The sequence below is a fragment of the Ochrobactrum vermis genome (genome assembly GCF_002975205.1).
Classification (GTDB): Bacteria; Pseudomonadota; Alphaproteobacteria; order Rhizobiales; family Rhizobiaceae; genus Brucella; species Brucella vermis.
On the sequence record NZ_PCOC01000002.1, the window covers coordinates 1268883 to 1325519 of the forward strand.

Here is a 56637-nt window from a genome sequence, read left to right on the forward strand (position 1 = left end):
GATCTGAAGCTCGGCGAAGGCGATATTTTCAGTGGCGAGGGCATTCTGGCCATCACCAAGGCGCTGTTGCAGTCAGGCGTGTCCTATGTCGGCGGCTATCAGGGCTCGCCGATTTCGCATCTTATGGACGTTCTCGCAGATGCGAAGGACGTGATGGAAGATCTCGGCGTCCATTTCGAATCGTCCGCATCGGAAGCTGCGGCTGCGGCGATGCTTTCCGCCTCTGTAATGTATCCGGTGCGCGGCGCGGTGACGTGGAAATCGACGGCTGGCACCAATGTCGCCTCCGACGCCCTGTCCAACCTTGCCTCTGGCGGCGTGACCGGCGGCGCGCTGGTCATCATCGGCGAGGATTATGGCGAAGGTTCCTCCATCATGCAGGAGCGCAGCCACGCCTATGCGATGAAATCGCAAATGTGGCTTTTAACGCCACGGCCCAACCTGCCTTCGATCGTGGAAGCCGTTGAAAAAGGCTTCGAACTGTCGGAAGCCTCCAACACGCCGGTCATGTTGCAGGTGGGCATTCGCAGCTGCCATGTGCATGGTCAGTTTGTTGCGAAGGATAACAAGCGGCCTGCCCACACGCTGGCCGATGCGCTGGAAAATCCGAGGCGCGACGTCAATCGCATCGTTCTGCCGCCCGCATCTTTCCTGCACGAGAAGGAAAAGCTCGAAAAGCGCTGGCCCGCAGCCGTCGAGTTCGTCAAAGCCAATCGTCTCAATGAATATTTCGGTCCCGAAGAGGGCGATGTCGGCATCATCCTGCAAGGCGGGCTTTACAACAGCGCCATGCGGGCCTTGCAGCAAATGGGGCTGGCCGATGTTTACGGCGAAAGCCGCGTTCCGCTCTATGTGATGAATGTCGCCTATCCGATGATAGACGACGAGGTCATCGACTTCGTTGCCCGCAAGAAAGCTGTGGTGATGCTGGAGGAGGGTGCGCCTGAATATATCGAGCAGGCGCTGCATACGCTGCTGCGCCGCCGCGATATCCAGACAAAACTTTCCGGCAAGGATGTGCTGCCGCTGGGCGGCGAATACACGACACCTGTGCTTTTGAAGGGCCTGACGGCATTTTTCGATGCATACGCGCCGCAATTGCTCGGCAACCGTCCGCCGCTGCCCGATCCGTCGCCGGTTCTGGCCGATGCGCGCGTCAAGGCGCTGGCCGAAGTGGTGCCGCCGCGCCCCGCCGGTTTCTGCACCGGTTGCCCGGAGCGCCCGATCTTCGCCGCCATGAAGCTGGTGGAAAAGGAGCTGGGTGAGCATCACGTGTCTGCCGATATCGGCTGCCATCTCTTTTCCATTCTGCCGCCGTTCAATCTTGGCGGAACCACCATGGGCTACGGTCTTGGTCCGGCTTCGGCTTCCGCTTTCAACGTGCCTGCGGGCAAGCGCTCCATTTCGGTGATGGGCGATGGCGGATTCTGGCACAACGGTCTTGCCACTTCGGTCGGTAATGCCGTCTTCAACAAGCAGGATGGCGTCATCCTCGTGGTCGATAATTACTATTCGTCGGCGACGGGCGGTCAGGATGTGATGTCCTCCAGGGCGATCAATCCGCGCCGCAAGACCAACAATTCCATCGTCGATGCGGTCAAGGGAATTGGTGCAGGCTGGGTTCGCCAGATCGACCACACCTATGACGTTGCCAAGATGCGCGACACGCTGAAGGAAGCGCTGACGACGGAAGAAAAAGGCCCAAAGATCATCGTGGCGTCGTCGGAATGCATGCTCAACAAGCAGCGCCGCGTGAAGCCACAATTCGCCAAGGCCGTCAAGGACGGCAAGCGGATGGTCAAGCAGCGTTTCGGCGTCGATGAAGATGTGTGCACCGGCGATCACGCCTGTATCCGCCTGTCGGGTTGCCCGTCGCTTTCGGTGAAGCATACCGACGATCCGCTGAAGGACGATCCGGTCGCGGCCATCGACAATTCCTGCGTTGGTTGCGGCAATTGCGGCGAGGTCTCGGAAGCGGCGGTTCTGTGCCCGTCCTTCTATCGCGCCGATGTCATCCACAACCCGACGGGTTGGGACAAGTTCATGCATCGCCTGCGCTCCGGCGTCATTGGCTGGCTGCAAAAGCGCCGCCGCGCGTCGCGCATCGTCTTTGCGGATTGAGGAACAGGCTATGTCTACACTGAATGCATCGCCGTCCGCTCTTCTTTCGCAGGACAAGCCGCTGTCGATGGCCATCCTCGCCATGGGTGGTCAGGGCGGCGGGGTTCTGGCCGACTGGGTTGTGGCGCTGGCGGAAGCCAACGGCTTTGTCGCGCAGACAACCTCCGTGCCCGGCGTGGCGCAGAGAACAGGCGCTACGATCTATTATCTGGAGCTGTTGCGACCACGCGAAGGTGCGCATCCGATCCTGTCACTGATGCCCACACCGGGCGATGTCGATATCGTCATTGCGGCGGAATTGATGGAAGCGGGGCGCTCGGTGCTGCGCGGTCTCGTGACACCCGACAAAACCTTGCTCATCACCTCCACCCATCGCTCCTTTGCCGTGGGCGAAAAGGAAAAGCCGGGCGACGGCATCGGTAATCCGGTGGTCGTCGAGGACGCGACAGCCTTTGCCGCGCGCAAGACCATTGCCTTTGACATGGAAGCGCTGGCAACGAAAAGCGGCAGCGTGGTCTCCTCGGCCTTGTTCGGCGCGCTTGCGGCTTCCGGTGCTTTGCCGTTCGACAAGGCGGCTTTCGAAGCAACCATCAAGTCTGGCGGCAAAGGCATTGAGGCAAGTCTGAGAGCTTTTGAAGCTGCCTATCAGCGCGCACTTGGTGGCGCGAATGACAAGCTGGCGGCAACGCCTGCAAAGCGGCTCGACCCTCTGCCCGAACGGTCCGATCATCCCGCGCTGGATGGGCTTATCAAGCGCATTCGCAGCGAGTTTCCCGGTGAGTGCCATCCGATGCTCTTTGCGGGCATCAAGAAACTGACCGAGTTTCAGGACCCGGCCTATGCGGATGAATATCTGATCCGTTGCGCCGCCTTGCTCAAGGCTGATCGCGATAATGGCGGTGCGGCGCATGGTTTTGCCTTCACCGAACAGGCGGCAAAATATGTTGCTGTCGCCATGGCCTATGACGATGTGGTCCGGGTGGCCGATATCAAGGTGCGCGGCTCGCGGTTCGAGCGGGTGCGCAAGGAAATCGGCCTCAAGAAGGACCAGATCGCCTATACGACCGAATATATGCATCCGCGCATGGAAGAAGTGTGCGGCACCTTGCCGAAAGGCATCGGCGCATGGATCGAAAATCGCCCAAAGCTCTTTGCGTGGCTCGACAAGCGTGTCAGCAAGGGGCGCCGGGTGAATACGGGAACGCTGTTCTGGTTCACCGGTCTTTATGTCGTTTCGGGGTTGCGTCGTTTCCGGCGCGGTAGCTTGCGCCATCAGCGCGAGGTTGAACACCGTGAAGCCTGGCTGGCACAGGCGCTGACCGTCTTACCGCAGAACTATGATCTTGCGGTTGAGGTTCTTGGTTGCCGCCGTCTGGTCAAGGGCTACTCCGATACGCATTCGCGTGGCCTGTCGAAATTCGACCGCGTCATGTCGGCCTTGCCAGTTCTAAGCGAGCGGGACGACGGCGCGGCATGGCTGCGGCGTCTGCGACAAGCGGCTTTGCTGGACGAACAGGGCATCGCGCTTGATGGCGCGCTGAAGACAATCGCGACGCTCTGACAAAGAGCGCACCTCGCCAATTCAAAATAAAAAGGGGAAAGCTATGTCTCAAGCCCAGAGCATAGATGCGCCGGCTATGGCCGGAAAGGAAATATCGGCAGGCAAAAGCCTGCTTGTCGTTGGCCTGTGCTGGCTTGCGATTTTCGCGGAAGGCTATGATGTCGGTGTCATCGGTGCCATTCTGCCCGCCTTGTCGGTCGATCCGGTCTGGCAGCTGACGCCGATAGAGCTTGGCGCCATCGGCAGCTACACGGTGATCGGCATGCTGATCGGCGGCATTCTTGCCGGCACGCTGAGCGAGCTTCACGGTCGCAAGCCGCTGTTCGTCGCCTGCATCACCGTGTTTTCGCTGTGCATGATTGTCAGCGCCATGGCGCCGACACCCTTCATCTTCGGATTGAGCCGGTTCATTTCGGGCATTGGTCTTGGCGGGATTATTCCGGTCGCGGCGGCGCTGACGGTGGAATATTCCCCCATCAAGAAGAAGAGCTTCAATTATGGTTTGATGTATTCAGGCTATTCGATGGGGTTGCTTGCCGCTGCGCTCTGCGGTCGCGGTTTTCTTGAAGCCCATGGCTGGCGCACCATCGTGCTGATCGGCGCTATCCCGCTGCTGTTCGTTCCGATCTTCCTCGCATTCCTGCCGGAAAGCGTGGAATCGCTGGTCCAGCGCGGCAAGCATGATGCAGCGCGCAAGACGGCAGCGCGCATGGGCGTCGGCGTTCCGGCGGCGATTGTCCGCAAGCATGGCAAGGTTGGCTGGCGCACGGTGTTCAGCGAAATCTTCTCCCAGAAAAAGGCGTTTGAAACGGCCTGCTTCTGGAGCGCGCTTTTCATGGGGCTGCTGCTGGTCTATGGCCTCGCGCAATGGCTGCCGCAGATCATGCGCAAGAACGGCTATGATCTCGGCAACAGCCTGCTGTTTCTCGCAGTCTTCAGCCTCAGCTCGGCAATCGGCGGTATCGTACTGGGCACATGGGCGGATCGCTTCGGCGTGCAGCGTACCGTTGCCTGTTCCTATGCGCTGGGTGCACTCGGTATTGTGGCGCTCGCCTTCAAGGGCTCGTTGCTGATGAACTATGTGTTTGTGGCAATTGCCGGTTTTGGCACCGTGTCGGCGTCGCTGGTTCTCACAGGCTTTCTGGCCCAGCGGCTCGATTCCTCGATCCGTTCTGCCGGAACCGGCTGGGCGCTGAGCTTCTCCCGCATTGGCGCGCTGTCGGGCCCGCTTCTGGGCGGTTTGATTGCAAGCCTCAATGTCGGCCCGCAATGGAACTTCTACATCTTTGCTATCGTTGCCGCTTTGGCAGCTGTGGCAACCGCGCTGATCCCGTCACGCTCGACGGATTGATCTAACCTAGAGCGTTTCACCTTTTAACGGAACCATATCCGGCGTTTACCAAATAGTTTTGGCATTCGGCGGGCTGGATGGTTTCGACCAGCCTGCCGATATGACGCCATGTGTCTTCGATGGTGCGCTTTTGTGCATTTCTCATCCAATGCTTGATCTTGGAAAAGGCTTGTTCGATCGGATTGAGGTCCGGCGAATAGGGTGGCAGGAACCAGAGCCGCGCACCGGCGGCTTTGATCAATTGACGGATGGTTGCCGACTTATGGCTGCCGAGATTGTCCATGACGACAATGTCGCCTGGCTTGAGCACCGGGACCAACTGCTGCTCGACATAGGCGCGGAAACACTGGCCGTTCATCGGTCCGTCGAAGACACAGGGTGCTGTAAGCTGATCGTTCCTCAAAGCGCCCAGGAATGTCAGCGTGCGCCAATGGCCATGCGGTGCAAATGCCCGCAGTCGCTTGCCTTTTGGACCCCAGCCTCTGATCGGCGACATGTTGGTCTTGATCCAGGTCTCATCAATGAAGACCAGCCGTTCGGGATCGAGATGATTTTGCAGGGTCTTCCAGCGCTGTCTTTTGCGAGCGACGTCGGCACGAGCTTGCTCAAGGGCGAATAGTGTTTTTTTTGAAGCGCAGCCCTTCACTGCGAATGAATTCCCAGATCGTATTGTGCGAGACGGAAATACCCCGCTCGGTCAACGCCGCCTTCAGGCCATGGAGTGTCAGGTGTGGGTTCTCGGCGAGCCGTTGCACAATGATATCACGATGCGGTTCGAGTATCCGCTTGCGGTGGCCGCCCATCTTGCCGGGATGAACCGATCCGGTCGCACGATGGCGCTGGGACCATTTTACGACTGAAGATGCGGCAATTTCAAACCGCGTCGCCACTGAACGAACGCTTTCGCCACTCAGCACGGCGGCAACAACGCGCTCTCGAAGATCATTCGATATCGGTGCGGTCATCCAACGCTGGCCTCCATCCAGCCAGCATCAGTGAATCAGAACAAAACTGATTTGGGAAGCCCATTCGATTCAGAGAAAAACGGAAACGCTCTAGTACCGGCTCGCTTTCTTGAAGCGGGCCGGGTTTAGAGTTCGTTTTTACGGATATTGCGCAGCATTTTCTGCAAGGTGCCGACAAAGGCGCGATGCTCGTCTTCATCGATGCCTTCAAACAATTGCAGCAGCAGATCATACATGGCCGGCCATGCTTCGTTGAAGATGTTGCGGCCTTCTTCGGTCATCGAAATATCGCGGATGCGCATATCTTCGGCGCGGGCCTGACGGCGAATGTAACCCTGCTCTTCCAGCGAATCGAGCGTGCGGCTCATGGTGGATTGTTCGGTCACGGTAAAGACCGCAAGCTCATTGATCGTGGCCGAAGGGGTGACACTCAGGACGGCGAGCGTTCGCAATTTGACGGTCGTGATCTTGCGGCCTTTCAGCGCTTCTGCAAGGTTCGCATTATAGCGCGCCATCAGGCGGTTCATCAGGTAGGGCGCAAAACTGTTCAGGCCGATCTCGCCCAGCGAACGCGCGGGGTTCTCCTCCTGATGCTCGGAAGCCAGAACCGTACCTGAGAAGCGTTCCTCCATGAATTCCCTCGCTATCGATCATGGTTGCAACAGTCATGCGCCCGATGCGATGCGGCATCAGGCACAACAAGGCGCTCTCATCGGTGTTAATATCGGTTGCGGAAAGAAGCCAGAGAAAAAGGCGGATGCGACCTGGCAATCGCATCCGCCGCCGTTCTTTAGAGCGCGTTTCGATCTGATTAAATCAGATCGGCGCTCTAATTTCTTCTATTTTAAGCATAATCTTATCGATCCTCGTTTCACTCCGGTCGGATTATGCTCTAAATCAGGGGCGGGAGGCCTCGCCCGAAATCCCGTTGCCGCTGGTGGCAATGGCAACCTTGTCGTCGTTCAGGTTGAAACTCTCGCGGGTGACCACAAGAATGATGGCCAGAATGATCGCTTCCATGATCGCGAAGGTCAGGAAGGCGCTGACAAAAGATCCGCCCGAAAGCTTGATGACAACGCCCATGACCCAGGGCGAAATGAAGGTCGCAATGATGGCAAAGATCTCGGCATAACCGACCGCTGCCGTCGCCAGTTCTTCCGGATATTTTTCGCTGAGGAATGCGAAGATCGCACCGCCGCCGAAAAGCGCTACACCGCTCAAAAGCGCCATCAAAATGAGCCAGCCGAAGCCGAGTGGTATTGCCATGCCTATGGTGAACATCACCGCGACGAGAACGGCAAGCACGGTTCCGAATTTAATCATCCCCGTTTTGTTCAGCCGGTCGGCGGCGTAACCGCCGATGACCAGAAACACGACCTGCGACAGCCCCATCAGGGTTCCGACCAGTGCCGCGTCTTCCACCGGCATCTGATGCACAGCAATATATCCGGGAATGACCCATGTGGCGGTTCCGGCAATCGCCATCGTGCAGGCCGAAATGCCGAGGCTGCCGACGATGATCCATTTCGAGCGGAAGATGCTGCCCAATGAGGCCGTGGAGGTCTGCCGCTTTTCAGGCTCCCAGCGGAAATCTCTAAAACCGATATGGGCCGGATTGTTGCGGGTGAAGAGCAGTACGCCAGCCGCCGTCACCAGCGTTCCGATGGCAAGAATGGCGAAGAAGGTGCGCCAGCCATAGGTGATGGAAAGCGGAATGCCAATCGCGAAGTCCAGCGTGATTGCCAGACTATAGGCTGCGAGGATCAAGCCGATCATGCTGCCGCGCCGCTTCTGCGGGAACCAGCCGATGATGAGTTTCATATTGCCGAGGAAAATCGCTGCGTCGAAGAAACCGATAAACAGGCGCAGCGCAATCAACTGGGCGTATGTCTGCACATAGACTTGCGCCACCATGCCGATGGCGGTGAAGGAAAGCCCGATCAGTAGCAGCGATCGGGCACTCATGCGGCGGCTCAATTGCGACCAGACGATCATGCCGAGACCATAGGTCAGCGCAAATATCCCCTGCGCCAGACCGGCCTGCGCGGAATCGAGCTGAAGTGTTTCCGAAATGAACGGTATCACCGCCGCAAAGGCGTACCAGTCGGCGGCGAGAAACATCTCGCACAAAAGCGCCAGCGCCAGCATTCCCCATTGCCAGCGCTTTATTCTGGATTGATCTAAGTCCGATAGGCTTTCCCATTGCATGGCTTGGTTCCCCTTATTTTTACCTGCAAAGCTGTGATGCGCATCTTTATGGGCGCTCAAACCGTCGAGAGAAAATCGCGCACAAGTGTTGCCGCCGCCGGCGTTTCCTCAAACAGCAGATGTCCGGTCGCGCCGAGTGTCTCCAGACGCGCGCCGCCGATCACGCGCTGCCATTCTTGGCCATACTGTGCCGGGATAACCCGGTCTTTCTCACCCCATAGGATCAGGGTCGGCATGTTCAACCGATGCAGCCAATGGCCAAGTTTTGGATTGCCGCGCCCATCAGTTGCGTGAACGCGCGCCAGCGCACCCATTTCACGCCCGAGTGTTGCATCGAACTGGCTGTCGGGCTCTGTCGGGAAATAGCGGAGTGTGACCGCCGGATCGTGCGTTAGATGGGCAGGAATATCGGCTGGCGCGACCTGAAACAGATCGGGGATAGGGATTGCCGTACGGTCGAGACCGGCGGGCGCTGCAAGAAACAGCGCGGCCAGCCTGTCCGGCTGTCTGATCGCGTATTCGGCGGCGATCCAGCCGCCGAGCGAAAAACCGCCAAGACTAAACCGGCCCAGCCCCAGCGCATCGAAGAAATCCATGTAATGGAGCACGTAGTCGCCGATCTGCACGATATCGGCATCGTCGTCGCTTTCGCCGAAATTCGGATGAAACGGAATGATGAGCCGGTTTCTGGAAGCAATGTCGGTCAGGCTGTCGAAGCCGGGAAATGTCCCGGTTCCATGCAGAAAGATGACATCCTTGCCTTCACCCTTCACGAGATAGGTGACGGTTTTGTCCCGGATTTCGACCGTGCGTTTTTCAAAACTGCTCGAGTAATTCAACATCTTTCCACCTTATGCCGCTGGCTTGGTGTGACTGGACCAATTGCTTTCTCATCTGGTCGACGGCGCTGTCGATCCGCGTTTCCAGAGCCGGAGGCAACATTCCGTCCGGTTCCAGTTCCGCCGAACAGGCATAGATGCCGGTTGCGACGGTTCCTGCTTCGAAAAAGCCGAATAACGGGCGCAGATGATGCTCGACGACCAGCGCGTGACGATGCCCGCCGCCCACTGCACACAGAACGGTCGGGCGACCGCGCAGCGCCAGTGGATGAACGAGATCGAACACATGCTTGAAAAGGCCGGGATAACTGCCCTGATAGACAGGGCAGCCGACGATCAGAGCATCGCAATGCTCGATCTCCGAAATGAGGCTTTCAGACTGCCGGTCGAGTGCCTTGCGATTGACGGTGAACAGGTTCGGCCCGGCATGCGACAGGTCCAGATGTGTGACCGTTACATCGTCCTCCGCTTCCAGCCTTGCGGCAATCGCTTGGGTCAACCGATGAACTTTCGTCGGGCGATCACACCCGACGAAGCTGACAATATTTCTCGTCATGACCGGTCTCAGTTTTCGCTGATGCCGAAAACGGTCCATCGCGCGTCGGGACCCGAAATACCGAGCAGACCTTTGCCGCATTCCTCGACGATCTGGTCGGCGAGCAGGATATGCTGGGTGCCGGAATGGATGTCGCGATAGAAGCGCTGCATGGCCGTGTTGTGCAGCGATGCGCCGCGTGCCGCACGATGTGCGAATGTCGCCACATCCGAAACGATGTCATGCATATAGCGCAGCGAAAGTTTCACCATCGTCATCTGGTCGAGGGATGGAACACCGCCGGATGCGGTGGTCTGCGAGACATCTTCCCATGTTTCCATGGCAAGCGCTCGCGCCGCCCGATAGCGGGCTTCCGCATTGGCAAACTGGAACCGCAGGCTAGCGCTGTCCGCACTTTTGCCGAACGGATCCTGACGCTGACGGATCACCTTCGCGAGTTCGTCGAGAATCCGGCGACCAACACCGATGGCCCAGCTCGTATGGGTGAGGGCGCTGTAGCCTGCCAGCCCGAGATGGCCCTGCGACTGACCGCGTTTCGGTGCGGACTGCGTGAAACTATAGACCATGGAATCCGGTACGAAGAGGTCTTCATCGGTTGCAAGCGTATAGTCGAAGCTGCCGGTGGCGCGCAGGCCCAGCACATCCCAGTTGCCGAGCAGCTGGATTGTCGAGCGCGGGTGATGCGCAACGATAATCTGCGGTGCGCTGGTTTCGTCCTTCAGTAGCGCCTTTCCGCTCGGATCCTTGGGATCAAGCAGGAAACAGCCGGAATGAATCCATTCTGCGTGGAAGATGGAGCTTCCATAGGCCCAGTTGCCGCGGATCATATAGCCGCCGTCGACCTTGCGGGCAAAGCCGCGCGGCACGCCATTGCCCGCAATGGTGATATCGACACCATCCTTGAATACATTGGCAATCCCCTCGTCGTCGAGGTAGATCGCCATGGTCGTGCCTTCCATATTGTTGACCATCGTGCACCAGCCGGACGATGCATGGGCGTAAGATAGCGCCGACATGATTTTCATGGCATCGATGGGCCGCAGTTCCGCGCCGCCGACTTCCTTGGGAAACAGCATCGTGTAGAAGCCGCCCTTGCGCATCGCGTCCACGACGTCATCATGCATGCGCCCGAGTTTCTCGGCTTCTTCCGCCTTTTCCTCAATCAAAGGTAGAATCGATTGCAGACGGTCGTTGAAGCCCTGAAGGACTGCGGAATAGTTGTCGGCCGTGTGAGTCCGGTGCACGCTGGTATCCAAGTTAGTTCCCCTTGATTTAGTGGTTATAAGCAGGAATGATACGGACAAGAGTGGGAACGAACATTCCCCCCAGATGGGGGGCTTGGGAACTCGGGAGAGAGAATGCCCAGGCAAATATTATCGACAGACGAGCGAATATCTGCAGCGCTTTCCGTTGCGGAAAGCCGAAATTATGACGATTTTACAATAGCTTGCGATCATTTTGCCGCGAATGTTCTGCGGGTGCGCTCGCTTGGAATTTATTTGCTGGAGAATAATCGGCCACGTCTTTTTCACAGTATCAACGCGCCTACCGGCTTTCTTCTTGAATATCAGAATGGGCTCGCGGATTCGGATCCGATGATTGCAGCGGTTGTGCAGAATGCGGGCGCGATTGCGGGCTCGCGATTGCCCCGAAATGCATCTGGCAATGTGCCGCTGATGCGAATGCTGCTTGCTCGATGGAACTACAACGATAACTTGTGCAGTCCGGTTTATGTCGGTGGCAACATTCAGGCATTGATTTATGCTGCCGGTTTCGAGATGCACGCGACGCAGCTCGAAGAGCAGGTATCATTGTTATGCCGTTCGTCGGCGCTTGCCTTGCGTAATATTCAGGAAGCGCGCCCGGCGAAGACGCCCGGTGCCAATCTGACTAGCCTGTCGCCACGCCTCTCGACGGTCGCCCGGTTACTGGCCGCTGGCAACACCAACAAGCAGATTGCGCGGCATCTGGAACTGTCACCGCACACGGTGAAGGATTATGTCGATGATCTGATCAAGCGTTTCGGTGTTCACAACAGAACGGAAGTGGCCGTGCTGATCAACCGCATGAGCGGAGGGACGAAAGCCGAGCCGGTCGGATTTGCCCTGTCGGGACATGAGCGACGCGGCCTTCCGATAGAGCATTTCTGAAGACGCCTGCTGCCACGAGCGAAAAGGCGCCTCACTTTTTCCGTGTTACGGGCAGAGAAATTTGACGGCGCGGCTTTCGGGATCGCAAAGCGTATCGATGACACTGCAATGATGCATGCCGTCGATTTCCCAGGCGCAGGTCTCGATTCCCGATCCGTACCAGATGTTTGCCAGCAGCGCATTTTGCCGCCTGAATTCCATCAGCTCGTCGCCACCGACACAGCAATGCACGGCGATATCCGGGCGAGGGCGGTGCAGTGCGACACTCTCCGCCACGGCTTCCGCCGCATCCATCGAAAAAATATCGTTCATCGCGGTTTTGAGCAGCGGGCGCAGATCATGCAGTCCGCTGATGGAAAGAACGCGCTTGATCCGTTCTGCTGTTGCCGCCGCAATGGGTGCGTTTTCGCAAGCCATGCGGCTGACCAGATGCCCCCCGGCGGAGTGGCCGGTCAAGGCGATGTCGCCGTCCACTTCCTGCGCCAGTCGGTCGATGAAGCGACCTATTTCCAGCGTGATGCCGGAAATGCGCGTTTCGGGGCACAGCGTATAGCTCGGCATGGCCACGCGATATCCGCGCCCAAGCGCGCCTTGCGCCAGATGCGACCAGAAGCTTTTGTCCAGTCCCTTCCAATAGCCGCCATGAACATAAACAAGTGTTCCCTTGGCCGAGCCTTCCGGCAGGAAGAGGTCGTAATGGTTGCGCGCGCCGTCGGCATAGGCAATGTCGGGTATCAAACGGCCCTGATCACGCATTTTTTCGCGAAAGCCCGATGCCAGTTCCGTCCAGCGCGGCGGATAGCTGGCGGAATCGCTGATGGCCTTCATATTGTCATAGGCGGTATCGAAGTCGTGAAGCACGGAAGTCTCCTGCGTATTTCATGTGTGAAGCCGCGTCAGGCGCGGGCTTCGCTTGCCGCCTGCGCGCGCAGGGCAGATCGCTGCAATTTTCCGGATTCCGTTTTGGGCAGGCTGGAAACCCAGCATATCACGCGGGGATATTTATAAGGCGCGAGTTCGCTTTTGACGTGGCTCTGCAGCGTTTCCTGCAAGCTCGTATCGCCAGCATAACCCTCGTTCAGCACCACATAGGCTTTCACGATGCAGCCCCGTTCGTCATCGGGTGCTGCCACCACGCCGCATTCCGCCACGGCTGGATGCGCGAGCAGGCTGGCTTCGACCTCCGGCCCGGCAATATTGTATCCGGCGGAAACGATCATGTCGTCATTGCGCGCCTGATACCAGAAATAGCCGTCCTCATCCATGACATAGGTGTCACCGGTGATGTTCCAGCCGTTTTCGACATATTTGGTCTGGCGCGGGTCGGCCAGATACTTGCAGCCGAGCGGTCCGCGAACGGCGAGGCATCCAGGCGTGCCGGGCGCGCATTCCTGCCCGTTGTCATCGATAACGCGGGCTTCATAACCGGGGATAGGCTTGCCGGTTGCGCCGGGGCGAATATCGTCTTCCGGCGCGGAGATGAAGATATGCAGCATTTCCGTTGCACCGATGCCGTCTGCCAGCGAAAGCCCGGTCGCGCGCTTCCACGCTTCGAAAGTGGGGAGCGGCAGTGCCTCACCAGCAGAAACACATTTGCGCAGCGAAGACAGATCATATTGATCGATCTTCGAAAGCATGGCGCGGTAAGCAGTCGGCGCGGTGAAACAGACAGTCGGCTTATACTCACCGATAGCGAGTGCAAGATCATGCGGCGCGGTCTTTGCAGGAAGCACTGTTGAAGCGCCGATCCTGAAGGGAAAGAGAACCAGCCCGCCAAGACCGAATGTGAAAGCCAGCGGGGGCGAGCCAATGAAAATGTCGTCTTCCGTCGCGTCCAGAATGTGATGCGCATAGCAGTCGCAGACAATCAGCAGATCGCGGTGAAAATGGATTGTCGCCTTCGGCAGGCCGGTGGTGCCGGATGTGAAGCCGAGCAGGCACGGATCATCCCCGCGCGTCGCGACCGCCTCGAATTCGCTGGAGGCTTCGGACAGCAATGCGCCAAGCTCTCCGCCTGCATTGCCTTCCCATGTCACCAGTGTCTTGACGAAACCTGTCTGCGCCATCGCATTTTGCATTTCACCGATCAGCGCGCGATCGCAAAAAGCGATGCTGATTTCGGCCTTGTCGATGATCTGGACCAGCTCCCGGGCGCGCAAGAGCGGCATGGTCGCGACCACAACGCCGCCTGCTTTGATGATCGCCATATAGAGCGCAATCTTGGTCGGGTTGTTACCCGAGCGGATCATCACGCGATTGCCGGGTTTCATGCCGAGCTTGTCGGTGAGCAAATTGGCGATCTTGTTGATCACCGCGGCAAGATCGCGATAGGTCCAGCGCACGCCCGGCGCCTGCAAGGCGATACGGTCGCCTTTGCCATTTGCAAGATGGGCGTCCACCAGTTCGGTGGTCGCGTTCAGCTGTTCCGGGTAGCCGAGTTCCTCGAGGTTGATGATATCTGGTAAAAGTTCCGCAGCCGGGAGATTATCCAGAACGAATGTGTCCACATGAGCGCTGGGGTGCATGCTCGTCTCCTGTCAATTCCAATTTACGTTTGACTGCGAGGTCAAACGTGCAAGTAACGTTCCTTGATGTCGGGGGTGTTCAAAAGGGCGGCGTTGTCGCCGCTCCACACCACACGGCCTTTCTCGATAACCACGTGACGGTCTGCGAAGCGTGCCAGCGCATCAACATTCTTGTCGATGACGAGGATCGCTTCGCCCTCATCCTTGATGTTGCGCAGGCAGGACCAGATTTCTTCGCGCATTAGCGGCGACAGGCCTTCCGTCGCCTCATCCAGCACGACCATTTTCGGATTGGTCATCAGGGCGCGACCGACCGCCAGCATCTGCTGTTCGCCGCCGGAAAGCTGGTTGCCCATATTGCGCCGTCGTTCTTTCAGGCGCGGGAACATCCGATAGATGCTCTCCAGCGTCCATTTGGACGAGCGGGCATCCGAGCGTCGGGTGGCCAAAAGGTTTTCCTCGACACTGAGCGTCGGGAATATCTGCCGTCCTTCCGGGACCAGCCCCAGCCCCTCGCGGGCAATCGCATGAGGCGGCTTGCCGGTCACGTCATGGCCATTGACGAAAACCTTGCCGCCCTTCGGCGGAAGCAGGCCGAAGATCGACTTGATGGTTGTCGTTTTGCCCATGCCGTTTCTGCCGAGAATGGTAACGACCTCTCCTGCACCGACTTCAAAATCGATGCCAAAGAGAATGCGGGACTGGCCATAGGCGTTCTGGAGTCCTTCGACTTTCAGCATCAAGCGGCCTCCTCTTCACCGAGATAGGCGGCGCGCACGTCCGGGTCGGAGCGCACGGCGGCGGGTGTTCCCGATGCGATGACGCGCCCGTAGACAAGCACGCTCACCTGATCGGCCAGCGAGAAAACGGCATCCATGTCATGCTCGATCAGAACCAGCGTGTGGGTCTGGCGCAGTGAGCGCATCAGCTCCACCAGCACCACGGATTCCTCGTGGCTGGTGCCAGCCAGTGGCTCGTCGAGAAGCAACATTTGCGCTTGCGTGGCGAGTGCGATGGCAATTTCAAGCTGGCGCTTTTCGCCGTGCGACAGCGTCCCGGCCCGGCGATGGGCGCGGTCGTCCAGCCGCACGCGGGCAAGCGCTGCCATGGCTTGCTCGTTGATATCGGCTTCCTTGCTCGCCGCCTGAAAGAAACGGAAGCTTGAGCCGGACCGTGCCTGAACGGCCAGCGCAACATTGTCCAGCACGCTGAAGCCCTCCAGAACCGAGGTGATCTGAAACGAGCGCGCAAGGCCCAGGTGAACACGAGCGGGCATGGCGAGACCAGAAATGTCACGACCATCAAAGATCACCGAGCCACGGTCACTTTTGAGATTGCCCGAAAGTTGGTGGATCAATGTGGTCTTTCCAGCGCCATTCGGGCCGATCAGCGCATGAATTTCGCCACGTTTGACGGTGAGATTGACGCCGTCCGTGACTTTGAGCGCGCCGAAGCTTTTGTGCAGGTCATGAACCTGCAGAAGTTCATCCGACATCGGAACCTCCACGCAGCTTGCGGATCAGTCCGCCAATGCCGTCGCGACTGAAAAGCACGACGAGGACGAGGAAAAGGCCGAGACCGAGTTTCCAGTGCTCGGAGAAATGCGCCAGCACTTCTTCCAGCACGATGAAGGCGGTTGCGCCGAGGACCGGGCCGATCAGCGTGCCCATTCCGCCCAGCACCACCATGACGATCAGTTCGCCGGAGCGCTGCCAGCTCATGAAAGCAGGCGAAACGAACTGGATCTGGTTGGCGAGCAGCACACCGGCAATCGCCGCCGCCACACCGGCAATCACATAGGCGGTGAGCTGAAACGAGAAGGGCGAGAAGCCGATGGCGCGCATGCGCACCGGATTGTCCCGCGTGCCACGCAGCACGCGACCGAACCTTGAATGCACCAGCATGCGGAAGGTGAGAAACGCGCCGACAAGCAGCGCCAGCACGAAATAGAACAGCACCAGGTTGCTCGAAAGCAGCGTATTGCCGAACAGCGTCGAGCGAGTGGACAGCGTCATCCCGTCGTCGCCGCCAAAGGCTGAAAGGGATACCATGAAGAAGAAGACCATTTGTCCGAAGGCCAGCGTGATCATGATGAAATAGACGCCGCTGGTTCGAAGCGAAATATAGCCGGTGACAAGCGCGAAGAGCGCTGCGGCAGCGGTGGCTGCGGCCATCTGAAGGATCAGATCGTTGATGCCGTAGCTGGACAGAATGCCGACGGCATAAGCGCCGATCCCGATATAGGCGGCATGACCAAAGGACACGAGCGCGCCGTAACCCATGATGAAGTTGAGCGAAAGTGCTGCCAGCGCGAAGACCATGATGCGGGTCACGATCACCAGAAGGAAGCTGTCGCCCAGAACGGAGGCAAGAAGTGGAACGATTGCAAAGGCGGCGAAGACCAGCCACGGGCCTGCATCCAGCAAAGGCGAGGTTCGACCCTTTGCCTTTTCCGGCATGGTGGTATCACGCGTGCTGTTATGGGTAATCTCGCTCATCGCGTTCCTCCCTGTGCCGGGAAGAGACCCGTCGGGCGGAAATAGAGCACCGCTGCCATCAGAATATAGGTGAGCATCGGCACCAGCGTGCGGCCCATTTGCGAGGCGGCGGCGGGGTCGAGCAGATTGCGCAGCAGCATCGGCCCGAATGTGCGGCCAAGTGTGTCGACAAGGCCGACAATGATCGCCGCAACAAAAGCACCGCGCACGGAACCGACGCCGCCGATCACGATGACGACGAATGTCAGGATCAGGATGGAATCGCCCATGCCCGGGTCGACCGAGAGGATGGGCGAGACCATGCCACCGGCAAAGCCTGCAAGCATTGCGCCCAATCCGAATACCACCATGAACAGGCGGCGGATATTGATGCCGAGAGCCGAAACCATGTCGCCATTGGTTGCCCCGGCGCGCAGCAGCATGCCGATGCGCGTGTGATTGACGAGAAGGTAGAGGCCTGCCGCCGTCAGAAGACCAGCCGCGATGATCAGCAGGCGATAGACGGGATAGCGCAGATTTCCAAAAAGCTGGATGGAGCCGGAGAGGGATTCCGGCATCGGCACGCTGAGCGGTGCCGCGCCCCAGATGATCTTCACCAGTTCATTCACAATCAGGATCAGCCCGAATGTCGCCAGAACCTGATCGAGATGGCTTCGTTCATATAATCGTCGAAAGACCAGCACTTCCAGCACGATGCCGATGACCAGCGTGACGGGAAGGGCGATCAGGATGCCGTAGAAGAAGCTGCCGGTCATGGCAGTGAAGGTCGCGGTCAGATAAGCGCCGACCATATAAAGAACGCCATGCGCCAGATTGATCAGGTCCATGACGCCGAAGATCAGCGTCAGCCCGGCGGCGACGAGAAAGAGCAAAATGCCGAACTGAATCCCGTTAAGGGATTGCAGCAGAAAAAGATTGAACATGGGGGACGTCCGGAACTCGTTGTACAGAAATCCAGTTCACGCCAGACCGGCTGGCGTGACCTGTTTCAGACTTGGAAATTGAGAAGGCTGAGCTCATGGGAGCGCCCTTCTTCCACCGGGTTACATCTTGCATTCAGCTGCGTAATTGTCCTTGTAGTCGTTGAAGACCGTTTCAACGTAGGACGTGGCGAACTGGCCGTCATCACGTTTGACGACTTTGGTCAGGTAGAAATTCTGGATCGGGAAGTGGTTATCGCCAAAGCTGAATTCACCGCGCGGTGAGGTGAACTTGGCGGTCTTCATGGCGGCTCGCAAGGCATCCTTATCGGCAATATTGCCATTGACCTGCTTGACCGCCGCATCGATCAGCATGGCAGCATCGTAAGCCTGTACGGCGAAGGTCGCCGGAATGCGCTTGAACTTGGCTTCATATGCGGCGGCGAATTCCTTGGCCGGCGCGGAATCGAGATCCGGCGCCCAGTTCGAACCAGCGAAGAACCCGACTGCCGCATCCTGCTGCGCGGGCAGGGTCGTCTCGTCCACGGTGAAAGCGGAGAGGAACGGCGTGCCTTCAAGACCGGCCTGGCGATATTGCTTGACGAAATTCACGCCCATGCCGCCGGGCAGGAAAGCATAGACCGCGTCCGGCTGTTCAGCAGCGATCTGCGCCAGTTCTGCCGAATAGTCGAGCTGGCCGAGCGGCACATAGATTTCCTGCGCGACTTCGTTCTTGTAGGAATGCTTGAAACCGGCCAGCGCGTCCTTGCCCGCCTGATAGTTGGGGGCGATCAGGACAACACGCTGGTAGTTCTGCTTTTCGGCATATTTGCCGGAAACTTCATGCATCTGGTCGTTCTGATAGGAGGTGACGAACAGATTGGCGTTGCAATCCTTGCCAGCCAGATTGGACGTGCCCGCATTGGTTGAGATCAGGAATGCACCGGAATCGGTCGCCGGTTTGACGATGGCGTTCAGGACATTGGAGAAAATCGGCCCGACGACGAAATCCACCTTGTCGCGCTGGATCATCTGCTGGACCTTGTTGACGCCGATATCCGGTTTCTGCTCATCGTCTTGAATGATGATTTCAGCATCGAGGCCGCCGAGCTTGTTGCCCAGCTTGTCCATGGCAAGCAGAAAGCCGTCGCGGGATTGTTCGCCCAAAAGCGCCGACGGTCCGCTCAGCGTATAGATCAAACCGATCTTGATCTTGCCGTCTTCGGCCTGCGCGGTTCCGGTCAACATGGTTGCGGCGAGCAGCGTGAGAGCTGCTTTCGTCGAAATTTTCATTGTTCCACCTCGATTGCAGATTTCTGCTTTGTTTTCTTTCGCATTTTCCGACGCAAAACCGCTTCGCATTTTTGCTGGAAATGCTGTGATACCCGGCAGATGTACTCCCATACCTCTGCCGGGCGGATGCATTATTCTGCTGGCGCGGGCAAAAATTCAACCTCATGTGCCGGTGCAACGCGAACTATTTCAGCGGGATCACCGACATTATCGATGCGAACGAACAGGTCCCAAAGCTTTGCGGTCGGCGAAACCCAGAAAATGCACTTCACCGGCTGTTCGGACTTGTTGAAAATGCCGTGCGACAGGTTGCGCGGCAGGCAGACGAGATCGCCAGCCTCTGCAACGGCTTCCTTGCCGTCGAGAAGCAGGTCGAAGCGGCCTTCGAGTACATAGATGAACTCTTCCTGCGTCGTGTGGATGTGCGGCGGAACGAACGTGCCGGGAGGGAAGGTTGCGTGCCATGACATGGAGCTTTCGCAGACATGCTTGGGCACATAGGTCTGGCCCAGAATGTGCCAGACAACACCGTCCACAGAGGAACCGGATTTGGTAACGCCAGCTGGAAGATCAGTCACTTTAATTCCCTCTCATAAGATTTCGGAGGCTAGACTCAGGCATAAGCCCGGTTAACCTGTTGTGTTGAAAAGCCGGCCTTTGCGGCATAGCCGCGAACAATCGCCTCGCGCTCGGCAAAGCTGATGACGCCGTCCAGATCGGCGACGCCGGACGGTGCGCGCCGTTCGACCTCATCGATGACGCCTTCCGGGCCGCCCAGCCGGTTAAGCCTGACGATTTCCGCCGTCGCAGGCAGGCGGATGGCCTGATAGGCGGCAAGTGCTGCGCGACCGTGTTCGGCGGCGGCAAGATGATCGGCAAGCGTGCGCGCGTCGATGATCGCCTGGCTGGCACCATTCGACCCGACCGGATACATCGGATGCGCGGCATCGCCGATCAGCGCCACACGGCCATCGGTCCACCAGCGGGCGGGATCGCGGTCGCACATCGGATATTCGAAGAATGTATCGGTTGCCCGCACCAGCGCGGCAAGGTCCACGACATTGATGCCGAATTTTTCGACATGGGGCATCAGCTCTTCATGCGTGCCGCGACGGCTCCAGTCCTCACGCTTCGGCGCAGGCGATCCATCGGCGCCCGGACGATAGGTGACAACCCAGTTGTTGAGGATTTTTCCGGGCGTGGAGCCCTTGGCTATCGGATAAAGCACCAGCTTATAGGTGAAGCCGCCAGCAACGATCATGGTGCGACCGTCGAGGAAAGGATCGCTTTCAACCGCGCCGCGCCACATCATGACGCCATTCCATTTGAGCCCGGCTTCGTTCGGGAACATCTGATGCCGGATGACGGAATGGATGCCATCCGCGCCGATAATGACATCGGCGGTCGCCGAGGCGATTTTCGATCCTTCGGCAAAGTGAATCGTCGCTGAGCCTTCATTCTGGACATAGCCAACGCAGCGCTGGTTGGCGACGATGGCGTCTGGTCCAAGCCGCTCGATCACCGCGTCAAAAAGCAGTTTCTGCAAATAGCCGCGATGGATGGAAAACTGCGGCACATCATAGCCCGCATCCATGCCGCGGGGTTCGCGCCAGATTTCCTGGCCCTGCCGTGTGGCGTAAATCAGCTCGCGGGTGCGGATGCCGGTGGCGTCGAGCGCGGGCAGGAGGCCGATTTCGGCCAGTTCGCGGATGGCATGTGGAAGAACATTGATGCCAACGCCCAATTCGCGGACTTCCGGCGCTGCTTCGAAAATCTGGCAGTCAATGCCCCGTGCATGCAGCATCAGTGCCATGGTGAGGCCACCAATGCCTCCTCCGACGATAATCGCTTTCATTCGCGGTTCCCTTTTTCGTGGCTGCTCTCTGGCGCCTGGGTCCAACGATAAAAGCGGGAACGATGTTGTCTATCACTAAATCGCCATTCTTAGCGGGAAACCGCCAGAAACACGCTTTCTGGCAAAATTTTCGCGATGCTTGCGCTCTCGGCGCAGCGTGATAGTTTAATCTTAAAATAAAATGCTCTCTAAATGAGATACGGGGAATATCGTGATGCTGACTACGAGCTATATGCACCGGCTTTCGCCGTCCATCGATTCGTTCCAGGACACCATGTCCGGGCTGCTCCGGCCTTGCCGCATCTCGAAGAAGTCTAGCCAGACCTATCGCACGGAAGTTTCGCATGGCCGTATGCGTCCCTTCGGCCTGACGGCAATCCGCATTGGCGGTCATGCCCGCATCGAAGTCGAAGCGCATAACGATATGACCTTGTTGCAGGTTCCGTTGCAGGGCATCTTCGTTTCGCGCGACCGGCGCGGCGACGAGCTTTTGTATCAGTCGGGCATGAATGCGCAGCTGGTCGATGCGCATTCGGCCATCGACCTTGAGTTTCACCCATCCACGCGCATGCTGATCTTCAGCCTGAACGATACCCAGATCGATATTCTGGGGGGCAGGGAATTCATCGAGCAGTTTACCCATAACAAACGGGTCGTATCCTTCGATACGCCGGTGGGCCATGCCTTCTATCAGCTGGCGCATTTTGTCATGAACGAGATCGAGAAGGACAAGGAAGCGTTCTTCCATGGCGGTCTGTCGGAGCGGCTGGAAGACAGCCTGATGGCGTCACTTGCGGCGGCGCTCGATACGCAGCCGCGTGCACGACCGCTGATGAGCGCGGTGCCAAGCTATGTCCAGCGCGCCGAAAAATTCATGCACGATAATCTCGACAAGCAACTGACCTTACAGGAGCTTGTCGATGCAACGGGCACCAGCGCCCGCACCTTGCACCGCACCTTCCGCAGTGTCCGGGGCAACACACCGCTCGGCGTGTTCAAGAATATGCGACTGGACAAGGTGCATGCGGAGCTTGCCCGCGGATATGCCGGGCCCGGCGATATTACGCGCATCGCCATGGCCTGGGCTTTCAACCATATGGGCCTGTTCTCAGCCGATTACCGCCAGCGCTTCGGCTATCTTCCGTCCGAAACCGTGCGCCGCGCTCAATAATTCGACCGGCGGAAACATCGAGCCGGGTTTCGCGCGTCTGGGGGGAAACACTGCGGAATTATACCTCCGGATAGCATAGCATTGCCAGCATATCGAAGGTCAGATAGGAGAAGCGGCGAGTTCAGGGATGGGTTTATTCTTTCCCGATTCGAAGTCGTAATCTGCGGATTTTCTGAGGGGCTCCAATGCCTATTTATGAGCTGGCAGCGCTGGGGGCTGCTACCTGCTGGGCGCTCACGGGCCTCATTTCAGCGGGGCCTGCTGGTCATTTGGGGGCTCTGACCTTCAACCAGGTGCGCCAGATATTCGTAAGCTGCCTGCTGATTGTCTATGTGATCGCAACCGGAACCTGGCAGCAGATCGATTCCGGCAATGCTTTTCCGCTTATCCTGTCGGGCTTTATCGGCATCTTCCTGGGTGACACGATCCTCTTCGTGACCTTGAACCGGCTAGGACCACGCCGATCCGGAATTCTGTTTGCAATGAATGCGCCCATTGCTGCGGTTCTGGGTTGGGTCGTGCTCGGTGAAAAGCTCACTACTTCGGTTGTAATCGGCATTGTCTTCACCATTCTGGGTGTTTGCATGGCGATATTTTTCAGCAACCGCCGGGCCCAGCTCCATCCATGGGAAACGGTAAAGGGCTCTCTGGTTGTCGGCTTGTTGTTCGGCTTGCTTGCCGCACTCGGGCAAGCGGTCGGATCAATCATCGTGCGGCCGGTTATGGCAACCGGTATCGATCCGTTTCTGGCCTCGCTGCTGCGTGTGGGAACGGCAGCCTGTTGCCTCAGCTTCGTCTCCATGTTTCCGGTCGCAGTCTTTCGCCCACGCAATCCGCTGACATGGCAAGTAACCGCCATGACCGCCTTGTCCGGATTTCTGGCGCTGGCCGTCGGAATGACTTTGCTGCTCTTTGCCTTGTCAGGTGGGGAGACAGGCGTGGTCTCGACGATCTCCGCGACAACGCCAGTCATCATCCTTCCACTGTTGTGGTTGCGAACCGGGCAGCGTCCTGCAGCCGGAGCATGGTTGGGAGCTCTGTTCGTGGTCGCCGGACTGGCGTTCATCATGTATTGACAGTTCAGCCAGAGACTGTGAGGTTTTGCCGCTTCGACTTGCGAGCAAGCATTGTGGTTTTAAAAAAATCCGCTCACAGGCGGATTAAATAAGCGCGACCGGTGTTGACGCTGGGACACGGCAAACATGGGAGGTCGTCATGTTCCGCCCCTTCGCTATCGCAATGGTCATAGCTGCAATGCCCGTCTCATCGCATGCCGATACGTTCGGTGTTGCCAGCGGGCATTATACCATTCAGCAGTCGTCACAAATCGCCTTTACCGTGAGCCAGGTCGGGGGTGGCGGTCTGGGCGGCTCATTTGGCGAGTTCACCGGCAATCTGGAGCTCGATGCACAAAATCTCTCCAGATCCTCTGTATCGCTTCGGCTCCGGCCCGCAAGCGTCGATGCAAGGCAATCTCGCATCACGGACTTTCTGAAGTCCTCTGCGGTCTTCGACGTTCGAAATTATCCGGTTCTGACTTTTGAATCGACCCGGATTACGCAGACCGGTCCGCGCACGGCCCGTATCGACGGGATGCTGACAGCGCGCGGTAAAACCCATGGCGAGACATTTTTTGCCGCCCTTGTCGGCAACGACGCGAAAACGGTTACGTTTCATGTGACCGGCGACGTGCTCCGTTCCCCATACGGGATGGATGTTGGCACACCGATCTATTCCAACGTGGTTAAATTCGAGATGAATCTGCGTGGAGCAAAATAATGTCTCCGGCTGCGGATTAATTTCGCGGGCGCGGTGTTGTCGTGAATGGAAGCAAGGACAACAGCGCAAAGGAGGATTATTATGTGCAGACCGACAATATTTTTCGTGGCAGTCACTCTTATGACTGGCTTGCCGTTTGTTGCGCATGCTGAAGATTACGCATCGGGAACCATAAAAACGATGAAAACGGCGAAAGGGGAGGTTCTCACGAACGCCAAAGGGATGACGCTTTACGTCTTCGACAAGGACACCAAAGGGACATCCAACTGTTACGATGACTGTGCGAAGAAGTGGCCACCGTTGAAGGCTGACGGAAAGGCGACTGCCGGTGACGAGTTCAGTCTTGTTGCCCGTAAGGATGGCACGAAACAATGGGCCTATGAAGAAAAACCTCTCTATCTTTGGCAAGGCGATAAAAAGCCGGGTGACGTTTCCGGCGATGGCGTCGGCGGCGTCTGGCATGTCGCGAAGGATTGAGAAAGCCGGATAAAAAGGCATGTCGCGCTTCCTGGAAGAAATGGAAGAATGTGTTCCAGCGCTCCGGCGTTACGCCCGGGCGCTGACACATGACGCCGATCGGGCGGACGATCTCGTTCAGGATTGTCTGGAGCGCGCCATTCGCAAACGCAGTCTTTGGCAACCTTCCGGGCCCTTGCGTGCATGGCTGTTTCGGATGCTTATCAATATTTGGCGAAACGAATTGCGCCACAGGCGACGCGCCCCGGATAATGCGCCGTTATCGAGCGTCACGGTAGAACCGCAGGTTGCCAGCGCATCGCCTTCCCGGCTTGCTTTTGCCGAAACTGCGCGCGCAATAGAATTGCTGTCTGCCGAACAACGGGAAGCGCTTTTGCTTATCGCAATCGAGGGCATGAGTTACACGGAAGCTGCCACGGTACTGGATATTCCGCTCGGCACACTGATGTCTCGGTTGGGGCGTGCGCGGGCCACTTTACGCAGGCTAACGGAGGAGGCAGGTGCGCAATTGAGGGTCGTGAAATGAAGAGCAACCTGATCAGCGACACCGAATTGCAGGCCTATGCTGATGGCTTTTTGAGCGAGGAACGCCGTCAGGCAGTGGAGGCCGCGTTTTTATCCAATCCATCTTTGAAGTCGGAAGTCGCTATCTGGCAAAGGCAGAACGAGACGTTGCGGGCACTATATGCCCCTGTCCTCGACGAACCGCTCCCCACGCGACTTCTCCCAGACAATCTCAACAAGCAGGTTCTCGCGGCGCGACAACAAGGGTGGCGCATGGCCGCCGCTGCGGTGTTTCTGGTGGCACTGGGAGGGCTCGGCGGTTGGTTCGGGCGCGATTTTCCTAGCCCCGCGCCGGCGTCTGCATGGCCACTTGCAAGTGAGGCTATGGCGGCTCACAACCTTTACGCCAGTGAAATCGTGCACCCTGTAGAAGTGAAAGCCGAGGAGGAGCAACATCTTTCGGCGTGGCTCTCCAGGCGGCTTGATCGCGCCCTTACCATTCCCGATTTGCAGGCCGAAGGGCTTTCGCTGGTTGGCGGGCGCCTGCTGCCTGCCCAGGGCGGACCTGCGGCGCAACTGATGTATGAAGAGCGGGGAGGCAAGCGCGTCACTCTGTTTATCGTGCCGTCGGACGACATGAAGGAGACGTCCTTGCGTTATCTGTCTCAGGACAATCTGGAAGCGCTTGTATGGACAGACAATGCCATCAGTTGTGCGCTTGTCGGCGACATGCCTCGCGCACGACTCCAGGAAATTGCCTTGAGTGCCTATAAGCAGTTCGAATGAAACAGGTTTGAAGCCTTTCGGAAAGATTGTGATGTGGCGCAATACTGAAACCACATACGGGTTTGTGGCGCAGATTCTGCATTGGCTGATCGCCTGCCTGTTTATTCTTCAGATCGGTCTCGGTTTTCTCACACAGACAACGGGTTCCGACCCGCTGCTCCAGTTCACGCTCTATCAGTGGCACAAATCACTCGGCTTCGCGATTTTCGGATTGGCCCTCATCAGGGTTTTCTGGTTTGCTACGAGCATTCACCCCTTGCCTTACAAGGATACGCACCGGCTGGAGGCGCTGCTGGCAGGGGGTGCCCATCGAATGCTTTTGGCACTGACTGTCCTGATTCCGCTCAGCGGATGGGCAGTTGTGTCTTCTTCGCCTCTCGATATCCCGAGCTATGTCTTTGACTTGTTCGTCATGCCGAATTTGCCGTTGACCGTCTCAGACGCTGACGAAGCATTCTGGTCGTGGCTGCACGCCGCGCTCGTTTATGGTGCCATCGCTATTGTCACGCTGCACGTTATCGCGGCGCTTCATCATCATCTCATCCGGCACGACGAGACCCTGAAAAGAATGGCGAGTTTTCCATTGCGCTCATCTAAAAAGAGCAAGCCTTCCCAATCACATCGGAACGGGTCCTCACAAAGGCATTGAGAACGATCGACCTTCAGCTCATAGGCTGACGATTGATGGCGACTTACCGTATAATATGTCGGGCGGCCAGCTTTCGGCGGGCAGGCCGGTGCCTTTATTTGGGATGAGGATGTATAGGGTCAACCCAATAGACCTCCTCGGGCTCTTCTATTGGATCGACGTCGGTAATGTTCACGACAACCGCTTCATTGTCGGATCGAACCAAAACGCATTCCAGCACATTGTCTGGATCGGCATTTATCTCCTGATGGGGAACATAGGGCGGCACAAAGATAAAATCGCCCGGTCCCGCTTCGGCAACATATTCGAGACGATCTCCCCATCGCATCCGTGCCTTGCCCCGAAGAACAAAAATGACGCTTTCCAGTGCACCATGGTGATGGACGCCAGTTTTTGCATTGGGCTCGATTGCGACCGTTCCAGCCCAGATTTTCTGTGCTCCAACGCGCGCGTGATTGATCGCCGCCTGACGAAACATACCTGGCGTTTGCGCGGTATTCGGATCAAGCTGATCCCCTTTGATCACGCGTACGCCGTCGTGCTTCCATCGATCCGAATGGTGATGATCCTCACTCATGGTTTACTCCTTGGCGCTGATCAGAAAGGGCTCAGATGCTGAGCAGCATGCTCGATCAGTCTCCGTTTTCCGTCAAGAGTGTGTTTCCATGGATATTGACGGCCGTTTTCGTAGAGAACGTCCGCACCTGATCGCGATCTTTTGAGATCGTTGTTCAGAGTATTATTTGCCGCATAACATGGACGTTGATCGGAGTATGAGGTAAAGCAAGAATATTATTTGCTTTCTATTGCTTTTTGGGGGAACCAGTGAACGTAATAGCATCAAGTCCCGCCAGAACGCATTCCAAATCTTACATAGCTGTGCTGCTCGTTCTGGGTTTCTCGCATCTTTTGAACGACTTGATGCAATCCCTGATTTCTGCATCTTATCCGATCCTCAAAGACGCCTATGCGCTCGACTTCGTGCAGATCGGGATGATCACCCTTACTTTCCAGATTGCAGGGTCTTTGCTCCAGCCAATCATCGGGATGATTACCGACAAAAGACCTGCACCTTATTCGCCGGTTGTCGGCATGATGTTCACGCTTTCCGGGTTGGTGAGTCTGGCTTTCGCGCATAGTTATGCAGTGATACTTGTCTCTGTGGCGCTCATCGGCATTGGATCCTCGATCTTCCATCCGGAAGCCACGCGGATGGCTCGATATGCGGCAGGAGGACGTCAGGGGCTTGCACAGGGTATTTTCCAGGTGGGCGGGCAGGCAGGCGGTTCGCTTGGACCTGTTCTTGCGGCACTGATACTCGTGCCATGGGGGCAGCAAAGTCTTGCCTGGTTCGCAGTATTGGCTTTGCTCGCGATGTCGCTCCTTGTCTGGATCGGCAGTAAACAGAAAGAAATTCGTGCTGCATTCACTGCGGTGCGGGCAGGGGGTAGCGCAGGTGGGGAACCCATCCGTCATGCGCCGGCTACCATCGCCACAGGTCTGGTCGTATTGACCCTTTTGATGTTTACAAAGAACGCATATGGCGAAAGCTTTCGCTCATTTTACACGTTCTATCTGATGGACAAATTTGGGCTGTCCATTCCTTCCGCACAGATGATGCTCTTTATTTTTCTGATGTCCTCTGCGGCGGGCGCATTGATCGGTGGCATCGTGGGAGACCGGATAGGTCGCTACAAGATTATCTGGATTTCCGTGCTGGGACCTTTGCCGCTGACATTGATGCTTCCCTATGTCGATCTTTTCTGGACCGGTGTTCTCACCGTTTTCATCAATCTGATTATGGCGAGCGCTTTCGCATCGATCCTTATCTATGCGATGGAACTCTTGCCCAATCGTATCGGGCTTATCGGTGGTCTCTTCTATGGCTTGAATTTCGGGCTTGGAGGCATTGCTGCTGCAATTCTGGGTGTACTCGCAGATCAATATGGCGTGGAAACCGTTTACCGGTTGTGCTCTTACCTCCCATTGTTTGGACTTCTGGCGTGGTTTCTACCCAAAATTCATGAGCCGCGGTCGGGGCACTGAGAGGCTTAACGTGCATCTCGTTCGAAAACCGTTTCACATGGTTCGGGATTCTTTCTAGAGCGCGTTTCGATCTGATAGGATCAGATCGGCGCTCTAACTTCCTCTACTTCAAGCATAATCTTATCGATCCTCGTTTCACTCCGGTCGGATTATGCTCTAGACGCCATGCCGGGGCCGGCGAACGACCCTTACCGTTCCGCTGCCCCCGCCGCCGCAGAAAAACCGGTCGCCGCCATCGGATTCAAGCCCCGAAACTCCTGCTCCGGACGGCATGTCCAATCGCTCGAGTACGGCACCTGTTTTCTGATCGATACGGCGAATATCGCTTCCATTGTCTTCCCATGTGCCGTGCCAAAGTTCGCCGTCAACCCAGGTGACACCGGTGACGAACCGATCGGATTCGATTGTACGCAGCACTTCTCCGGTCTCGGGATCCACCTGATGTATCTTGCGACCGCGATGCTGTCCGACCCAGAGCGAACCCTCCGCCCAGGCCAGACCGGAATTTCCGCCATCGGGCGCTGGTATTACCGACACAATCTCGCCGGTCCCGGGATCAATCTTGCGGATCATGGCATCGCCGATCTGGAACAAGTGTTCGCCGTCGAATGCAGTTCCCGCATCGGCGACCACATCGAGCGAACGCAGGACCTCACCGCTTTCGGGATCAAGAGCATTCAGCCTTTTGCCCGTTGCGAACCAGACGTGATTGCCGTCGAAGCTGACCCCGGCCACGTCGTCCGCATCGGGAAAGGGACCATATTCACGAATGATTTCGGCGGTTGAGTGCTTCATGTCTTCATCCTAGCTGTAAATCCGCGTAACGGGGAGCAACAAGCTTGTCGGGAAACCGGGGACGCTCGATGCGATCCAGCGGCACGCCCGTCCTCGCCCGAACGTCTCGACCTTGCTGTCACGGGCGAGCTCCTCAAGTGCTCGCTGCACTGTGCGCGGGCTCACGTTCAACGCCAGCGCCAATGCCGAACTCGACCAGGCTTCCCCATCGCCGAGCAGAGCGAGGACTTCGGCCCGGTCGCCTTCCACGCGGGGGGCCAGCACGGCAACATTGCGGGTGGCGTTCGGTTGCAGAACAAAACCTTCCCCGGTTGCACTCAGTGTCGCCAGCGGTTTGAGAGCCTCACGCAGTCGGGCGATTTCAACGCGCAGTCGCGCACGGTGCGATGCATCGGCATGCCGTGCGCCGAAAGCGCGTTTGAGAAGGGTTTCGCGTGTTGCATCCTTCGGCCAAGATTCCGCCAAAGCACGCATGAGTGCAAGCAATACCGGGCGAGTGGCGAGCGGAATGATCGTTGTCCCACCACGCACCACATTGCGGCAGGCATCTACGATCAGCGTATCGGTGGCCAAAAGCCTTTCGACGTCTTCGAGATGGAGCAAGCGCTCGGCGCCGCACGTGATCAAGCGCGCTGCCGGTGTTGCGAAGGCTCGTAGCGCCCGGTCGACCTCTGCCGAGAGCGCCGGAATGCCTGCCTCTGCCGCTGCCTGCTTTGCCCGCTGCAGAGCCGCTTTCGCCGGTTCGGTCTTGACGCGACGGATGGCTATGCCCGCCGCCACCAGTTCGCGCCCGGCCAGCGACGCGCGCGGCAGAGCGCTGGCATGGAACTCTCCTAGCACCGCTTCGGCTTCATCGAGGCGGCCTATCAGCAGAAGGTGCCGGGCCTCGAGATAACCGGCATGGGCCGCGTTCCTTCTGTCGCCGGAGGCTTCAAGGACTGCACGGGCTGCATTGAGCGTTTGCAACGACCGTCCGAGATCGCGGGAAACAAGCGCGATTTCCGCTTCGGCAACGGTACAACGCGCACGGGCTACAATTTCTTTCGGGCCGAAGTTGCGCGCCGCGCTTCGCAGAAGCGTTCTGGCGCGCGCGAAGTCGCCAAGTTGCGCCATTGCAATGCCCCGCAATGCCAGCGCCGGCGGGTCATCGCGTAATGCGACCCTTTTCAGCGCAGCGAGGGGATCGCCAGCCGAGAGAGCACTTGCGGCGGCGGCGATCAGCGTATCCATTGAAATCCCGTCACACTTGTAACTCTCACGCACTCCTCCATCCGAGCTAGCTTCATTGTATCGCAACCGCCGGAAACGGCAATTCGATGGGAGAAGCGGATATGCCAATGCGCAGTTTAACAGAAAGGATCGGTTCGCCGCCGAGACCGACGAGCGATGCGGCCAGTTGGATTGGGCTTGCCGCAACCCCGACCTTCGCGCTGATGGCATGGATTTCTGTCGTCGGCTCGCAGGGCATGACGATGTGCTCCGGCGCGTCGACCTTCTTTCCCGTCGACGACATGGCCGTGATGTACGTGCTGATGAGTGTCTTTCACCTGTCGCCGTGGATGAAGCTATTTGCCACCCGTTTGCGACGCCCCGATACCCAAACCATAGGAGACTGACAATGCAACACACTGTTGTTTCACACGATGAATGGCTCACCGCCCGCCGGGAGTTCCTGAAAGCGGAGAAGGAATTGACGCATCTTCGCGACAAGGTTGTCCAGCAGCGTCTCGCACTGCCTTGGGTTCGTATCGACAAGGAATATCTGTTCGATACGCCGGAGGGCACACGCACGCTGGCCGATCTCTTCGACGGTCGGTCGCAACTCGTGGTGCAGCATTTCATGTTCGCGCCGGGATGGAAGGAAGGCTGCCCCAGCTGCTCCTTCATGGCCGACCATACGGACGGTATGAACCAGCACCTTGCGCATCACGACGTCACCATGATCGCCGTCTCCCGTGCGCCGCTTGCCGATATCGAACGTTACCGCAAACGCATGGGCTGGCAGTTCAATTGGGTGTCGTCTTTCGACACCGACTTCAACTACGACTTCCGGGTCAGCTTCACGCCCGATGAGGTTGCTGGCGAAAGAATAGACTACAACTTCGGCGAATGGCAGTTAACCGGTGCAGAATGGCCTGGCGTCAGCGCCTTCTACAAGAACGACAAGGGTGAGGTTTTCCGCACCTATTCGACCTATGGACGCGGCGTCGAGGTAATGATGGGCACCTACAATATGCTCGATCTCGCTCCGAAAGGTCGCAACGAGGTCGGGGGAATGGACTGGGTCCGCCGCCACGATCGCTATGAGCAACCGTCCCAGACGGCATGATGATCGGCTGACACCGGGAAAAATGAGGCAATAGCCGGACTCCATCGAGGCCGACTATTGCCTTTTGTGTCTGTGATGCCGACGCGGCTTGCCAGCGCCGGGGATACTGGCGGTGAACGGATCGAGGCGATACTGTCCGCACTTCAATAAACATGTATTGGCGAAAGGATTTCATCAGTCATGAAGCCGACACTCGCGGATCTGGAAGCCTTTGCAACGGTCGCCACCGAGCGCAGCTTTCGCCGAGCTGCCGATCTCCTTGGTGTATCGCGCTCCGCACTCAGCCATCGCATGAAGAAACTCGAAGCGCAGCTCGATATCAGGCTGCTGCACCGCACCACCCGCAGTGTTTCTCCCACGGAAGCCGGCACGAAGCTGCTGCAAAGGGTGTATCCAACCCTTCGGGAGCTCGATATGGCGCTCGATACCCTTGCCGATCAGCGTGGCGGTCCAAGCGGCACTTTGCGCATCAATGCCAGCAAGGGAGCCGCCCGCATCTTGCTTAGCCATGTCGTGCCGACCTTTTTGACCCGTTATCCCGAAGTGGAACTGGATCTGGTCAGCGACGGGAAACTGGTCGATATCGTGGAGCAGGGCTTCGATGCCGGTGTGCGGCTGGGAGAAGCGGTGCCACAAGACATGATCGGCGTCCGTGTCAGCGAAGAGCTGCGCTTCCTCGCGGTCGTTGCTCCTGCCTATGTACGCGATTTCGGTCGTCCTCTGATTCCAGATGATTTGCGCAATCACCGCTGTATCCGCCAGCGTTTGCCGAGCGGCAAACGGTATCGCTGGGAATTTGAGAAACATGGCCAGGAAGTGACGATCGATGTTCCCGGCACGCTGACGCTCGACGACAATGATCTGATGATCGGGGCAGCTGCCGCGGGACTGGGTATTGCCTATGTGCCGGAGAACCTTGCACATGATTTGCTGGTCGCCGGTGACCTCGTGACGGTGCTTGAAGACTGGTGCCCTCCGTTTTCTCCTCTGATGCTCTATTATCCCGGTCGCCGACATGTGCCGTCAGCCCTGCGGGCCTTCATCGACATCTTGAGGACTCCGGATATCAGGGCGCGATTGTCGGCAACGTCAAGTTGAGAAAGCCGATTTATTCTGGTGCCCTTGCAGGATACGTTGTCCAGTTTGGTGAAAATTATTCACCACATCATGCGGCACTGGCCATCTTATCCCTCCAGTCTTTCCCTTCTATTTTTATCCGGGCGAGGGGCGAAGATTGTCATTGCAAAGGATGAGACATGATGTTGCGTCGAGACGAATTGATCGCTCGTCTGATCAGAGCTGGTGAACTGGAGGTCTCCGGTGCAGACCAGCTGGAGACGGATGCCTATTTCAACATGGACGAATTTCGCTTCCACGGTCCCGACGGGTTCGAAACGGACTATGCAGGACTTACAGCATATTTTCAGGCACTTCGTGCAGCATTTGACGACCGTTCGATTCGGCGCGGGATCATGATCGCCGAGGATAACAACATCGCCTGTCAGACCTGGATCGAAGGGGTATTTGTCCGGGACTTCACGATGTCTCCGGCGGGAACTCTGCCACCCAACGGACAACGTATTGTAATGGACCTGATCAACATATTCCGTTTCGACGGGCAGGGACGACTCGTGGAGGAATGGGTTCGGACGGATTACCGGAGCTTTCTCCGCCAGCTTGGCGCAGCAGGGCAATAGCGGGCAGCCAGACAACTGCGGGAACCGTCACAACTCAGACGATGATCGGTCCTGAGTGGGACCGACAACGACACAACAGCCTTGCCGCGCATGCCGGTCCAAGATGCAAGCCTGGAATATTGGCATCCGGGTCACATCAAAAGTCGTTTTGCTGTGTCCTCATCGGTTATCAGCCCATTGATTATGCGCCCGTGCAAGGCCGCCTTTAATGGGGCCAGCTTGCGTTCTCCCGAAGCAACACAAATTCTCGGCCGCGTGACCCCGATCTGCGGTGCAACGCTTGTAATCCGCAGATTGGTGGCGCCGTCCAATATTCTTCCTTCGGCATCGAATGCCCAACCGCAGATTTCCCCAACTGCCCCGAGACGATTGAGCTCGAACAGTTCGTCCCGATTGAGAAATCCTTCTTTGGACAAAGGAGACCCGGCCAACAGATCACTAATACCGGTTAGCCAAAGATCGGCGGTCGTCGCAAGCTCATGAACCCGGCGAACAGGCTCTATTGAGAGCAGAACGTCTCTCTCCTCGGAGGAGGGGAGATAAAGCGGCAGGAGGAGGGGAAAATGTTGGGCATTCACGGTTTCTGAAAGCTTGATCAGTGCGTCGAATGGACTTGCCGATCCATCGATCCCGATGTGCCCGACAAGCGAAACCAGTCGGTGAATGGAGCCGTTCAACGGCGAAACACGTTGAACTGTTGCCCGCATCGTGCGTCCGGTTCCCACGGCCATAACAATGGCGCTTCGTGACCGCAACTGGCGTTCAATCAAAACGGCAGCAGCCTCGGGAACAGCAGTCGATACGTCCGGCCATGTTCCTTCTGAAGGCACGACTTCGCAATAAACCAGTTCGAATTTGTCTGTAAGCCTGCTGGACAGTTCCATGCAGTCAGCTATCGGATGGTTCATCCGGAATGTAATAAGGCCTTCGGATCGGCACTGGGAAACAAAGCGTTGGGCAGTAGGCCGGGAAACGCCCAGCATCTGCGCAATTTCGTCCTGTGTCTTGCCAGCAATGTAATATAGCCAGCCAGCCCGTGCGGCGTCGTCCAGTTTAGGCTTTTCGTTATCGGCCATCAGAGGAAATATCTTTCAATAAGGCGGGCAGGTCGGCAGCGTTCGTCAGAATATGATCGGCACCCGCTTCGCGCAATGCCTCCGTATTATCCAGCACCGTATAATGGCTGCCGCCGGTAAAGCCGATTGCTGTCATTCCAGCCGCCTTGGCTGCCTGCACACCACTACGGCTGTCTTCAACGACGACACACCGCGAGGGCTTCGCCCCCATTTTGTCGGCAGCAAGCAGAAAAAGATCGGGTGCGGGCTTGCCGCGCTTCACCATTGTTGTGCTGAAGATATTGCCTTCAAACAGCGATAACAGACCGGTTTTCCCCAATGAGACGTCGAGGCGCTCTTCGTCGCTGGACGATGCGACACAGTATGGAAGAGGAATTGCCTCAATCGCGTCCTGAATACCTTTAACCGCGACAAGCTCCAGCTCGAAGCGCTTGAAGAGGCTCTCTCGCCAGCTCGTTACAAAATCTTCCGGCAGGGCTCTGCCCGCGCGCTGCACAAACTCCTCGGTTACCGCAGTAGAGGGACGCCCGAGGAAGTTGCGCATCACATATTCAAGTTCTGTCGGGACACCGTACTGGGTCAAAATCTCCGCGACAGCACTGCAGCCGATTATCTCACTGTCGACCAGCACGCCGTCACAGTCAAAAATGACGAGATCGAAATCCCTGGGATTGCTTGGTTTAAGGGTAGCTACCATAGAAGGATTCCTGAGATTATGATTATACTAAGAGCGTATGATAAATCTGATGCGACAGAAAGATCAACCGACGAAGTGCCTGATACTTAAGAATTTAAGTGCTGATCGGCAAAATATCCTTAGATTATGGTTGTGGCTATCTCGCTATGGAGGAGGTGTGGGCGGGTGGAAAAACGGGCTGGACAAACAAGTATCAGAGCGTATGCTCGCAATTCAAGCACTTGATCGATATGGGAGGAAGCGATGAAGCGTCTTTTAATAGCGGCTATGCTGGCAGGCTGTTCAATGCTGGTCAGTATGACGGCAGAGGCCAAGACCCAGATCGAATTCTGGCATGCAATGGGAGGTGTGCTTAACGATCGTGTCGGCGAACTGGCAAAACAGTTCAACGAAACGCAGGATCAGTACACCGTCGTTCCGGTAAATAAGGGCAGTTACGAAGAACTCATCAATGCGATGATTGCCGCTTATCGGGCGAAGCGTGCGCCGACAATCGTCCAGACGAACGAGCGTGCATTCCTCACGATGCTGAATTCCGGCGCGGTCATTCCCGTCGCGGATCTGATGAGCAAAGAGGGTTACACTATCGACTGGAGCACGGTGATAGCTCCGGTTGCTGCCTATTACAGCGACAAGGGAAAGCTGCAGGCGCTACCCTTTAATTCGTCGACGCCAATTCTCTGGTATAATCAGGAGCACTTCAAAGCTGCCGGTTTCGACAAGCCCGCAGACAACTGGCCGGAACTTACCCAGCAACTCCACGCGATCCACGATAAGGGCGTCTCGCAATGCGCGATGTCTCTGCCTGGTGACTATGAGTGGAGCTTTCTCGAGAATTATTCGGCTGTGAATGATTTCCCCTATGGCACGAAACGAAATGGTATCGACGGGATCGATACGGAGTTTGTGTTCAACAAATATCTCGGTACTCAGGTCGAGCGTATGCATGATCTGATCTCGAGCGGCGTCATGGAGATCGCAGGGCAGGGTGTTCAGCCCGTCCAGTTGTTCACTTCTGGCACCTGTTCGACCATAATTGCCTCGACCGCCTCGCATGCCGCCGTGGAGGCTTCGGCAAAATTCCCGTGGAATGCGACGTTTCTCCCACATGAGAAAGACCGTACTCCCCATAACAGCGTCATCGGCGGCGGTGCCTTGTGGACCATGAAGGGTCATTCCGAGGATGAATATAAGGGCGCTGCGGCTTTCTTCGATTTTCTGGCCAAGCCCGAAACACAGGTCTGGTGGAGCAAGAATACCGGCTATGTTCCCGTTACAACCACGGCTTACGATGCGTTGAAAAAGGAAGGCTATTTCGAGCAGCACCCGACCCGCGCGATTGCTATCGAACAGCTCATGCGGAAACCGAATTCGGACAATTCGATGGGATTCCGTTTCGGCAACTCCAATCAGGCAAATGTTCTGATCATGGAAGAAGTGATGGCCGCAGCATTGGGTCAGAAGACGACCCAGGAAGCTCTGGATTCCGCCGTCGCCCGCGGCAATGAAGTGCTCCGTCGCTTCGAGAAACTGAACGCGGGAAAGTGATGCGATGATGTCTCTACGTGGACGTTCTCTCCGCTTCCGCTCCCTTGCGGAGCGGAAGGAAAGCGGGTTGAAGCGCGCGCATTTCCAGGAGTTGAGAACACCGATCCTGCTTCTCTTGCCTCAGTTGCTGGTCTTGCTGTTCTTTTTCTTTATTCCCTCGTTTCGCGCGCTCATTCAGGCATTTCAGTTGAACGATCCATTCGGCGGGTCCGTGCAGTGGGTGGGCTTTGCCAATTTCACAGCATTGTTTGCAAGTGCGCCTTACTGGGCATCGGCCAAGCTGACGCTGTGGTTTACGCTCTGGCAAAATGCCATAACGCTGTCAGTTGCGCTCCTGTTCGCCTTTGCTACGAACCATGTCATCCGCGCACGTGGAACATATCGCACAATATTATTGCTTCCCTATGCCATTGCTCCCGCTGTCGCAGGGATTATGCTGGCATTTCTCTTCAATACGCGTGTCGGTCCGATCTCCCAGATGATGCATATGATGGGGATCGGCTGGGATCCGACCAAGAATTCGACGGACGCAATGATCCTCATTGTGCTGGCCGCTTCGTGGAAGCATATCTGCTACAATTATATCTTCCTCGCAGCAGCTCTCCTGGCTGTACCGCGCTCGATTCTGGAGTCAGCCGCCATCGACGGTGCCGGACCTTTGCGGCGGTTCCAGCGCATCTCGCTGCCAATGATCGCGCCGACGCTGTTCTTTCTGGTGGTCATCAATTTCGTTTATGGCCTGTTCGACACCTTTGCCATCATCGATGCGACGACGCGCGGCGGACCTGCCGGTGCGACCTCGATCCTTGTTTACAAGGTTTACCAGGATGGCTTCGTCAATCTGGATATGGGTTCTTCTGCCGCCCAGTCCGTCATTCTCATGATCCTCGCTCTCGCCCTCACTTTTGCCCAGTTTCGACTGGTCGAGCGGCGCGTCAACTATGCGGTTTGAGCTATGAATGAGCGCACTCCAATCCTCGATGCGGTTTGCCATGCGATTCTGATACTCGGGATCGTCCTGGTCTGTCTCCCGCTGTACTTTGTTCTGGTCACGAGTTCTTTGAGCCAGCAGGATGTGCTCAAAGTTCCGTTGAGCTGGCTCCCCGGCGATCAGTTCTTCGTCAATTCGCGCGAAGTTTTGAACACGATCAATTTTGGCCAGCTTCTGGTGAACACATTTATCGTGGCACTCGGGATTACGGTCGGTAAACTGGTTCTGTCCCTGCTTGCAGCATTTGCCGTCACCTACTTTCGGTTTCCTTTCCGGATGACCGCCTTCTGGCTGATATTCATATCGATGATGCTGCCAATAGAGGTCCGCATCGTACCGACCTATGAATCTGCCGCCAACATGGCGCTGCCGTTGAACATTCTTTTCGGCTGGCTCGGCGTAGCGGTCGAGTTGAACTGGAATATGGTCAACACCTATCCGGGCCTCATCCTGCCGATCATCGCATCGGCAACCGCCACATTCCTGTTTCGGCAATTCTTCCTGACAATTCCGGATGATCTGTGTGAGGCGGCCCGCATCGACGGCGCCAAGCCGATGCAGTTCTTCTTTCGAATTCTACTGCCATTGTCGCGGTCAAATATCGTCGCGTTGTCGATCATCCTGTTCCTCATGGGCTGGAACCAGTATCTCTGGCCTTTGCTCATGACGACGGATCCCAGCATGGCGACCGCGGTGGTCGGCCTGAAACAGGTTATGCCGCAGTCCGATGGACTGCCGACATGGCATCTTCTTATGAACGCTTCCCTTTGGACCATGCTTCCACCTGTACTTGTAATCCTTGTTATGCAGCGGTGGTTCGTCAAAGGCCTTGTGGACAGCGGAAAATAATAAAACCGGAGAAATTCAAATGGTTAAGATCATCGGCCATCGTGGCGGTCGAAATTTGTGGGCTGAAAACAGCCTTGCCGGCTTCCGTAACCTGCTGGCCCTCGATGTGGATGCCGTGGAACTGGATGTCCACCTGAGTTCCGACGGGGTCCCGGTTGTGATCCACGATCCCTTGCTCGACCGGACGACGAACGGGCGAGGGCCTGTTCAGGCTCAAAGTGCAGAAGCGCTTGGCCGGATTGTTCTGAACGATAGCCGTGGCGAGACAATTCCAACGCTTGCGGCGGTGCTCGATGTTTTCGCGCCGACCCGACTGGAGCTGGAGCTGGAGATCAAAATCGATGAGCGGGGCGTGCCTTATCCCGATCTGCCAGAGAAAATCATCGCACTGGCTAAAGAACGCGGCATGATCGATCGCGTCTTTCTCACCTGTTTCGTTCCGGAAGTTCTGGAGGATATTCATCGTCGGTTTCCCCAGCAGCAATTGCTCATGTCGATAGACCGCCGTTCTGCCGAATTCTTCGGCGGCTTCGACAAGGTGCTCAGGCGGGGCCTAGACACGGCCACGATATTGGCATTTGAGAAAAGTCTGCTGGAAAACGTGCTGGAGCAGTGCGTTGCGGAAGTGGGAACGGCGAGGCTGGGGTGCTGGGTTCCCAATACCGAATCCGAACTGGAATACTGGATGTCCAAGCCGATAGGTCAATTGACCACCGATCGCCCGGATCTGGCCGTTCTGGTGGCGGGGCGGCAAAATCGGATAGCACCAGGGCAGAAAGGTTGAGCAAATGGCTTCGGTCGAGCTTCATTCAATCCGCAAATGCTATGGCAATGTGGAGGTCATCCCGAACGTTGATCTGAAGATTGCAGATGAGGAGTTTGTGGCGCTTGTCGGGCCGTCTGGCTGCGGCAAGTCCACCTTGCTCAGAATGATCGCGGGACTAGAGCAGATTACCGCCGGTGACTTGCTGATCGGCGACAGGAATGTCAATCGCGCCAACCCGAGTGATCGGGATGTCGCGATGGTTTTTCAGAACTACGCCCTCTACCCACATATGACGGTTTTCGACAATATTGCGTTTAATCTTCAACTCGCAGGTCGTCCTAAAGCCGAAATAAAGGAACGTGTGGCCGACGCAGCCCGAATGCTCGACCTTACAGATCTGCTGGAGCGCAAACCGCACCAGCTTTCGGGTGGGCAGCGCCAGCGTGTTGCGATGGGACGTGCTGTCGTTCGCAAACCGTCGGTTTTTCTGTTCGATGAACCTCTATCCAATTTGGATGCAAAACTGCGCGTCCTGATGCGAGCCGAGATCAAGGAATTGCATCAGAAAGTACGCACGACATCGATCTATGTGACACACGACCAGATAGAGGCGATGACGTTGGCCGACCGGGTTGTCGTTCTGAACAAGGGAAGGATCGAACAGCAAGGAACGCCGATGGAGCTTTACACGCGCCCGGCAAATGTTTTTGTTGCCGGATTTATCGGCTCACCTTCAATGAACTTTCTCCAAGCTTCGATTGAGCGAGATGCTTCTGGAAGCTTTGCCCGTATCGGTGAAGCCGTACTTCCATTGCCTGAAGGTGCACTGCAGGCCGGCCAGAAAGTAATACTGGGGATGCGACCTGAACATCTGCAGATTGGATCGGATGGTGGTTTGCCAGCCAAAGTTCGGCTCGTTGAGCCGACGGGTGCTCAGACACATATCGTCCTTGAAGTGGGCGACGAAAAGCTGATGGCGACCGTTGAAGGAGAGACGCATTACGCCGCAGGCGACAAAGTGGGGCTGAATATTTCCGCCCACCGCATGCATTTGTTCGATCACTCCAGCAAGGTGCGGTTAAACTAAGGCGTTCTCATCGGGACGGCAAAGGGACGGCAAAGAGTCGGTCCCGATGAACAGCAACGCCTTGTGAAAGATATCCTCTGGCTCGCTGACATGTGATAGTTCCATAATACATATTATCTGATCCAAATGTGTAGGGGCTATTTAGTAATGCGACAGTTGGGCCAGTTAGAGATGCGACGTGTCGCCTCTTGAGGTGCTGGTCAATGTCAACGTTGGAGGCAAGGATGACGATCTTCAGTCTGGTTGAGACCATGAGCGGTTGGAGTCGTCATGCCCTGTTTGATCACCATGTCGCAGAAAGAATTGCATCGCCTCGAAGTCGTCCAGAAGATCCGTGATCTACGCCTGAGCGTTGTCCAGGCGGCTGAGCTGCTTGGCCTCAGTCGAAGTCAGGTTCACAGGCTGCTGCAAGCCTATGACCGGGATGGTCCAGCTGGCCTCGTTTCCAAGAAGCGATCGCGTCCGAGCAACCGGCGTCACAGCGAGGATTTCCGTAATATGGCGCTGGACCTGATCCGCGAACGCTATCTGGATTTCGGTCCGACGCTGGCGCGCGAGAAGCTGATCGAACTGCACCGGATCTCTGTTGCCAAGGAGACGCTGCGGCAATGGATGACCGAGGCCGGCATCTGGATCTCGCGCCGGGAACGCAAGAAACGGGTTTTCCAGCCACGCGGCCGGCGCGACTGCTTTGTCGAACTGGTGCAGATCGACGGCTCGCATCACTGGTGGTTCGAGAACCGCGGCCCCAAATGCGCCCTGCTCGTCTACATCGATGACGCCACCGGCAAGCTCTTGCATCTTCGCTTTGCCGGATCGGAAAATACGTTCGACTATCTGCATGCGACGAAGGCTTATCTGCAGCAATGGGGCAAGCCGCTGGCTTTCTACAGCGACAAGCATGGCGTTTTCCGCTCGCTCCATGCGTCGAAGAAAGACCGGGCGAGCGGTCTGACGCAGTTCGGCCGGGCGCTTTACGAGCTCAACATCGACATCATCTGTGCCAATACCCCACAGGCCAAAGGCCGTGTGGAACGTGCCAACCAGACGCTGCAGGATCGGCTGGTCAAGGAGATGCGGCTGCGCGGCATCGACACGATCGAGGCCGCCAATGCCTATGCCACTGAGTTCATTATGGATTTCAACACTCGCTTCGGCAAGCAACCACGCAATCCGAAGGACATGCACCGGCCACTGGCCGAGCATGAGAACCTTGATGGCGCCATGTGCCGCAAGGAAGTCCGCACCCTTTCGCAGTCATTGACGCTGCGCTACGACAAGGTGCTGTTCATTCTCGACCCGACCGAGATTTCCAGGCCATTGGCGGGCCAGAAGGTGATCGTCTGCGATTATCCGGACGGCCGGCTCGAGATCATGCACAAGAGCTTTTCCCTGCCCTACAGAACCTTCGACACGTTGCGCTCGGTGCATCGTGCGGAGGTTGTCGATAACAAGCGGCTGGACGACATGCTGTCAATTGTCGCCGAGATGCAAGCTGGACGCGAAGAGAAACGGAGCGGCCCGCGCCGAACAGGTCAGACAAACCATATGTTTGGCATACGCGATGGCAGCGTCGGTAATGGTTATCAGAAACGTGGGCGCAAGCCGGGACGCAGGACCGATTTCATGAACGATCCGGAGGTCATTGCCAGACGTGAGAAGGCGCTGGCGCGAATAGAAGCTGGGAAATGAGGTTGACCAACGCGGGCATTATATGCTGGAGAGCCCGAACATTTTTCGTATACTCACTCCATGAAAGAAGAGCTAATCTTTGAGTTATGGCTTGATCCCGAACCTGATGGCCAAATGCTCCCTGGGCTTTGCCAAGCTGGCCCTATGGGGGACGGATTTCGATCACTTCTCAACGAAGGGGCAATTCGCGTCGGGACTTTGAGTGGGCACAGCCATTTTGATGTGATGACCAGATATTGGAAATATCAAGGGTGGGGCGAATACAAGACGGAGCATTCTGAGGATTACCAGCCGTTCCCGGAACAATGGCTCCATATCCAACGCTCTCATTTGAGCACCGCTGAGGCGGTGATCTCGGAGGAAAGCTAAAGCCCGAAGAGGCGTTCCCTTATCCGCCCCCGATCTGCCCTTGCAACCCTGACCAGCCGGTCAGATCGGGGGCTTGGCGCTGCGTCCTTCATCAAGAAGTGTCGCATTTCTATCTGGCCACCGGTGTCGCATCTCTACCCAGCATTGACAAAATGTGTAGCCGGGTGGGTTCAGGATTGATGTGTGATCTCCACTTGCCTGTCTTCAGCGCTGTTCCTGTTCATGTCGTGCTATAAGACCGACTGAATCAGCCTTCGGCACGATCAATATGGTGGGCTATGAAATCAGCAATCGAGCAGCTCCTTCCCGGTTTCCAAATGCAGGAGGTGCAAACGAAGGATGTCTGTTTCGCCGTCATGACCGGCGGAAAAGGCCTGCCTGTCCTGTTGTTGCACGGTTATCCTGAAACCATGGCAGCATGGCATCGCATTGCGCCGGAGCTGGCGCCGTTCTGTTCCGTTGTCGTGCCCGACTTGCCGGGCTATGGCCGCAGCCGTGTCACTTCCAATCCCGCCGGTGCAGGATCGAAACGGCGCATGGCTGCAAGTCTGGTGGAACTGATGCAGACGCTCGGCCACGACAGGTTTGTTGTGATCGGGCATGATCGCGGCGGTCGGGTTGCCTATCGCATGGCGCTCGATCATCCGGACAAGGTGCTTGGGCTGGTATCCGTTACTGTCGTTCCGACACCGGAAATGTGGGAAGGTGCCAGCAAGGCTTTTGGCATGGGTGCCTGGCACTGGTTCATGCTTGCCCAGCCCGAACCGTTGCCGGAAATGCTGTTATCCGGCAATCCCCGTTTCATGATAGATACGACCTTGCAGAAAATGGCGCATGGTCTCGACAAGCTGGATCCGCTCGCGCTTGCGGACTATCGGGAAGCCTTCGAAAGTGCGGAAGTCCGGCACTGGATATGCGAGGATTATCGCGCTGGCGCTGGCGTGGATGAAGCCGACGATCTTGCCGATCGTGCAGCTCGACGGCACATCCATGCGCCGGTTCTGGTCTTCTGGGAAGAAGGCCGACGCTATGGCGGCGGGCGCGAACCGCTCGATATATGGGCAGACTGGGCCACCAATGTTGAGGGTGAAGGACTGGCTGGCGGTCATCTGTTGCCGGAGACGGCTGCAGGCCCCCTACTGGTTCGGCTCGTCCCGTTTCTCCATGAAATTGTTGCCGGTGCATCAGCTGTGGAACAGCAATATAGTCGTTAGAGTGCGTTTCGATCTGATTTAATCAGATCGGAGAGCTAAATATTTGTTTATAAATAATAATCTTGATCGTCCTCGTTTCACCCCGGTCAAATTATGCTCTAATCTTATTGAAAATCCCGCCACGTGGCTTTATGCGAAAGCAATTGTCCATAATTTTTCGTGGCCGAGACGTAACGAAATTTTGTTTGCCGGGTGTAGCAGGAAAGTTCTGGTGCCAGGCTGACACCGCATCGGAGGAGAACCTGAATGGATTTCACCCTGACACGCCGTCAGACATTGATGGGACTTGGTGCGTTGGGCATCAGCACAGCTTTCGGCTCCCCTGCCCGCGCTGCGACACGCAATCTGGCTGTTCTTCATCTGGCAAGCCATGCTCCGAGCTATATCGCTTATGAGCGTGGATACTTCAAAGATGCCGGCCTCGATATCGAGCTGAAATTCTTCGAGGCTGCCCAGCCCATGGCTGTTGCAATAGCATCGGGCGATGCCGATTTCGGTGTGACTGCGATGAGTGGCGGTCTGATCAGTCTGGCTGACAAGGGTGCGATCAAGGTGATCGGTGGCGCGCTTGCGGAAGAAAAAGGCATCACCGGTAATATTATCCTGGCCTCCAACAAGGCCTATGAAAATGGACTGACCGAACCGTCCAAGCTGGCGGGACACAGTTTTGGTATCACCACGGCCGGGTCGTCGTTTCATTTCATGGCGCACAAGATCGCCAAGGCCAACAATATTCCGCTTTCCGAGATCCAGTTGCGTCCGCTACAGAAGCTCGGCGCTCTTGTGGGCGCTTTGTCGACAGGACAGATCGACTCCTGGGCGATCCAGCCTAATATTGCCAAGAAACTTATACGCGAAGGTGCTGCCAAGCAGATCGGTCTCGTTTCCGATTACGCGCCGGATTACCAGGTCACGACGGCATTCACCTCCACCAAGAATGCGAGCGACGAGCGCGCCATGACGGAAGCTTTCGTGAAAGCCTATTCCAAGGCAATCGACGATTATAACGCGGCCTTCGTCGACAATACTGCAGACGATGCGGCGCGCGATGACATTGCAAAGATCGTGCACAAATATGTCGAAAGCGACAGTCCGTTTGAAACTGCAAAACAAAACTTGATCGATGGCGCGATGCGCATCAACAAAGGGCTGGCCCTGTCGCTCAACAGTTGCGTGGAGCAACTGGAGTGGTTCCGGTCCGAAGGCATGGTCAAGGAAGATGTCACGCAGGAAAAGCTGTTCGACACCTCCTACGTCAAGACGATTTGAGATCGGCTGAGATTGGCTGAGACTGGCTGAGCCGAATATTCAGTGCCCGGCGCGTTTTGTCGGACACCAAGCCCGAAGACAGGCATCTCAAACCGGGATGTTTTGTCGGAGGATGGACTTTCCGACTGGAGTTGAAATGGATCTGCAGCTTAAGAACATCAGCCATTCTTATGGTCCGGTCGAAGTTCTCAAGGATATAACGCTCACCATTCCGCAAGGGCAGATTGTCTGCCTGATCGGCCCTTCGGGTTGCGGAAAATCGACCCTGTTGCGGTTTTTGGGCGGTCTTGAACGGCCATCTTCCGGCGAGGTGCTGCAGATCGGTTCGCCGCCAAAGGATTCGCTCAATCCCCTCACCTATGTTTTCCAGCACTTTGCGTTGCTGCCGTGGCGCAGTGTGGAAGGAAACATCAAGCTGGTGCTGGAGGATCATGGTCTTGGCCGGGCTGAGATGGACCGGATCGTCACCAATGTTCTGGAGCGGACCCGGCTTTCGGATTTCCGGCAAGCTTTGCCGAAGCAGCTCTCGGGGGGAATGCGCCAGCGCGTGGCGATTGCGCGCGCCTTGTCGGTGCGCCCTGCTGTCATGCTGATGGATGAACCCTTGTCGGCATTGGACAGCCAGACACGGGAATTGCTGATGGACGATCTGATTGCGCTGTGGACGCGCCAGCCATTCACCTCGGTCTACGTTACGCACAACCTCAACGAGGCTGTACGGCTCGGCCATCGGGTCGTGGTGCTGTCGCGAAGGCCGGGGCGGATCAGGGAGATTGTCGATATCGATATTCCTCTTTCCGAGCGTCATCTTGGCGACCCTGTTCTGGAAGAAAAGCAGAAACAGCTCTGGGAGCTGATGCGGGCGGAAGCGCAGGCAGCAGATCAGGAGTTGATCAATGGTTGAGATCGCAGAGATGAAGCAGTCCAGCCAGGATGTTCGCCCGGTCCCGTTCCGGGGTGGCGGCTTTGCGCCCCAGCCGGTGCGTCATGTAGCCTGGATCCTGTTTGTTGCACTGCTTGCATTGGCAGAAATTGGAACCCGCAGCGGCTTCATATCCAATCTGACACTGCCGCGCCCGTCTGCCGTGTTCGAAACCTTCGTCCAGCTCTGGCAGACTGGCCTGTTGTGGCAGCATCTGCTGCCATCGCTGCGGCGGCTTGTCGTCGGCGCGAGCCTTGGTATCGCGTTCGGCGTCAGTCTCGGTGTGATGATCGGCTTGTTCAGCTATGTGCGAGCCGGTCTGGTGCCGCTCGTCGCCGCCCTCTTCCCGATCCCCAAGATCGCGCTTCTGCCGCTCTTCGTGATCTGGTTCGGCATCGACGAGATGTCGAAGTATATGCTCATTGCTTTCGGGACTTTTACGCCTACTGTCGTCGCCACTTATGGCGCAGTCGATAATGTTGACCGTTCGCTCGTGCGCATGGGACAGAGTTTCGGTCTGGGATGGTGGTCGATCGTGCGCAAGATCATCCTGCCCGGAGCCTTTCCGGCGATCCTGTCGGGATTACGGGTGTCAATCTCCATAGCCATCATTCTTCTGGTCGCAGCGGAAATGCTGGGTGCCCAATTCGGCATAGGCTCTTATATTCTTGAGGCCGGATCGCTCTACGACCTTGAAAAGCTGTTCGCCGGGGTCACGATCCTGTCGGTGATGGGACTGATCGTCAATTTCGTCATCGGGCAGATCGAGAAGCGCTTCCTGACCTGGCGGGGCTGATCGCAATAATATTTCGTATAGACTTATTTTTGTCGATAGAATGAAATGCGTTGGCTGCTTTTCGTTGCATGTTCTTGCCAGGACGTTATACGAAGGGACTCTATCGCAAATTTTTGCGCCTCACTTATGACGGACAAGATTGTGCTCTTGTCTGTTCCCTCGTTCATGAGGCGCTACCCCAAGAGGAGCGAATATATGAGCCGTTATGGCAAAGCACGTCGTCAGTTCACCGGATGTGACGAGCGATGAGCGCCGAACCAAGCCGTATTCAACCGGAAAACACACGCAAGACAGCAATCGCGCTCAAGGATGTGCAGATTTCGTTCAAGCTGGCCGATGGCGGTCGTTTCGACGCCGTTGCCGAAAGCAATCTTGAAGTTGCAGAAAACGAATTCGTTGCAATCGTCGGCCCGACAGGTTGTGGCAAATCCACATTGCTCAATGCTGTTGCCGGGCTTCTCGTGCCGGCCGGTGGCACCGTCGAAATAAACGGCCAGCAGCTACAAGGTCTCAATCGCAAGGCAGGCTACCTCTTTCAGCAGGATGCGCTCATGCCCTGGAAGACCGTGCTGGACAATGTCTCCATCGGGCTGGAAATTGCAGGCACGCCAAAAGCGCGGGCACGCGAACAGGCTCGCGAATGGCTTGGCCGCGTCGGCCTTGCAAGTTTTGGCGATCGTTATCCGCATATGCTTTCTGGTGGACAGCGCAAGCGTGTCGGCCTTGCGCAGGTGTTGATCCGCAATCCGAAATATTTGCTGATGGACGAACCCTTCGGCCCGCTCGATGCGCAGACACGCGTGATCATGGGTGACCTCCTGCTCGATCTGTGGTCGCAGGACAAGAAGGCGGTCATGTTCGTGACCCACGATCTGGAAGAGGCCATCGCGCTGGCGGATCGCGTCGTCATCATGACAGCCGGGCCGCGTGCCCGCATCATGGCGGAATACAAGATCTCCCTCTCCCGCCCGCGCGAGATTTCCGAAATTCGTCTCGACGATCAGTTTCATGAAATTCATCGCGAAATATGGAGTGCGCTCAAGGAAGAGGTTCTCAAGGGCTATCAGCAGACGAGTGGGGAAAAGAAATGAAAAAGCCTATGCTGTTTCTGGCGCAGCTCAGCGTGGCTGTGGTCGTTATTCTGGTCTGGCATCTCTTCACCGCTACCCATCTGCTGGGCAATCCGGCCAAAGCAAAGTTCTTCTTTGCGACACCGGGCGATGTGGCGCAGCGCATCTATAAATGGTTCATGGATGGAACGATCTGGTATCACCTCGGCATCACCCTGCTCGAGGCCATGCTGGCCTTTGCCATCGGCGCAATCGGCGGCGTGCTGATCGGCTTCTGGTTTGCACGCAAACCCCTGCTTGCAGCGATCTTCGACCCCTATGTGAAGGCGGCCAATTCTCTGCCGCGCGTCGTGCTGGCGCCTATCTTTGCGCTGTGGCTCGGCCTCGGCATCTGGTCGAAGGTGGCGCTCGGCGTTTCGCTGGTCTTCTTCATCGTCTTCTTCAACGTCTATCAGGGCGTGAAGGAAGTGAACCAGACGGTACTCGCCAATGCACGTATGCTCGGCATGAACGAACGCCAGCTCCTGCGCAATGTCTATCTGCCATCTGCGCTGTCATGGATGTTTTCAAGCCTGCACACGGCGGTCGGCTTTGCCGTCGTCGGCGCGGTGGTCGGCGAATATCTCGGCTCGTCGGCGGGACTCGGCTACCTGATCCATCAGGCGGAAGGCGTGTTCGATGTGACCGGTGTCTTCGCCGGGATGCTGGTGCTGACGGCATTCGTGCTGGTTATCGACTGGGGCGTATCCATTGTCGAAGAGCGCCTGCTTGTCTGGCGTCCGAAAGCGACAGGGCACAATGGTGTGTAGCACCGTAACGGAATTCAAGGAGGAAACCATGAGGACAACGCGTAGAGATATTTTGCTGGGCGCCGCCGCTTTCGGGCTTGCGGGCATCGCCTCGCGCCTGCCTGCCTATGCGCAGGATGCATCCGCGACACCGGAGAAGCCGGAGCTGATGTTCGGCGTCGGGGGCAAGCCGCTCTTCTATTATCTTCCCCTCACCATTGCCGAGCGCAAGGGCTTCTTCGAGGAAGAAGGCATCAAGGCCACCATCAATGATTTCGGTGGCGGGGCAAAGTCCCTGCAGGCGCTGATCGGCGGTTCTGTTGATGTGGTGACCGGCGCTTACGAACACACCATTCGCATGCAGAACAAGGGGCAGGACATCAAGGCCGTCTGCGAACTTGGCCGCTTTCCGGGCATCTGCATCGGTGTGCGCAAGGACCTTGCCGGTGAGATCAAGACGATTGCCGATCTCAAGGGTCAGAATGTCGGCGTTACGGCGCCCGGCTCTTCGACATCGCTGTTGTTGCAATATGCGCTCATCAAGAACGGCCTCCCCGAAGATGCCGCTTCGATCATCGGCGTCGGTGGTGGCGCAAGTGCAGTCGCAGCCATCAAGAAGGGCGAAATCGCCGCTCTCGTCCATCTCGATCCGGTCATCACGCGACTGGAAGTGGATGGCGACATTACGTTGCTTCTGGATACGCGCACGGAAGAAGGCACCCGCCAGCTCTTTGGCGGTACCAACCCGGCTGCAACCGTTTACCTGCAGCAAAGCTTCATCGATGCAAATCCGGTTACGACGCAGCGTGTCGTGAATGCATTTGTCAAATCGCTGAACTGGATTCACAAGGCGTCCGCCGATGACGTCGCTGACGCTGTGCCGGAGGAATATCTGCTGGGCGACCGTGCACTTTACAAGACCGGTTTCGAGAAGTCCCGCGCCATGTATTCCGAAAAAGGCCTGATTGCGGAAGACGGCTTCAAAAGCCTGTTCGAAATGCTCAAGGCGCTCGACCCGGAACTGGCAAGTGCGGATATCTCGTTTGCACAGACCTTCGATCCGCGCTTCGTGGAAGCTGCAAAAGTATAAATCCGCTTTGGGCAGGGTTGCTCCCTGCCCTTTGCAACTTCGTTGCCGATAGTTCAAAAGCGGCTTTTGGCAAAGCGCTCCTGCAGCCATTTGGCAGCCGGTCCCTGCCGTCGCCGCTTGTTCCAGATCAGTTCGAGCGCGACCGGATGCGCACCTTCGTCGAATTGCAGTTTCGGAATGACGAGTTCCGGCGCCAGCGGCGAGTCCTTCAAGATATGTTCGGGAATGAACGCCCAGCCGATCCCTCGCGTGAGGATCTGCAGGATGACCCAGTGGCTTTCGACCCACCAGACCTCGGCACCGACCCGCAGACGGCGGCTTTCAGCCGTATCGCTGTGTTTCCGGGCCATGATCTGGCGATAGGATCTCAAATCTTCCCAGCTCACTGCCGCATGGGCCAAAGGGTGCTCATGCCCGCAGACCAGCACCAGAGGCACCCAGCCGATCGTATGGAAGCCGAGCTCATCCGGCATCTGCTCGGCACGCCACATGACGCCGAGATCCGCCTTTCCATCAAGGACAAGCCCGCTTATAGCGGTTGACGGCGGAAATTTCAGCTCAAGCTCGACATGTGGAAATTCTTGCGCAAAGGCTGCAAACAATGTAGCAATGGCTGGCTCAGGGTAAAGCTCGTCTATTGCAACGACGAGACGGCTCTCAACATCGTCGCCAAAGTTTCTGGCGACGGAAACCAGATGCTCACGCCGGGCGAGCAGCAGTCGCGCTTCCGGCAACAGTCGGGCACCTGCCTCCGTCAGCACTGGGTTGCGGGATGCCCGGCTGAACAGTTTGACGTCGAGATCGTCTTCCAGTGACGAAATCAGCACGCTAACCGCAGACTGTGCCTTGCGCAGATATCGTGCAGCAGCGGAGAACGAGCCGTGATCCGCTGAGGCCACAAAGGCCTCGAGTTGCTCCAGTTCAATACTCATCTATCTGAAATCCAGATACTATCTAACTTTTCTTATTGTTAGATTAGGATAGAAGCACGCGCATTAACAACAGGGATTAAAGGAAATGCGCAGTTTTATGGACCGTGTCCGCCACGCAACGATGTTCGAAATCATCGGACTGGCGATCTTCATACCCGGTTCCGCCTTCATTCTGGACAAGCCCGCAGCAGAGATGGGCGTTATCGGCATTGTTTCGGCGACCACCGCAACCGTGTGGAATTTTCTGTTCAATCTGGGCTTTGACAAGTCGATGCTGCGCTTCACCGGTAGCGTCAACAAGAGCATGGCCGTCCGGGTTCTTCACGCGATCCTTTTCGAAGCCGGATTGATCGTGCTGCTGATCCCGTTCATCGCTTGGTATCTGGGCATTTCGCTGATCACCGCTCTTGTCATGGATATCGCGATTGTCGTGTTTTATCTGGTCTATGCGTTCGTGTTCAACATCGCATATGACAGACTGTTCCCGTTGCCTCTCGGCCAAACCGCAGAAGCGGTTTAACAGTTCGCAATAGTGATGCAGCCGCGTCTCAGCAGGGGGCGCGGCGTTTGCGCAATGTTGCCTGTCGTTGCTCCCATGCGATGAGCAGCAGGCTTGCCAGCACGATCAGGAATGCGCCGGCAAATACATTGGCTGCCGGAACCTCAGCCCAGATGAGATAGCCATAGATAAAGGCCCAGATGAGCCCGCTATACTCCACCGGCGCAAGCGCGGAGGCAGGTGCGTGGCGAAAGCCTTCGTAAAGAAGGAACTGGCCGAGTGTTGACACAAGCCCCAGAGCGATCATGAGAAGCCAACCGGAGAGATCTGGTTCCTGCCATGTCCACGGAAAGGACAGAGCACAGGCCAGACCGAACAGCAGGCTGGTGGCATACATCTGCGTCATCGTGGTTTCGCTTCGGCTGACAAGCCGGATCAGGATCGTGCTCCATGCCCAGCAGAAGCCCGCAACGATGCACATTGCAGCCGGAATGAGATTGGGCGAATGGGTCGGGTTGGCTGCAACCGTTACGCCGATGAAACCGATGGCGCAGGCGATCCACCGCCCCGGTCCAATCTTCTCCTTGAGGACAAGGATCGACAGGAACATGACCATGATCGGTGCGGAGAAATAAAGCGTGGTCAGTTCGGCCAGCTCCAGATGGCGGGCCGCATTGTAGAACAGCAGCCATGCGCCGAGCATCAGCGCCGCACGCAGGACAATGGTGTTGCGATAAGGGCTCCGGAAAATCGATGGGTGACGCCGGTAGCGCACCAGCACGCCGGTAATGACCACGATCACGAGGCTGCGCATAAACAATATCTGCGGCACCTGATAGGTAGCGACAAGCCATTTCACCATGGCGTCCTGAAGGGCGAAACATGCGTAACCGCCGCAAGCAAGCGCAATGCCTGCGAGCGGTCTTGAGCTAACTGACCCGGTGTCCATGGATTCCTCGATCCGGCCCGAGAATCCCTGCTGCGGGAAGGGCCACGAACGCTGAATTTGCAGGACTGGAGCGTGTAAGCAAGAGGCTGATATATGACGACCGAAGTCGGTAGCGCCCATGTAGCCGGAATGCAACAAATTGGGAGGAGCGCATCCTGAAAAGTGTGAAACGGTTTTCAGATAAGATGTACGTCAAAACAAACCGTTAGAGCGCAGATCTAATGCAATCAGATCGAAATGCGCTCTAAAACACCAGGGACCGGTGCGTCGCAGTTCCTGCCGTCACCCCGTCAGCGACCGACCAGGCGACGCTATGCGCGCCACGGGTGATATCACCTGCTGCGAAAATGCCTGAAACTGTTGTCGTTTTTAGTCCGTCGGTTTGTACCGTTCTGCCGAGTGGCAGTTCATCCATGGCACAGCCGAACGTGTCGGCAATCTGGCTGTTCAGACGATTGCGTGGCCCGATGTAAAGCGCGCTAGCAGGAACCAGTCGCCCGTCTTCCAGTTCGATCCCCGAAAGGTCGGCCCCCTCGCCGCGCAGTGCACTGACCCTGCTGTGTTCGATCTTCACGCCGCGCCGTTCCAGTTCTGCGAGGGTCTCCGCGTCTGGCTCCAGTCCATTATCGATGAAGAAGGTTGTCGGCCCCCATTCGGAGATCAGCATGGCCTGATGTACCGACATTGGCGACATGTTGAGGACGCCAAGCTGGCGATCGCTGAATTCATAGCCGTGGCAATAAGGACAGTGAATGACTGAGCTGCCCCATCGTTCAGCGAGGCCGGGAACGTCCGGCAGTTCATCCGATATGCCGAAAGCGAGGATCAGCCGCCGCCCCTCGACGATCTCGCCGCTATCGAGTTCGACGGCGAAATTGTCGATTTCACCGGTACCGGAAATGGCCTTCCCTTGCGTGAAAATCACGGTCGGATAGGCTTCGACCTGTGCCTTTGCCGTTTCCAGCATGGACAGCGGATTGCTTCCGTCCTGTGCAAAGAAACCATGCGAGTGTTCTGCGAAACGGTTACGCGGTTTTCCGGCGTCGATCACCCGTACAGATCGTCTGCCACGCGCCAGATAGGTTGCCGCAGACAAACCCGCGAAGCTGCCGCCGATAATGATTGCATCATGATGCATGACTGGTCTCCAGATCGAATGTGACGCCGCGTTCCAGCGCACGCTGATGAAAATCCGCGCTCAGCATGGCGAGCGTGACCTCGCCGAAACGCTCCAGAAGCAGATTTTCGGCGTCGGTAAATGCCTTGCTGAGTGAGGCATTTACCGCTTGTTCCACCAGACAGCCCGGCATTTCGGTGCGGTTTCCCATGGCCAAAAGCGCCGGTTCCCCGATGGCTTGATAAATGTCGCGCAGGGTAACCTTGTTAAGGTCGCAGGCGATTTCCCAGCCACCGCCATGCCCCTTTTCGGATCGGACATAGCCCTCTTCGCGCAGACCGCCCATGACGCGCCTGACGACGACCGGATTGGTGGTCATGGCCTTGGCAAGAACCTCCGACGTAACCGGCCCTTTATGTTCCGCCATGTGAAGAAGGACGTGCAGGACGCCCGATAGCTTGCTGTCTCTTTTCATGTAACTATATATGTTACAAGAATCAGCAGAAGTCAACACAGCCGGTGAAAATCACCGGATCAGATAAACGGGCACCGTGGGCATTTCTGCAATAACACCCGCTTGGGAAACTGAAATTGTTTGGGTTGAAGCAGTTAGTGCTGATCGGCCTGAAGCATTTTCGTTCCAGAGATAGTCGCCGCTGAGAGCAATATGCGCTCAGTGTAGGGGCGCTACTCGGGACAGCAGTTCGTCTGGAATATCGATACCCTGTCTGCGGACATAATCGACCATATGACTGAGACAATTATATTCCATAGCGTAATCGCATTGACGACGAGATTGAGGCCGGATGCGCGATGTGGATGCGCAGTTCGCCGAGTTGGTGAAGAAAGATGGCCCGTGACCGCTGCGGAAATCATCTGTTTTCCGCAGCTTTAACAAATTAGGCATAAACTGCGGTGACAACACGGCTTGGCACACAAATATCATACTACTTGGGTGCCACACGCAGGCTAAAGAAAGTCGAATAGAGCGAAAAGCTCAAAAAAATCATCAACGTCATGCGTCGGCTTGCTGGCATCGCTCGCATGCCGCGCCACACGAAGCTCCTTCGATGTAGAGGCCATTGTTTCGTCATCGAAGTCTTTAGACTGTGCCATAGACGTACGCTCATTCTTGGGTTCGTATCTTTTCCACAGCTCTCTGTCTGTTTCCCATGGCGGTTCGACGTGCTTTCCGTCTTGCCAAAACTGAACAACATTCTGCACATCAGGATCATGCCGATTGCGATAGAGCCAACGCAGTTCCGAGCCAGTATAGGGCCGTGTGCTTCTTTTGCCGACCACACGCAACGTCTTGTTCACGACCTCATTCATGTCGATATCGTCGAGGACAAAATGCACCCGAGTCTGACTGTCTTTCGCCCAATTCAAGCCAGCTTTGACTTTGCGGCCAATGGCCGTCTCATCATTATCGAAGAATATCTGTTTACGGTAGTCAATTGGTATGCTTTTGGTATCAAGTATCGACTTATATTTTGAATGTTGAGCAACACTTTCGAAGAATTCGCCCTGCCGATCAGGCACCTTGACGTCGACCCGTTCCTTAAAGAAAACCTCATCACTCGTCATCGCGTACTGATCTATCGTGCTGATGTTTCGCGTTGAGTCTGACTCTGCAAAAAACGGATACTTTTTGGAGTAGTCAAAGCGTGGGTTAGCAAGTCCATAAACGAGATCCCCGCGACGAAAACCTGCATATGGTACAGATGGAAAAACCATGATCAATATATATCCCTTGTGATGCGGAATTTTTGAAAGAGCCGCGCCATATCTATCGAAAAAAACAAGTATCCATAAATGCATCTGAAATAGAAGCTGCTACTTATCTAGCATATATAGGATGGGTAGTCTCTACGGATCGAACATTAATCCGACCAATGCAACTCAGTCCTTCAAAGCCTCTTAGAGGGTATCATTGCAGAAATACCTGCGGTGATCCATAAATGTGATAACTCGATAAGTAGTTGAATTATCTATATATTTCAGGCTTGTAGCGACTGCCGAGGCGGTAGCGGTTGCCGGCATAGATCAGCTTGTTGACGGTTGCTACCGTCTCACCCGTCCATGTCCGACGGTCCAGAAGCAGGCAGGCAATGCCATCATCGAGACGGAGCAGGCGTGCTATTTCAGCGTCGGGTGTGATCGCCGAAATGACCTGCTCCACCTCTGTCATCGGCGTGCTTTTCTGAAGATAGTCGTAAGTCGTGATCGCCCGAAAGTCCTGCAACTCGTAATGCTGTACGAGGTTCGTATTGACGAACCGCTCTTCGAGTTGCACCGGCACGTCGTTTTCGAGGTGCACGATCAGCGAATGGGCGATTGGAATGTTCTTTTGCAGTTCAAACGCATTGAGCAATTCGGGCGTCGGTTCAATGATGTCAAGGGTGACGACTTCGGCACTGTAGCGCCCGCCACGCGCCTTGATTTCATTGGCGATATTGACGACCTCGATCAGCGTTGTTTCCGGCTTTGGAGGGGCAACGAAAGTGCCGACGCCCTGAATGCGCTTCAATATGCCCTGATCGGTCAGTTCCCGCAGCGCGCGGTTGACGGTCATGCGGGAAATGCCGAGCGCGTCCACCAGTTCATGTTCCGAAGGCAGGCGGTGGTTGCCCGGCCAGCGACCGGAGCGGATATTGTCCAGCACCTGTGCCTTCACCTTCTCATAGAGCGGCCCAGCGGTTTCGGGCAGCTCCATGCCGGCGGCAGGATGGGATTCCGATTTGTCGCCAGCACCCATAGGTCACATCCCTGTCCGTATGATCGTTTTCAATCCGTTCGCCTCACCGGCAATCAGCCGGGTATAGGCATCCGGAACGTCATCAAGCGAGATTTCCCGGTCGACAAGCTGCAACAGCTGAGCCTCAATATTGGGCAATAGCGTTGCAATTTCATGCAATTCGTCTTGATAGGCATGGCAGCCGATCAGGCTGATTTCCCGCTCGACCAGACTGTTCGGATCAAGCTCGATCTTGCCATGGGATATGCCGACCAGTGCGAGTGAGCCGCCGCCGGAAAGTACGTCCAGCGTGGCGTTCAGGACAGCAATATTGCCGGTGGCATCGATGGCGTAACGGATCGGCTTGCCGTCGAGTGCGGCTTCAAGTGCCGCCTTGTCGAGTGAAACCTTGATTGCGCCGGTGACAATTGAAACGAGATCGGCGCGCTGGTCGTTGCGGTCGCAGACCAGCACCGGACCATCATGCAAACGGGAAAGAAGAAGTGCTGCAAGCCCCCCGATTGGCCCGCAACCCACGATAAGGACGCCTTCGCCAGACGGAATGCGCTGCTTGCGGATGGCGTGCAGCGCCACCGAAAGCGGTTCGCCCATGGCGGCGACCACGGGATTGATGGCGGGATCGTAATGAACGAGGAGATGGGCCGGAAGCGCTGCCTCCTCGGCAAAGCCGCCGTCGCAGACTTCGCCGATGAAGCCGAGTGTTTCGCAGACATTGTGCCTGCCGCTTTTGCAGGACGGGCATTCGCCACACCAGTAGCGCGAGTCGGCGATAAAAGTATCGCCGGGTTTGAAACCGGTTACGCCAGCGCCGATTTCAGTCACGATGCCAGCAAATTCGTGGCCTGCGACCGATGGCGAGCGGCTGATCCACTGCCCGGTCATGAAGTTATGCAGATCGGAGCCGCAGATACCTGCGGCCGATACTTTCAGCCGGACCCAGCCCGGCTCAAGCACCGCTGGCGGGTCGATGGTCTCGACCCGTAAATCCTTCGCTGCATAAAGCCGGACAGCCTTCATCGCACGCCCCTTCTCAGAGATAGTCTTTGCGGATTTCCGAAACGGCATTCTCGTGTGAGGAAAAAC

58 protein-coding genes (2 of these 58 running past the window's edge) are annotated in these 56637 nt (G+C 56.8%); 30 read left to right on the top strand and 28 right to left on the bottom strand.

What is annotated here, in order from left to right:
• The 3 genes in view from CQZ93_RS20240 to CQZ93_RS20250 are tightly spaced (at most 43 nt apart) and all read left to right on the top strand, a layout consistent with a single transcriptional unit that may run on beyond the window.
• Positions 1-2121: the 3' portion of a ferredoxin family protein gene (locus CQZ93_RS20240; RefSeq protein WP_105544346.1), read on the top strand. It extends 33 nt beyond the left edge of the window; the window shows 2121 of its 2154 coding nt (coding positions 34-2154); its start codon lies off the left edge, out of view; its stop codon occupies positions 2119-2121.
• Between the two features lie 10 nt (positions 2122-2131).
• A complete protein-coding gene (locus CQZ93_RS20245) occupies positions 2132-3682 on the top strand; it encodes an indolepyruvate oxidoreductase subunit beta family protein (protein WP_105544347.1) in 1551 nt (516 codons plus the stop codon).
• Between the two features lie 43 nt (positions 3683-3725).
• A complete protein-coding gene (locus CQZ93_RS20250; protein WP_105544348.1) occupies positions 3726-5033 on the top strand; it encodes an MFS transporter in 1308 nt (435 codons plus the stop codon).
• Positions 5034-5049: 16 nt separating this feature from the next.
• Here CQZ93_RS20250 and CQZ93_RS20255 read toward each other — a convergent pair.
• The 6 genes from CQZ93_RS20255 to CQZ93_RS20280 form a co-directional block, all read right to left on the bottom strand.
• Positions 5050-5998, bottom strand: a protein-coding gene (locus CQZ93_RS20255) for an IS630 family transposase (protein ID WP_105544278.1) whose coding sequence is annotated in 2 segments (ribosomal slippage) — positions 5050-5661 and positions 5663-5998 — 948 coding nt in all. Because the reading frame shifts where the segments join, the coding sequence is not laid out codon by codon here.
• A 125-nt stretch (positions 5999-6123) separates the two neighbouring features.
• Positions 6124-6630, bottom strand: coding sequence for a MarR family winged helix-turn-helix transcriptional regulator (locus CQZ93_RS20260; RefSeq protein WP_105544349.1), 507 nt, complete (start codon positions 6628-6630; stop codon positions 6124-6126).
• A 265-nt stretch (positions 6631-6895) separates the two neighbouring features.
• A complete protein-coding gene (locus CQZ93_RS20265; protein WP_105544350.1) occupies positions 6896-8206 on the bottom strand; it encodes an MFS transporter in 1311 nt (436 codons plus the stop codon).
• Positions 8207-8262: 56 nt separating this feature from the next.
• Positions 8263-9048 (bottom strand): alpha/beta fold hydrolase, encoded by a 786-nt coding sequence (locus CQZ93_RS20270; RefSeq protein ID WP_105544351.1) that lies wholly within the window; start codon positions 9046-9048, stop codon positions 8263-8265.
• Complete coding sequence (locus tag CQZ93_RS20275; protein WP_105544352.1) at positions 9023-9601, bottom strand: NAD(P)H-dependent oxidoreductase; 579 nt, start codon at positions 9599-9601, stop codon at positions 9023-9025. Before CQZ93_RS20275 ends, CQZ93_RS20270 begins: the two co-directional genes overlap by 26 nt.
• An 8-nt stretch (positions 9602-9609) precedes the next feature.
• The gene (locus CQZ93_RS20280; RefSeq protein WP_286154229.1) at positions 9610-10845 is read right to left on the bottom strand and encodes an acyl-CoA dehydrogenase family protein; all 1236 of its coding nucleotides are present in this window, start codon (positions 10843-10845) and stop codon (positions 9610-9612) included.
• 114 nt (positions 10846-10959) lie between these two features.
• On the opposite strand from CQZ93_RS20280, the gene CQZ93_RS20285 reads away from it, so the two are divergent.
• The gene (locus tag CQZ93_RS20285) at positions 10960-11751 is read left to right on the top strand and encodes a helix-turn-helix transcriptional regulator (RefSeq protein WP_105544354.1); all 792 of its coding nucleotides are present in this window, start codon (positions 10960-10962) and stop codon (positions 11749-11751) included.
• A gap of 45 nt (positions 11752-11796) precedes the next feature.
• Here the strand turns inward: CQZ93_RS20285 and CQZ93_RS20290 are convergent, their stop codons facing one another.
• From CQZ93_RS20290 to CQZ93_RS20330, 9 genes are all read right to left on the bottom strand, one after another.
• A complete protein-coding gene (locus tag CQZ93_RS20290) occupies positions 11797-12612 on the bottom strand; it encodes a hormone-sensitive lipase (protein ID WP_105544355.1) in 816 nt (271 codons plus the stop codon).
• Between the two features lie 35 nt (positions 12613-12647).
• Positions 12648-14276 carry a benzoate-CoA ligase family protein gene (locus CQZ93_RS20295; protein ID WP_105544356.1) on the bottom strand — a complete coding sequence of 543 codons (1629 nt, stop codon included), beginning with the start codon at positions 14274-14276 and terminating at the stop codon, positions 12648-12650.
• A gap of 41 nt (positions 14277-14317) precedes the next feature.
• Positions 14318-15016: an ABC transporter ATP-binding protein gene (locus CQZ93_RS20300; RefSeq protein WP_105544357.1), complete on the bottom strand. Its 699-nt coding sequence runs from the start codon at positions 15014-15016 to the stop codon at positions 14318-14320.
• Complete coding sequence (locus CQZ93_RS20305) at positions 15016-15771, bottom strand: ABC transporter ATP-binding protein (RefSeq protein ID WP_105544358.1); 756 nt, start codon at positions 15769-15771, stop codon at positions 15016-15018. The genes CQZ93_RS20300 and CQZ93_RS20305 overlap by 1 nt, the downstream gene beginning before the upstream one ends.
• Positions 15761-16774, bottom strand: coding sequence for a branched-chain amino acid ABC transporter permease (locus tag CQZ93_RS20310; protein ID WP_105544359.1), 1014 nt, complete (start codon positions 16772-16774; stop codon positions 15761-15763). Before CQZ93_RS20310 ends, CQZ93_RS20305 begins: the two co-directional genes overlap by 11 nt.
• Positions 16771-17697 (bottom strand): branched-chain amino acid ABC transporter permease, encoded by a 927-nt coding sequence (locus tag CQZ93_RS20315; RefSeq protein WP_105544360.1) that lies wholly within the window; start codon positions 17695-17697, stop codon positions 16771-16773. Before CQZ93_RS20315 ends, CQZ93_RS20310 begins: the two co-directional genes overlap by 4 nt.
• Before the next feature lie 120 nt (positions 17698-17817).
• Positions 17818-18987, bottom strand: coding sequence for an ABC transporter substrate-binding protein (locus CQZ93_RS20320; RefSeq protein ID WP_105545239.1), 1170 nt, complete (start codon positions 18985-18987; stop codon positions 17818-17820).
• A gap of 131 nt (positions 18988-19118) precedes the next feature.
• Entirely contained in the window at positions 19119-19565 is a 447-nt protein-coding gene (locus CQZ93_RS20325) for a cupin domain-containing protein (protein ID WP_105544361.1), read from the bottom strand.
• A 35-nt stretch (positions 19566-19600) separates the two neighbouring features.
• Positions 19601-20842, bottom strand: coding sequence for a flavin-dependent oxidoreductase (locus CQZ93_RS20330; RefSeq protein WP_105544362.1), 1242 nt, complete (start codon positions 20840-20842; stop codon positions 19601-19603).
• A 214-nt stretch (positions 20843-21056) separates the two neighbouring features.
• On the opposite strand from CQZ93_RS20330, the gene CQZ93_RS20335 reads away from it, so the two are divergent.
• From CQZ93_RS20335 to CQZ93_RS20365, 7 genes are all read left to right on the top strand, one after another.
• On the top strand, positions 21057-22013 hold the full coding sequence (locus CQZ93_RS20335; RefSeq protein WP_105544363.1) for an AraC family transcriptional regulator: 957 nt from the start codon (positions 21057-21059) through the stop codon (positions 22011-22013).
• A 185-nt stretch (positions 22014-22198) separates the two neighbouring features.
• Positions 22199-23089, top strand: a complete 891-nt coding sequence (locus CQZ93_RS20340; RefSeq protein WP_105544364.1) for a DMT family transporter — start codon at positions 22199-22201, stop codon at positions 23087-23089.
• Positions 23090-23228: 139 nt separating this feature from the next.
• Positions 23229-23792 (top strand): YceI family protein, encoded by a 564-nt coding sequence (locus CQZ93_RS20345; protein ID WP_105544365.1) that lies wholly within the window; start codon positions 23229-23231, stop codon positions 23790-23792.
• An 81-nt stretch (positions 23793-23873) separates the two neighbouring features.
• On the top strand, positions 23874-24269 hold the full coding sequence (locus tag CQZ93_RS20350; RefSeq protein WP_247880332.1) for a COG4315 family predicted lipoprotein: 396 nt from the start codon (positions 23874-23876) through the stop codon (positions 24267-24269).
• Between the two features lie 19 nt (positions 24270-24288).
• The gene (locus CQZ93_RS20355; RefSeq protein ID WP_105544366.1) at positions 24289-24795 is read left to right on the top strand and encodes a sigma-70 family RNA polymerase sigma factor; all 507 of its coding nucleotides are present in this window, start codon (positions 24289-24291) and stop codon (positions 24793-24795) included.
• Positions 24792-25559: an anti-sigma factor family protein gene (locus CQZ93_RS20360; protein WP_105544367.1), complete on the top strand. Its 768-nt coding sequence runs from the start codon at positions 24792-24794 to the stop codon at positions 25557-25559. The genes CQZ93_RS20355 and CQZ93_RS20360 overlap by 4 nt, the downstream gene beginning before the upstream one ends.
• A gap of 31 nt (positions 25560-25590) precedes the next feature.
• On the top strand, positions 25591-26208 hold the full coding sequence (locus CQZ93_RS20365) for a cytochrome b (protein WP_105544368.1): 618 nt from the start codon (positions 25591-25593) through the stop codon (positions 26206-26208).
• Between the two features lie 94 nt (positions 26209-26302).
• Here the strand turns inward: CQZ93_RS20365 and CQZ93_RS20370 are convergent, their stop codons facing one another.
• Positions 26303-26785 carry a cupin domain-containing protein gene (locus tag CQZ93_RS20370; protein WP_105544369.1) on the bottom strand — a complete coding sequence of 161 codons (483 nt, stop codon included), beginning with the start codon at positions 26783-26785 and terminating at the stop codon, positions 26303-26305.
• A gap of 248 nt (positions 26786-27033) precedes the next feature.
• On the opposite strand from CQZ93_RS20370, the gene CQZ93_RS20375 reads away from it, so the two are divergent.
• Complete coding sequence (locus CQZ93_RS20375; protein WP_486598824.1) at positions 27034-28254, top strand: MFS transporter; 1221 nt, start codon at positions 27034-27036, stop codon at positions 28252-28254.
• A 156-nt stretch (positions 28255-28410) separates the two neighbouring features.
• On the opposite strand, the gene CQZ93_RS20380 is transcribed toward CQZ93_RS20375, so the two are convergent.
• Positions 28411-29049: a Vgb family protein gene (locus tag CQZ93_RS20380; protein WP_105544371.1), complete on the bottom strand. Its 639-nt coding sequence runs from the start codon at positions 29047-29049 to the stop codon at positions 28411-28413.
• A gap of 9 nt (positions 29050-29058) precedes the next feature.
• Entirely contained in the window at positions 29059-30279 is a 1221-nt protein-coding gene (locus CQZ93_RS20385; RefSeq protein WP_105544372.1) for a helix-turn-helix domain-containing protein, read from the bottom strand.
• Positions 30280-30386: 107 nt separating this feature from the next.
• Here CQZ93_RS20385 and CQZ93_RS20390 point away from each other — a divergent pair, with 107 nt between their 5' ends.
• The 4 genes from CQZ93_RS20390 (at position 30387) to CQZ93_RS20405 (ending at position 33075) form a co-directional block, all read left to right on the top strand.
• Positions 30387-30665 carry a hypothetical protein gene (locus CQZ93_RS20390; protein ID WP_286154230.1) on the top strand — a complete coding sequence of 93 codons (279 nt, stop codon included), beginning with the start codon at positions 30387-30389 and terminating at the stop codon, positions 30663-30665.
• Between the two features lie 2 nt (positions 30666-30667).
• Positions 30668-31378 (top strand): DUF899 domain-containing protein, encoded by a 711-nt coding sequence (locus CQZ93_RS20395; protein ID WP_105544374.1) that lies wholly within the window; start codon positions 30668-30670, stop codon positions 31376-31378.
• Positions 31379-31558: 180 nt separating this feature from the next.
• Positions 31559-32476, top strand: a complete 918-nt coding sequence (locus CQZ93_RS20400) for a LysR family transcriptional regulator (protein ID WP_105544375.1) — start codon at positions 31559-31561, stop codon at positions 32474-32476.
• 158 nt (positions 32477-32634) lie between these two features.
• Positions 32635-33075: an ester cyclase gene (locus CQZ93_RS20405; protein WP_105544376.1), complete on the top strand. Its 441-nt coding sequence runs from the start codon at positions 32635-32637 to the stop codon at positions 33073-33075.
• Between the two features lie 131 nt (positions 33076-33206).
• Here CQZ93_RS20405 and CQZ93_RS20410 read toward each other — a convergent pair whose 3' ends face one another.
• Positions 33207-34151, bottom strand: coding sequence for a sugar-binding transcriptional regulator (locus CQZ93_RS20410; protein WP_105544377.1), 945 nt, complete (start codon positions 34149-34151; stop codon positions 33207-33209).
• On the bottom strand, positions 34141-34848 hold the full coding sequence (locus CQZ93_RS20415) for an HAD family hydrolase (RefSeq protein WP_105544378.1): 708 nt from the start codon (positions 34846-34848) through the stop codon (positions 34141-34143). Before CQZ93_RS20415 ends, CQZ93_RS20410 begins: the two co-directional genes overlap by 11 nt.
• Positions 34849-35091: 243 nt before the next feature.
• On the opposite strand from CQZ93_RS20415, the gene CQZ93_RS20420 reads away from it, so the two are divergent.
• The 13 genes from CQZ93_RS20420 (at position 35092) to CQZ93_RS20490 (ending at position 49299) form a co-directional block, all read left to right on the top strand.
• Positions 35092-36396, top strand: coding sequence for an extracellular solute-binding protein (locus CQZ93_RS20420; RefSeq protein ID WP_286154231.1), 1305 nt, complete (start codon positions 35092-35094; stop codon positions 36394-36396).
• 4 nt (positions 36397-36400) lie between these two features.
• Positions 36401-37348, top strand: a complete 948-nt coding sequence (locus CQZ93_RS20425; protein ID WP_105544379.1) for an ABC transporter permease subunit — start codon at positions 36401-36403, stop codon at positions 37346-37348.
• Between the two features lie 3 nt (positions 37349-37351).
• The gene (locus tag CQZ93_RS20430; protein ID WP_105544380.1) at positions 37352-38236 is read left to right on the top strand and encodes an ABC transporter permease subunit; all 885 of its coding nucleotides are present in this window, start codon (positions 37352-37354) and stop codon (positions 38234-38236) included.
• Between the two features lie 19 nt (positions 38237-38255).
• Complete coding sequence (locus tag CQZ93_RS20435; RefSeq protein ID WP_105544381.1) at positions 38256-39020, top strand: glycerophosphodiester phosphodiesterase family protein; 765 nt, start codon at positions 38256-38258, stop codon at positions 39018-39020.
• Between the two features lie 4 nt (positions 39021-39024).
• Positions 39025-40089, top strand: a complete 1065-nt coding sequence (locus tag CQZ93_RS20440) for an ABC transporter ATP-binding protein (protein ID WP_105544382.1) — start codon at positions 39025-39027, stop codon at positions 40087-40089.
• Positions 40090-40359: 270 nt separating this feature from the next.
• Positions 40360-41781, top strand: a complete 1422-nt coding sequence (locus tag CQZ93_RS20445) for an ISNCY family transposase (RefSeq protein WP_105541925.1) — start codon at positions 40360-40362, stop codon at positions 41779-41781.
• A 647-nt stretch (positions 41782-42428) separates the two neighbouring features.
• Complete coding sequence (locus CQZ93_RS20455) at positions 42429-43364, top strand: alpha/beta fold hydrolase (RefSeq protein ID WP_105544383.1); 936 nt, start codon at positions 42429-42431, stop codon at positions 43362-43364.
• Between the two features lie 246 nt (positions 43365-43610).
• Positions 43611-44633, top strand: a complete 1023-nt coding sequence (locus CQZ93_RS20460) for an ABC transporter substrate-binding protein (protein ID WP_105544384.1) — start codon at positions 43611-43613, stop codon at positions 44631-44633.
• Between the two features lie 136 nt (positions 44634-44769).
• Positions 44770-45537 (top strand): ABC transporter ATP-binding protein, encoded by a 768-nt coding sequence (locus CQZ93_RS20465; RefSeq protein ID WP_105544385.1) that lies wholly within the window; start codon positions 44770-44772, stop codon positions 45535-45537.
• Positions 45530-46351: an ABC transporter permease gene (locus CQZ93_RS20470; RefSeq protein ID WP_105544386.1), complete on the top strand. Its 822-nt coding sequence runs from the start codon at positions 45530-45532 to the stop codon at positions 46349-46351. The genes CQZ93_RS20465 and CQZ93_RS20470 overlap by 8 nt, the downstream gene beginning before the upstream one ends.
• A 245-nt stretch (positions 46352-46596) precedes the next feature.
• Complete coding sequence (locus CQZ93_RS20480) at positions 46597-47442, top strand: ABC transporter ATP-binding protein (RefSeq protein ID WP_105544387.1); 846 nt, start codon at positions 46597-46599, stop codon at positions 47440-47442.
• Positions 47439-48230 (top strand): ABC transporter permease, encoded by a 792-nt coding sequence (locus CQZ93_RS20485; RefSeq protein ID WP_105544388.1) that lies wholly within the window; start codon positions 47439-47441, stop codon positions 48228-48230. Before CQZ93_RS20480 ends, CQZ93_RS20485 begins: the two co-directional genes overlap by 4 nt.
• A gap of 28 nt (positions 48231-48258) precedes the next feature.
• The gene (locus CQZ93_RS20490; protein ID WP_105544389.1) at positions 48259-49299 is read left to right on the top strand and encodes an ABC transporter substrate-binding protein; all 1041 of its coding nucleotides are present in this window, start codon (positions 48259-48261) and stop codon (positions 49297-49299) included.
• 53 nt (positions 49300-49352) lie between these two features.
• Here the strand turns inward: CQZ93_RS20490 and CQZ93_RS20495 are convergent, their stop codons facing one another.
• Entirely contained in the window at positions 49353-50231 is an 879-nt protein-coding gene (locus CQZ93_RS20495; protein WP_105544390.1) for a LysR family transcriptional regulator, read from the bottom strand.
• Between the two features lie 85 nt (positions 50232-50316).
• Between CQZ93_RS20495 and CQZ93_RS20500 the strand changes: the two genes are divergently transcribed.
• Positions 50317-50751: a PACE efflux transporter gene (locus CQZ93_RS20500; RefSeq protein ID WP_105544391.1), complete on the top strand. Its 435-nt coding sequence runs from the start codon at positions 50317-50319 to the stop codon at positions 50749-50751.
• 28 nt (positions 50752-50779) lie between these two features.
• Here the strand turns inward: CQZ93_RS20500 and CQZ93_RS20505 are convergent, their stop codons facing one another.
• From CQZ93_RS20505 to hisD, 7 genes are all read right to left on the bottom strand, one after another.
• Positions 50780-51679 carry a DMT family transporter gene (locus CQZ93_RS20505; RefSeq protein ID WP_105544392.1) on the bottom strand — a complete coding sequence of 300 codons (900 nt, stop codon included), beginning with the start codon at positions 51677-51679 and terminating at the stop codon, positions 50780-50782.
• 244 nt (positions 51680-51923) lie between these two features.
• The gene (locus CQZ93_RS20510; RefSeq protein WP_105544393.1) at positions 51924-52817 is read right to left on the bottom strand and encodes an NAD(P)/FAD-dependent oxidoreductase; all 894 of its coding nucleotides are present in this window, start codon (positions 52815-52817) and stop codon (positions 51924-51926) included.
• Positions 52807-53271 (bottom strand): Rrf2 family transcriptional regulator, encoded by a 465-nt coding sequence (locus tag CQZ93_RS20515; protein ID WP_105544394.1) that lies wholly within the window; start codon positions 53269-53271, stop codon positions 52807-52809. The genes CQZ93_RS20510 and CQZ93_RS20515 overlap by 11 nt, the downstream gene beginning before the upstream one ends.
• A 494-nt stretch (positions 53272-53765) precedes the next feature.
• Positions 53766-54533 (bottom strand): hypothetical protein, encoded by a 768-nt coding sequence (locus CQZ93_RS20520; protein ID WP_146114477.1) that lies wholly within the window; start codon positions 54531-54533, stop codon positions 53766-53768.
• Between the two features lie 250 nt (positions 54534-54783).
• A complete protein-coding gene (gene hutC, locus CQZ93_RS20525; protein ID WP_105544396.1) occupies positions 54784-55554 on the bottom strand; it encodes a histidine utilization transcriptional repressor HutC in 771 nt (256 codons plus the stop codon).
• Between the two features lie 3 nt (positions 55555-55557).
• Positions 55558-56571 carry a zinc-dependent alcohol dehydrogenase gene (locus CQZ93_RS20530; protein WP_105544397.1) on the bottom strand — a complete coding sequence of 338 codons (1014 nt, stop codon included), beginning with the start codon at positions 56569-56571 and terminating at the stop codon, positions 55558-55560.
• Positions 56572-56584: 13 nt separating this feature from the next.
• Positions 56585-56637 carry the end of a histidinol dehydrogenase gene (hisD, locus tag CQZ93_RS20535; protein WP_105545242.1) on the bottom strand. Its footprint extends 1264 nt past the window's final position, so 53 of the gene's 1317 nt are visible here — the last part of the coding sequence; its start codon lies beyond the right edge, outside the window; the stop codon is at positions 56585-56587.

What these genes read in the sequence shown, in the direction of transcription:
- CQZ93_RS20270 (WP_105544351.1), bottom strand. Translation starts at nt 9,048, where the DNA reads ATGTTGAATTACTCGAGCAGTTTTGAAAAACGCACGGTCGAAATCCGG.
- CQZ93_RS20530 (WP_105544397.1), bottom strand. Translation starts at nt 56,571, where the DNA reads ATGAAGGCTGTCCGGCTTTATGCAGCGAAGGATTTACGGGTCGAGACC.
- CQZ93_RS20400 (WP_105544375.1), top strand. Translation starts at nt 31,559, where the DNA reads ATGAAGCCGACACTCGCGGATCTGGAAGCCTTTGCAACGGTCGCCACC.
- CQZ93_RS20500 (WP_105544391.1), top strand. Translation starts at nt 50,317, where the DNA reads ATGCGCAGTTTTATGGACCGTGTCCGCCACGCAACGATGTTCGAAATC.
- CQZ93_RS20515 (WP_105544394.1), bottom strand. Translation starts at nt 53,271, where the DNA reads ATGAAAAGAGACAGCAAGCTATCGGGCGTCCTGCACGTCCTTCTTCAC.
- CQZ93_RS20415 (WP_105544378.1), bottom strand. Translation starts at nt 34,848, where the DNA reads ATGGTAGCTACCCTTAAACCAAGCAATCCCAGGGATTTCGATCTCGTC.
- CQZ93_RS20380 (WP_105544371.1), bottom strand. Translation starts at nt 29,049, where the DNA reads ATGAAGCACTCAACCGCCGAAATCATTCGTGAATATGGTCCCTTTCCC.
- CQZ93_RS20425 (WP_105544379.1), top strand. Translation starts at nt 36,401, where the DNA reads ATGATGTCTCTACGTGGACGTTCTCTCCGCTTCCGCTCCCTTGCGGAG.
- CQZ93_RS20330 (WP_105544362.1), bottom strand. Translation starts at nt 20,842, where the DNA reads ATGAAAGCGATTATCGTCGGAGGAGGCATTGGTGGCCTCACCATGGCA.
- CQZ93_RS20455 (WP_105544383.1), top strand. Translation starts at nt 42,429, where the DNA reads ATGAAATCAGCAATCGAGCAGCTCCTTCCCGGTTTCCAAATGCAGGAG.
- CQZ93_RS20260 (WP_105544349.1), bottom strand. Translation starts at nt 6,630, where the DNA reads ATGGAGGAACGCTTCTCAGGTACGGTTCTGGCTTCCGAGCATCAGGAG.
- CQZ93_RS20345 (WP_105544365.1), top strand. Translation starts at nt 23,229, where the DNA reads ATGTTCCGCCCCTTCGCTATCGCAATGGTCATAGCTGCAATGCCCGTC.
- CQZ93_RS20370 (WP_105544369.1), bottom strand. Translation starts at nt 26,785, where the DNA reads ATGAGTGAGGATCATCACCATTCGGATCGATGGAAGCACGACGGCGTA.
- CQZ93_RS20310 (WP_105544359.1), bottom strand. Translation starts at nt 16,774, where the DNA reads ATGAGCGAGATTACCCATAACAGCACGCGTGATACCACCATGCCGGAA.
- CQZ93_RS20480 (WP_105544387.1), top strand. Translation starts at nt 46,597, where the DNA reads ATGAGCGCCGAACCAAGCCGTATTCAACCGGAAAACACACGCAAGACA.
- CQZ93_RS20405 (WP_105544376.1), top strand. Translation starts at nt 32,635, where the DNA reads ATGATGTTGCGTCGAGACGAATTGATCGCTCGTCTGATCAGAGCTGGT.
- CQZ93_RS20245 (WP_105544347.1), top strand. Translation starts at nt 2,132, where the DNA reads ATGTCTACACTGAATGCATCGCCGTCCGCTCTTCTTTCGCAGGACAAG.
- CQZ93_RS20435 (WP_105544381.1), top strand. Translation starts at nt 38,256, where the DNA reads ATGGTTAAGATCATCGGCCATCGTGGCGGTCGAAATTTGTGGGCTGAA.
- CQZ93_RS20445 (WP_105541925.1), top strand. Translation starts at nt 40,360, where the DNA reads ATGCCCTGTTTGATCACCATGTCGCAGAAAGAATTGCATCGCCTCGAA.
- CQZ93_RS20395 (WP_105544374.1), top strand. Translation starts at nt 30,668, where the DNA reads ATGCAACACACTGTTGTTTCACACGATGAATGGCTCACCGCCCGCCGG.
- CQZ93_RS20355 (WP_105544366.1), top strand. Translation starts at nt 24,289, where the DNA reads ATGTCGCGCTTCCTGGAAGAAATGGAAGAATGTGTTCCAGCGCTCCGG.
- CQZ93_RS20440 (WP_105544382.1), top strand. Translation starts at nt 39,025, where the DNA reads ATGGCTTCGGTCGAGCTTCATTCAATCCGCAAATGCTATGGCAATGTG.
- CQZ93_RS20485 (WP_105544388.1), top strand. Translation starts at nt 47,439, where the DNA reads ATGAAAAAGCCTATGCTGTTTCTGGCGCAGCTCAGCGTGGCTGTGGTC.
- CQZ93_RS20295 (WP_105544356.1), bottom strand. Translation starts at nt 14,276, where the DNA reads ATGCACCCCAGCGCTCATGTGGACACATTCGTTCTGGATAATCTCCCG.
- CQZ93_RS20390 (WP_286154230.1), top strand. Translation starts at nt 30,387, where the DNA reads ATGCGCAGTTTAACAGAAAGGATCGGTTCGCCGCCGAGACCGACGAGC.
- CQZ93_RS20265 (WP_105544350.1), bottom strand. Translation starts at nt 8,206, where the DNA reads ATGCAATGGGAAAGCCTATCGGACTTAGATCAATCCAGAATAAAGCGC.
- CQZ93_RS20250 (WP_105544348.1), top strand. Translation starts at nt 3,726, where the DNA reads ATGTCTCAAGCCCAGAGCATAGATGCGCCGGCTATGGCCGGAAAGGAA.
- CQZ93_RS20490 (WP_105544389.1), top strand. Translation starts at nt 48,259, where the DNA reads ATGAGGACAACGCGTAGAGATATTTTGCTGGGCGCCGCCGCTTTCGGG.
- CQZ93_RS20305 (WP_105544358.1), bottom strand. Translation starts at nt 15,771, where the DNA reads ATGTCGGATGAACTTCTGCAGGTTCATGACCTGCACAAAAGCTTCGGC.
- CQZ93_RS20365 (WP_105544368.1), top strand. Translation starts at nt 25,591, where the DNA reads ATGTGGCGCAATACTGAAACCACATACGGGTTTGTGGCGCAGATTCTG.
- CQZ93_RS20320 (WP_105545239.1), bottom strand. Translation starts at nt 18,987, where the DNA reads ATGAAAATTTCGACGAAAGCAGCTCTCACGCTGCTCGCCGCAACCATG.
- CQZ93_RS20350 (WP_247880332.1), top strand. Translation starts at nt 23,874, where the DNA reads ATGTGCAGACCGACAATATTTTTCGTGGCAGTCACTCTTATGACTGGC.
- hutC (WP_105544396.1), bottom strand. Translation starts at nt 55,554, where the DNA reads ATGGGTGCTGGCGACAAATCGGAATCCCATCCTGCCGCCGGCATGGAG.
- CQZ93_RS20300 (WP_105544357.1), bottom strand. Translation starts at nt 15,016, where the DNA reads ATGCTGAAAGTCGAAGGACTCCAGAACGCCTATGGCCAGTCCCGCATT.
- CQZ93_RS20505 (WP_105544392.1), bottom strand. Translation starts at nt 51,679, where the DNA reads ATGGACACCGGGTCAGTTAGCTCAAGACCGCTCGCAGGCATTGCGCTT.
- CQZ93_RS20510 (WP_105544393.1), bottom strand. Translation starts at nt 52,817, where the DNA reads ATGCATCATGATGCAATCATTATCGGCGGCAGCTTCGCGGGTTTGTCT.
- CQZ93_RS20275 (WP_105544352.1), bottom strand. Translation starts at nt 9,601, where the DNA reads ATGACGAGAAATATTGTCAGCTTCGTCGGGTGTGATCGCCCGACGAAA.
- CQZ93_RS20430 (WP_105544380.1), top strand. Translation starts at nt 37,352, where the DNA reads ATGAATGAGCGCACTCCAATCCTCGATGCGGTTTGCCATGCGATTCTG.
- CQZ93_RS20460 (WP_105544384.1), top strand. Translation starts at nt 43,611, where the DNA reads ATGGATTTCACCCTGACACGCCGTCAGACATTGATGGGACTTGGTGCG.
- CQZ93_RS20285 (WP_105544354.1), top strand. Translation starts at nt 10,960, where the DNA reads ATGCCCAGGCAAATATTATCGACAGACGAGCGAATATCTGCAGCGCTT.
- CQZ93_RS20335 (WP_105544363.1), top strand. Translation starts at nt 21,057, where the DNA reads ATGCTGACTACGAGCTATATGCACCGGCTTTCGCCGTCCATCGATTCG.
- CQZ93_RS20465 (WP_105544385.1), top strand. Translation starts at nt 44,770, where the DNA reads ATGGATCTGCAGCTTAAGAACATCAGCCATTCTTATGGTCCGGTCGAA.
- CQZ93_RS20410 (WP_105544377.1), bottom strand. Translation starts at nt 34,151, where the DNA reads ATGGCCGATAACGAAAAGCCTAAACTGGACGACGCCGCACGGGCTGGC.
- CQZ93_RS20360 (WP_105544367.1), top strand. Translation starts at nt 24,792, where the DNA reads ATGAAGAGCAACCTGATCAGCGACACCGAATTGCAGGCCTATGCTGAT.
- CQZ93_RS20340 (WP_105544364.1), top strand. Translation starts at nt 22,199, where the DNA reads ATGCCTATTTATGAGCTGGCAGCGCTGGGGGCTGCTACCTGCTGGGCG.
- CQZ93_RS20420 (WP_286154231.1), top strand. Translation starts at nt 35,092, where the DNA reads ATGAAGCGTCTTTTAATAGCGGCTATGCTGGCAGGCTGTTCAATGCTG.
- CQZ93_RS20495 (WP_105544390.1), bottom strand. Translation starts at nt 50,231, where the DNA reads ATGAGTATTGAACTGGAGCAACTCGAGGCCTTTGTGGCCTCAGCGGAT.
- CQZ93_RS20315 (WP_105544360.1), bottom strand. Translation starts at nt 17,697, where the DNA reads ATGTTCAATCTTTTTCTGCTGCAATCCCTTAACGGGATTCAGTTCGGC.
- CQZ93_RS20385 (WP_105544372.1), bottom strand. Translation starts at nt 30,279, where the DNA reads ATGGATACGCTGATCGCCGCCGCCGCAAGTGCTCTCTCGGCTGGCGAT.
- CQZ93_RS20520 (WP_146114477.1), bottom strand. Translation starts at nt 54,533, where the DNA reads ATGGTTTTTCCATCTGTACCATATGCAGGTTTTCGTCGCGGGGATCTC.
- CQZ93_RS20470 (WP_105544386.1), top strand. Translation starts at nt 45,530, where the DNA reads ATGGTTGAGATCGCAGAGATGAAGCAGTCCAGCCAGGATGTTCGCCCG.